The 45,427-nt window shown below is 70.9% G+C and carries 34 protein-coding genes; 19 read left to right on the forward strand and 15 right to left on the reverse strand.

The window, feature by feature from the left end; genetic code table 11:
• The first annotated feature begins 150 nt into the window (after positions 1 to 150).
• The gene (gene speB / locus ABZ860_RS39710; protein ID WP_357230873.1) at positions 151 to 1,029 is read left to right on the forward strand and encodes an agmatinase; all 879 of its coding nucleotides are present in this window, start codon (positions 151 to 153) and stop codon (positions 1,027 to 1,029) included.
• 54 nt (positions 1,030 to 1,083) lie between these two features.
• On the opposite strand, the gene ABZ860_RS39715 is transcribed toward speB, so the two are convergent.
• Positions 1,084 to 1,935 (reverse strand): SDR family NAD(P)-dependent oxidoreductase, encoded by an 852-nt coding sequence (locus ABZ860_RS39715; protein ID WP_357230876.1) that lies wholly within the window; start codon positions 1,933 to 1,935, stop codon positions 1,084 to 1,086.
• A 303-nt stretch (positions 1,936 to 2,238) separates the two neighbouring features.
• Here ABZ860_RS39715 and ABZ860_RS39720 point away from each other — a divergent pair, with 303 nt between their 5' ends.
• The 5 genes from ABZ860_RS39720 to ABZ860_RS39740 are packed head-to-tail and all read left to right on the forward strand — an operon-like array spanning position 2,239 to position 7,444.
• On the forward strand, positions 2,239 to 3,588 hold the full coding sequence (locus ABZ860_RS39720; protein ID WP_357230879.1) for an MFS transporter: 1,350 nt from the start codon (positions 2,239 to 2,241) through the stop codon (positions 3,586 to 3,588).
• A gap of 17 nt (positions 3,589 to 3,605) precedes the next feature.
• Entirely contained in the window at positions 3,606 to 5,141 is a 1,536-nt protein-coding gene (locus ABZ860_RS39725; RefSeq protein WP_357230882.1) for a long-chain fatty acid--CoA ligase, read from the forward strand.
• 3 nt (positions 5,142 to 5,144) lie between these two features.
• Positions 5,145 to 6,206 (forward strand): aromatic ring-hydroxylating dioxygenase subunit alpha, encoded by a 1,062-nt coding sequence (locus ABZ860_RS39730; protein WP_357230885.1) that lies wholly within the window; start codon positions 5,145 to 5,147, stop codon positions 6,204 to 6,206.
• Complete coding sequence (locus ABZ860_RS39735; protein WP_357230888.1) at positions 6,203 to 6,424, forward strand: hypothetical protein; 222 nt, start codon at positions 6,203 to 6,205, stop codon at positions 6,422 to 6,424. Before ABZ860_RS39730 ends, ABZ860_RS39735 begins: the two co-directional genes overlap by 4 nt.
• A 36-nt stretch (positions 6,425 to 6,460) precedes the next feature.
• A complete protein-coding gene (locus tag ABZ860_RS39740; RefSeq protein ID WP_357230891.1) occupies positions 6,461 to 7,444 on the forward strand; it encodes a PDR/VanB family oxidoreductase in 984 nt (327 codons plus the stop codon).
• 63 nt (positions 7,445 to 7,507) lie between these two features.
• Here ABZ860_RS39740 and ABZ860_RS39745 read toward each other — a convergent pair whose 3' ends face one another.
• Positions 7,508 to 8,380, reverse strand: a complete 873-nt coding sequence (locus tag ABZ860_RS39745) for a sigma-70 family RNA polymerase sigma factor (RefSeq protein WP_357230894.1) — start codon at positions 8,378 to 8,380, stop codon at positions 7,508 to 7,510.
• Positions 8,381 to 8,515: 135 nt separating this feature from the next.
• Here ABZ860_RS39745 and ABZ860_RS39750 point away from each other — a divergent pair, with 135 nt between their 5' ends.
• Entirely contained in the window at positions 8,516 to 8,905 is a 390-nt protein-coding gene (locus ABZ860_RS39750; protein WP_357230897.1) for a VOC family protein, read from the forward strand.
• A 93-nt stretch (positions 8,906 to 8,998) separates the two neighbouring features.
• Here ABZ860_RS39750 and ABZ860_RS39755 read toward each other — a convergent pair whose 3' ends face one another.
• Together ABZ860_RS39755 and ABZ860_RS39760 are read right to left on the reverse strand one after the other, a co-directional pair.
• Positions 8,999 to 9,520, reverse strand: a complete 522-nt coding sequence (locus tag ABZ860_RS39755) for a YbhB/YbcL family Raf kinase inhibitor-like protein (protein WP_357230900.1) — start codon at positions 9,518 to 9,520, stop codon at positions 8,999 to 9,001.
• A gap of 126 nt (positions 9,521 to 9,646) precedes the next feature.
• Complete coding sequence (locus ABZ860_RS39760; RefSeq protein WP_357230903.1) at positions 9,647 to 10,987, reverse strand: M1 family metallopeptidase; 1,341 nt, start codon at positions 10,985 to 10,987, stop codon at positions 9,647 to 9,649.
• A 218-nt stretch (positions 10,988 to 11,205) separates the two neighbouring features.
• Here ABZ860_RS39760 and ABZ860_RS39765 point away from each other — a divergent pair, with 218 nt between their 5' ends.
• Positions 11,206 to 11,694 carry a hypothetical protein gene (locus ABZ860_RS39765; protein ID WP_357230906.1) on the forward strand — a complete coding sequence of 163 codons (489 nt, stop codon included), beginning with the start codon at positions 11,206 to 11,208 and terminating at the stop codon, positions 11,692 to 11,694.
• A 47-nt stretch (positions 11,695 to 11,741) separates the two neighbouring features.
• Here ABZ860_RS39765 and ABZ860_RS39770 read toward each other — a convergent pair whose 3' ends face one another.
• Positions 11,742 to 13,868, reverse strand: coding sequence for a glycoside hydrolase family 44 protein (locus ABZ860_RS39770; protein WP_357230909.1), 2,127 nt, complete (start codon positions 13,866 to 13,868; stop codon positions 11,742 to 11,744).
• Between the two features lie 341 nt (positions 13,869 to 14,209).
• Positions 14,210 to 17,326 (reverse strand): hypothetical protein, encoded by a 3,117-nt coding sequence (locus ABZ860_RS39775; protein ID WP_357230912.1) that lies wholly within the window; start codon positions 17,324 to 17,326, stop codon positions 14,210 to 14,212.
• Positions 17,327 to 17,813: 487 nt separating this feature from the next.
• Between ABZ860_RS39775 and ABZ860_RS39780 the strand changes: the two genes are divergently transcribed.
• The 9 genes from ABZ860_RS39780 to ABZ860_RS39820 all read left to right on the forward strand — a co-directional run bounded on the left by ABZ860_RS39780 (position 17,814) and on the right by ABZ860_RS39820 (position 30,485).
• Positions 17,814 to 18,689 (forward strand): NAD(P)-dependent oxidoreductase, encoded by an 876-nt coding sequence (locus tag ABZ860_RS39780; RefSeq protein ID WP_357230915.1) that lies wholly within the window; start codon positions 17,814 to 17,816, stop codon positions 18,687 to 18,689.
• The gene (locus ABZ860_RS39785; protein ID WP_357230918.1) at positions 18,686 to 19,966 is read left to right on the forward strand and encodes an enolase C-terminal domain-like protein; all 1,281 of its coding nucleotides are present in this window, start codon (positions 18,686 to 18,688) and stop codon (positions 19,964 to 19,966) included. The genes ABZ860_RS39780 and ABZ860_RS39785 overlap by 4 nt, the downstream gene beginning before the upstream one ends.
• Complete coding sequence (locus tag ABZ860_RS39790; RefSeq protein ID WP_357230921.1) at positions 19,963 to 21,015, forward strand: LacI family DNA-binding transcriptional regulator; 1,053 nt, start codon at positions 19,963 to 19,965, stop codon at positions 21,013 to 21,015. The genes ABZ860_RS39785 and ABZ860_RS39790 overlap by 4 nt, the downstream gene beginning before the upstream one ends.
• A gap of 249 nt (positions 21,016 to 21,264) precedes the next feature.
• Positions 21,265 to 22,656, forward strand: coding sequence for an extracellular solute-binding protein (locus tag ABZ860_RS39795; RefSeq protein WP_357230924.1), 1,392 nt, complete (start codon positions 21,265 to 21,267; stop codon positions 22,654 to 22,656).
• Entirely contained in the window at positions 22,653 to 23,612 is a 960-nt protein-coding gene (locus tag ABZ860_RS39800) for a sugar ABC transporter permease (protein ID WP_357230927.1), read from the forward strand. The genes ABZ860_RS39795 and ABZ860_RS39800 overlap by 4 nt, the downstream gene beginning before the upstream one ends.
• On the forward strand, positions 23,609 to 24,433 hold the full coding sequence (locus ABZ860_RS39805; RefSeq protein ID WP_357230930.1) for a carbohydrate ABC transporter permease: 825 nt from the start codon (positions 23,609 to 23,611) through the stop codon (positions 24,431 to 24,433). The genes ABZ860_RS39800 and ABZ860_RS39805 overlap by 4 nt, the downstream gene beginning before the upstream one ends.
• A 206-nt stretch (positions 24,434 to 24,639) precedes the next feature.
• Positions 24,640 to 27,453, forward strand: coding sequence for a carbohydrate-binding protein (locus ABZ860_RS39810; protein WP_357230933.1), 2,814 nt, complete (start codon positions 24,640 to 24,642; stop codon positions 27,451 to 27,453).
• Positions 27,454 to 27,472: 19 nt separating this feature from the next.
• Complete coding sequence (locus ABZ860_RS39815) at positions 27,473 to 28,999, forward strand: ThuA domain-containing protein (RefSeq protein ID WP_357230936.1); 1,527 nt, start codon at positions 27,473 to 27,475, stop codon at positions 28,997 to 28,999.
• Positions 29,000 to 29,006: 7 nt separating this feature from the next.
• Complete coding sequence (locus ABZ860_RS39820; protein ID WP_357230939.1) at positions 29,007 to 30,485, forward strand: discoidin domain-containing protein; 1,479 nt, start codon at positions 29,007 to 29,009, stop codon at positions 30,483 to 30,485.
• 238 nt (positions 30,486 to 30,723) lie between these two features.
• Here ABZ860_RS39820 and ABZ860_RS39825 read toward each other — a convergent pair whose 3' ends face one another.
• Together ABZ860_RS39825 and ABZ860_RS39830 are read right to left on the reverse strand one after the other, a co-directional pair.
• On the reverse strand, positions 30,724 to 31,395 hold the full coding sequence (locus ABZ860_RS39825) for a FadR/GntR family transcriptional regulator (protein WP_357230942.1): 672 nt from the start codon (positions 31,393 to 31,395) through the stop codon (positions 30,724 to 30,726).
• A 181-nt stretch (positions 31,396 to 31,576) separates the two neighbouring features.
• On the reverse strand, positions 31,577 to 33,175 hold the full coding sequence (locus ABZ860_RS39830; protein WP_357230946.1) for a lectin: 1,599 nt from the start codon (positions 33,173 to 33,175) through the stop codon (positions 31,577 to 31,579).
• 571 nt (positions 33,176 to 33,746) lie between these two features.
• On the opposite strand from ABZ860_RS39830, the gene ABZ860_RS39835 reads away from it, so the two are divergent.
• A complete protein-coding gene (locus ABZ860_RS39835; RefSeq protein WP_357230949.1) occupies positions 33,747 to 36,491 on the forward strand; it encodes a beta-L-arabinofuranosidase domain-containing protein in 2,745 nt (914 codons plus the stop codon).
• Positions 36,492 to 36,510: 19 nt separating this feature from the next.
• On the opposite strand, the gene ABZ860_RS39840 is transcribed toward ABZ860_RS39835, so the two are convergent.
• From ABZ860_RS39840 to ABZ860_RS39870, 7 genes are all read right to left on the reverse strand, one after another.
• The gene (locus ABZ860_RS39840; RefSeq protein WP_357230952.1) at positions 36,511 to 37,065 is read right to left on the reverse strand and encodes a GNAT family N-acetyltransferase; all 555 of its coding nucleotides are present in this window, start codon (positions 37,063 to 37,065) and stop codon (positions 36,511 to 36,513) included.
• On the reverse strand, positions 37,062 to 37,640 hold the full coding sequence (locus tag ABZ860_RS39845; protein ID WP_357230973.1) for an NADAR family protein: 579 nt from the start codon (positions 37,638 to 37,640) through the stop codon (positions 37,062 to 37,064). Before ABZ860_RS39845 ends, ABZ860_RS39840 begins: the two co-directional genes overlap by 4 nt.
• Positions 37,641 to 37,797: 157 nt before the next feature.
• Complete coding sequence (locus tag ABZ860_RS39850) at positions 37,798 to 38,205, reverse strand: YciI family protein (protein WP_357230955.1); 408 nt, start codon at positions 38,203 to 38,205, stop codon at positions 37,798 to 37,800.
• Positions 38,206 to 38,236: 31 nt separating this feature from the next.
• Complete coding sequence (locus tag ABZ860_RS39855; RefSeq protein ID WP_357230959.1) at positions 38,237 to 38,734, reverse strand: pyridoxamine 5'-phosphate oxidase family protein; 498 nt, start codon at positions 38,732 to 38,734, stop codon at positions 38,237 to 38,239.
• A gap of 249 nt (positions 38,735 to 38,983) precedes the next feature.
• On the reverse strand, positions 38,984 to 40,468 hold the full coding sequence (locus ABZ860_RS39860; RefSeq protein WP_357230961.1) for an arabinofuranosidase catalytic domain-containing protein: 1,485 nt from the start codon (positions 40,466 to 40,468) through the stop codon (positions 38,984 to 38,986).
• 55 nt (positions 40,469 to 40,523) lie between these two features.
• Complete coding sequence (locus tag ABZ860_RS39865; protein ID WP_357230964.1) at positions 40,524 to 42,164, reverse strand: cellulose binding domain-containing protein; 1,641 nt, start codon at positions 42,162 to 42,164, stop codon at positions 40,524 to 40,526.
• 118 nt (positions 42,165 to 42,282) lie between these two features.
• Complete coding sequence (locus tag ABZ860_RS39870) at positions 42,283 to 43,104, reverse strand: pectate lyase (RefSeq protein WP_357230967.1); 822 nt, start codon at positions 43,102 to 43,104, stop codon at positions 42,283 to 42,285.
• A 717-nt stretch (positions 43,105 to 43,821) separates the two neighbouring features.
• Here ABZ860_RS39870 and ABZ860_RS39875 point away from each other — a divergent pair.
• On the forward strand, positions 43,822 to 45,276 hold the full coding sequence (locus tag ABZ860_RS39875; RefSeq protein WP_357230970.1) for an arabinofuranosidase catalytic domain-containing protein: 1,455 nt from the start codon (positions 43,822 to 43,824) through the stop codon (positions 45,274 to 45,276).
• The last annotated feature ends 151 nt before the right edge of the window (positions 45,277 to 45,427 follow it).

A 45,427-nucleotide genomic window follows, 5' to 3' on the forward strand; every position in this document is an offset into this window, starting at 1 on the left:
CGGGGTGCAGATGCATCTCGACTTCACCGTCGAGATCGACGGGTCCGCCAAGCCCGCCTGCGTCGCCCGGGCGATCTACCGGCACTACGCCTGACCTGTCCCGCCTGGCACCGGCCACCCGGCGGTCGCCCCGGCCGCCGGGTCGTCCGTTTGTTCTCGCCGCGGCTGGACGAGGTCGGGCAGGCCGATGTGGCGGTGGTGGGCGTGCCCTTCGACAGCGGGGTCTCCTACCGCCCCGGCGCCCGGTTCGGCCCCTCCGCCGTCCGCGAGGCCAGCCGCCTGCTGCGGCCGTACCACCCGGGCCTGGACGTCTCGCCGTTCGCGGCGATGCAGGTGGCGGACGCGGGCGACATCGCGTGCAACCCGTTCGACATCCGGGAGGCGGTCGAGACCGTCGAGGAGGCCGCCTCCGGGCTCATGGAGGGCGGCACCCGGCTGGTCACGATCGGCGGCGACCACACGATCGCGCTGCCGCTGCTGCGGGCGGCCGCCCGGCGGCACGGCCCGGTCGCGCTGCTGCACTTCGACGCGCACCTCGACACCTGGGACACCTACTTCGGGGCCGAGTACACCCACGGCACGCCGTTTCGCCGGGCGGCCGAGGAGGGCATCCTCGACACCGAGGCGGTGTGCCACGTCGGCACCCGCGGCCCGTTGTACGGCAAGAAGGACCTCGACGACGACCGCCGGCTGGGTTTCGGCATCGTGACCAGCGCCGACGTGATGCGCAGGGGCGTGGACGAGGTCGCCGACGCGCTTCGGCAGCGGATCGGGAGCCGACCGCTCTACCTCTCGGTCGACATCGACGTGCTCGACCCGGCGCACGCGCCCGGCACCGGCACGCCCGAGGCCGGAGGGCTGACCAGCCGGGAACTGCTGGAGATCCTGCGCGGCCTCGCCGGCGCCGATCTGGTCGGCGCCGACGTCGTGGAGGTCGCGCCCGCCTACGACCACGCCGAGATCACCTCCGTCGCGGCCTCCCATGTGGCCTACGACCTGATCGGCCTGCTCGCGCTCAAGGAGAAGTGAGCGACACGGAGGCGACGAAGGGGCTCCCCGCCGCCGCCGTCCAGCGGAGCCCCGTCACCGATCTTCTTGGTCGAGCGTGCCCTGCGCCTCCCTCGAAAGGTCCTGCCAGTCGGCCCAGGTCTTGAGCCGGTCGGCGTAGACCTGCTGGAGCATCGGGTAGAAGCCGAGGCCGAAGAGCACCCGCAGGGGCGGGTTGTCGGAGTCGACGATCTTGAGAAGCGCCCGGGCCGCGGCGGCGGGGTCGCCGGCGGGCTGCTTTCCCGCGAACGCGGCGAGGCGCCGGCGGACACCGTCGTAGACCGGGTCGGCCTCGGCCACGTGGCCGTTGTCGAGGGGATCGGGGTTCTTGCCCGACCGGGTGGCGAAGCCGCCGGGCTCGATCACGGTCACCTTGACGCCGAAGTCCGCGACCTCGTGGGCGAGGGTCTCGCCCAGGGCTTCCAGGGCCCACCTGGAGGCCTGGTACGCGCCGCCGAGCGGCATCGCGATGAGCCCGGCGGCCGAGGACATCTGGATGACGTGTCCCGATCCCTGCTCGCGCAGGTAGGGCAGCGCGGCCTGGATCACCCACACCGCGCCGAACAGGTTGGTCTCGAACTGGTCGCGCAGGTGCTGCTCGGTCAGCTCCTCGATCGCGCCGATCTGGGCGTAGCCGGCGTTGTTCACGATGACGTCGAGACGGCCGAAGTGCTCCTTGGCCCGCTTCACGCCCTCGAAGACGGCCGCCTTGTCGGTCACGTCCAGTTCGAGCGCGAGCACCGCGTCGCCATAGGCGGCGGCCAGCTCGTCGAGGCTCGCCATGTTCCGCGCGGTCGCGGCCACCTTGTCACCGCGGGACAGGGCGGCCTCGACGAACTCGCGGCCCAGACCGCGGGACGAACCGGTGACGAACCAGACCTTGCTCATGATGTCTTTCCGTTCTTTCTGCGGTTGTCTTGCTGTTTCACCCCCTAGACACGCAACGCGGCACGGATCTGACAGCGGCCGAGTGTGACCTGCGTCTCTCCGGCGGTCGTGGCACAGCACGCCCGCGGCCCGTGGGCCTCGCGCCCGGGGAGGGTAGGCCGGAAGGGAGGGCCGTTCCCGCCTGCGCCCGGAACGGCCGCCGGTACCCATATTGGGCAAAGTATTGACCTCCGTTAGAAATCTGCCTAACCTCCGGACGAGAAGGCGAGAGTCTCAGCTCGCTCCCGGACGAGGAGCTCGGTCATGCCGAATCTTTCAGTTTCACCCCCCAGCCCGGTTCAGCTCCGCCGCGCGGTGACCTCCAGCTTCCTGGGCAGCGTCATCGAGTACTACGACTTCCTGCTGTACGCCACGGCGTCGGCCGTGGTCTTCAACAAGGTCTTCTTCTCCTCCCTCGACTCGCTCACGGCGACGGTCGCCAGCTTCGGCACGTTCGCCACGGGCTACCTGGCGAGGCCGCTCGGCGGCGTGATCTTCGGTCACTACGGCGACCGGCTGGGACGCAAGCGCATGCTCGTGCTGACCATGACCCTGATGGGCGTCGCCAGCTTCCTCATCGGCCTGCTCCCCACCTACGCGCAGGTCGGCAGCCTCGCGCCCATCGCGCTCATCGCGCTCCGGATCCTGCAGGGTGTCGCCGTCGGCGGCGAGTGGGGCGGCGCGGTGCTGATGTCCGCCGAGCACGCGACCGGCAGGCGCGGCCTGTGGGCGAGCTTCACCAACGCCGGAGCACCCTTCGGCATGGTGCTGTCCACGGCGGTGCTCAGCGGCACCGCCGCCGTCATGGACGAGCGGGCGTTCCTGAGCTGGGGCTGGCGGGTGCCGTTCCTGATCAGCATCGCGCTGCTGGCGGTCGGCCTGTTCGTCCGGCTGCGGGTCGAGGAGACCCCGGTGTTCGAGGCCGCCGGGAAGCGCACATCGAGGCTGCCGCTGCTGGACGTGTTCCGCGACCACCCGAAGGCCCTCCTGCTCGGGGTCGGCGTCGGACTGTCCGCCTTCGTGGCCCAGGGCACCCTCACCACGTATCTCATCGCGTACGGCGTGCGCGCCGGCTTCCCCAGGCAGGCCGTGTTGAACGCGCTCACGCTCTCGTCCGCGCTGGCCGTCGTGGGCATCGTCGGCTGGTCGGCGCTGTCCGACCGGGTCGGGCGCCGGCCGGTGGTGCTCGTGGGCGCGGTGCTCATGGCGGCGTACGGCTTCGCGCTCTTCCCGATGGTGAACTCCGGCAGCACGGCCGTGCTCGCCGTCGCGCTCGTGCTCGGCCAGTCGCTCGTCCACCCGCTGATGTACGGCCCGCTCGCGGCGCTGTACACCGAGCTGTTCGCCACCGGGAGCCGCTACACGGGAGCCTCGCTCGGCTACCAGATCGCCGGGCTCGGGGCCGGTCTCGCACCGCTGCTGTTCGCCCAGCTCGACGCGTCGACCGGAGGCGGGACGACGACGATCTCCGTGATCATCGCGGCCTGCTGCCTGCTGACCGTGGTCTGCGTCCTGGCGCTGCGCGAGACCAGCCGCCAGGACCTGACCTCGGTCAGCGCCGCCGAGCCCGCGTCCGGTCGCGTCGCCGACACGGCGAAACCGTCCTCCGCCTGACGAGGAGAGTGCCACACATGCGCAACGCCGGACTGGGAGGCTGGCCGGCCCGCAGGGCCCAGATGAGCCCGGACCGCACCGCGTTCGTCTACGCGGACCGGCCACTGAGCTACGCGGAGGTCCACGAGCGGACGACGAGGCTCGCGTCGCGGCTGCGTGAGGCGGGGGTGCGGGCGGGGGACCGGGTCGCCTACCTCGGTCCCAACCACCTCGCCTTCGCCGAGACGATGTTCGCCACCCACGTGCTCGGCGGGATCTTCGTCCCGCTGAACTTCCGGCTGGCCGCGCCCGAGATCGCGTACATGCTCGAGCACTCGGGCGCCTCGGTCCTCGTCTACGGGCCGGAGTGCGCGGCGGTGGTCCGCGATCTTCCCGGCTTCCCGACTCTGCGCACGGTCGTGGCGCTCGAGTCCCCGGCGGAGGGGGAGCGGCACTACGAGACGTGGCTGGCGCAGGGCGACCCCACGCCGATCGACATCCCGGTGGCGCTCGACGACATCGCCCTCATCCTCTACACCTCGGGCACCACCGGACGGCCCAAGGGTGCCATGCTCAGCCACGCCAACCTGGTGTGGAACTGCTTCCACATCATGATCGGCGTGGACGTGACGAGCACCGAGGTCACGCTCATCAGCGCGCCGCTGTTCCACGTGGCGGCCCTGAATCAAACCCTGCTGCCGACCTTCCTCAAAGGCGGCATCTCGGTCATCATGCCGTCATGGGATGTCGACCGGTGTTACGACCTCATCGAGAAGCACCGGGTCACCTGGATGTTCGGGGTCACCGCGATGTTCGCCGCGTTCGCGCGGTCGCCCCGGTGGCCCGGCGCCGACCTGTCCTCGCTGCGCACCCTCATGTCGGGGGGCGCGGCCATTCCCGTCGCGTTGATCCGCGCCTACCAGGAGCGGGGCCTGGTCTTCTGCCAGGGCTACGGGATGACCGAGACCGCTCCGGGCGCGACCTTCCTGGAGGCGGGCGAGAGCGTGCGCAAGGTGGGCTCCGCCGGGGTGCCGGTGTTCTTCGCCAACGTGCGCGTGGTCCGGCCCGACCTCACCCCCGTGGCGCCCGGCGAGCCGGGCGAGGTGCTCGTGCAGGGGCCTAACGTCACCCCCGGCTACTGGCGTGACCCGGAGGCGACCGCCGCCGCGCTGACCGAGGGCGGCTGGTTCCACTCCGGCGACATCGCCACCCTGGACGACGAGGGCCACCTCTACATCGTCGACCGGGTGAAGGACATGTACATCTCCGGCGGGGAGAACGTCTACCCGGCGGAGGTCGAGGGCGTGCTCTTCGAGCACCCGGCCGTGGCGGAGGCCGCCGTGGTCGGGGTGCCCGACGACACGTGGGGCGAGGTCGGCCGGGCCTTCGTCGTGCCGCGCCCCGGCGTGGCCGTCACCCCCGGCGAGGTGCGCGACTTCCTCCGCCCCCGGCTCGCGAAGTACAAGATCCCGGTCTACGTCGATGTCGTCGACGCGCTGCCGAAGACCGGTTCCGGCAAGATCCGCAAACCCGACCTGCGCCGGCGGCCCCTGCCCGCCGGCCCCGAGGAGTGACTTGTGATCGTCACCGAATTCGCGCGCAACCAGTGGTACGTGGCCGCCTACGGCCACGAGGTGGGCCGGCGCCAGCTCGGCCGCACCATCCTGAACGAGCCGATCCTGCTCTACCGCACCGAGGACGGGCGGGCCGTGGCGATGGCCGACCGCTGCGTGCACCGCCGGTTCCCCCTGTCGGAATCGCCCAGCCATCTGGTCGGCGACCGCGTGGTCTGCGGCTACCACGGCTTCACCTACGGCCCCGACGGCGTCTGCGTCGCCGTGCCCGCGCAGCAGCGCATCCCGCGCACCGCGCGGCTGCGCACCTACCCTGTGGTGGAGCAGGACTCCTTCGTCTGGGTGTGGATCGGCGACCGCGAACCGGGCGACACGCTGCCGCCGCGCGCTCCCTGGCTGGTCTCGCCCGACTACGCCACCGTGTGCGGGATGGAGCCGCTGAACGCGAGGTACGGCCTGCTCGTGGACAACCTCCTCGACCTGTCCCACGAGACGTACCTGCACGGCGGGTACATCGGCACCCCGGAGGTGGCCGAGACCCCGATCACCACGGAGGTCGACGAGGACGCGGGCGTCGTCTACGTCAGCCGCCACATGGACGACGCGGCCTGCCCGCCGTTCTACGCCGAGTCGACCGGCATCAAGGGCCGGATCACCCGCTGGCAGGACATCGAGTATCACCCGCCGTGCCTGTACCTGCTGCACAGCCGCGTCGCCCCGGTGGGGTCGCCCCCGCCCGCCGCCGACGGCACGGACCCGCACGCCTTCCACGTCGAGGTCGTGTACGCGATCACCCCGTCGACGGAGAACGCCACCTACGACTTCTGGGCGGTGGCGCGCGACTTCGCGCTCGACGACGAGAAGGTCTCCGACTTCCTGCGGGACAGCAACCGCACCGTCGTGCTGCAGGACGTGGCCGCGCTCAACACGCTGGAGGAGGTCCTGGCCCGGGAGCCGGACCGCTACCAGGAGCTGTCGGTGAACATCGACACCGGCGGGCTGGCCGCCCGCCGCCTGCTCGCCCGGATGGCCGGCTCCGTGCCCCAGCAGACCCCCGTTCGATGAACGCGCGGGACTCCGGCGCGGAGGCCGGCCGCACCGTCTACCGCATCCGCTGGCTGCCGGGGACGGACCGGCTGCACGCCTCCTGCTTCTGCGGGGCGGAGCGCGAGTTCGAGGACCCGGTGACCTTGTGGGACTGGCTGCTCGGCCACCCTGAGGGCCACCGGCCCCGCCCCGCGGCGGCGCACGACTCCCCGGCCCCGGCCGCCGCGCTCGTCTGAGACGCGACATCCTCGAGAAAGGAAGCCTCGGCGACCATGCCCGTCACGGAACCGGAGCTCGACGTTAAGGTGGCGGGCAAGACGCCCGCCGCCGAGGGCGTCGTCCTCCTGCGTCTCGTCCGTCCCGACGGCGGCCCGCTGCCCGCCTGGACGCCTGGCGCGCACGTCGACCTGCTGCTCGGCCCGGGACTCGTCAGGCAGTACTCGCTGTGCGGCGACCCCGGCGATTCCTCGGTCTTCGAGGTGGCGGTGCTCCGGGAGCCCGGCGGGCGGGGCGGCTCCGCGTACGTGCACGACCGGCTCGCCGAGGGCGACACGATCCGGGTGCGCGGTCCCCGCAACCGTTTCGGCCTCGCCGAGTCGCCCCGCTACCTGTTCGTCGCCGGCGGCATCGGCATCACCCCGATCCTGCCCATGATCGAGGAGGCGGCGCGGCGCGGATGTGACTGGCGGCTGGTGTACGGCGGGCGCACCCGGGCCTCGATGGCGTTCGCCGACCGGCTCGTGCGGCGGCACCCGGGCCGGGTGGAGCTGTGCCCGCAGGACGAGACGGGCCTGCTCGACCTGGACGCGCTGTTCGGCGTTCCGCGTGCGGACACCCTCGTCTACTGCTGCGGACCCGAGCCGCTGCTGGCGGCGGCGCAGGAGCGGTGCGCCTCCTGGCCGAAGGGAGCGCTGCGGGTCGAACGCTTCGTGCCCACGGCGCGGAGCGGCGCGGGCACGACGGAGGGCACGGCGGAGGGTGCGGCAGGGGGAGCCTTCGAGGTGGAGCTGGCCCTGACCGGCACGACGCTGACCGTGCCGGAGGGCCGCTCCATCCTGGAGGTGGTCGAGGAGGCGGGGGTCTCGGTGCTGTCGTCCTGCCGCGAAGGCACCTGCGGCACCTGCGAGACGGCGGTGCTCGGGGGCGTCCCCGACCACCGCGACGACCTGCTCACGGAGGAGGAGCGCGAGGCCGGGGACGTCATGTTCATCTGCGTGTCGCGGGCCAGGTCCCCCCGCCTCGTCCTCGAACTGTGACCCCGCTCCGGAGTCACCGCCGCTCCGACGTACCGCCGCTCTGAAGTCACTGTCGCTCCGGAGTCACCGTCGCTCCTTGGCGTCCGCGCCGAGGAAGACGATGTCGAGGTCGCGGAGCCGGTCCGGGTCGGCGTCCACGGTGACGCGGGTGATCCTCCCGCCGCTGACGGCGAACGTGAAGACGGCCCTCGGCCGGCCGCGGTGCGACCACACCGCCGCCGGCACGCCGTCGACCAGAGCGAGCCGGGCGGCCTGAGCGCGTCCTGCGAAGAAGGCCGCCACCGCGTGGGCGCCGCGGATCTCGCCGGCCACGGCGTCCGGGTCGAGCAGCTCGAGCAGGGCGGCGAAATCCCCGGTCCGGGATGCGGCGAGGAAGGCGGCGACGACCTCCCGCTTCGGGGATCGCGCGGCATCGGATGCCATGGCCGCTCCCTGCACCCGGCGCCGGGCCCGGCTGGCGAGTTGCCGGGCCGCCGCCGAGGAGCGGTCGATGATGGCGCCGATCTCGTCGAACGACACCGCGAAGACGTCGTGCAGGACGAACGCGAGCCGCTCGGCGGGAGTCAGCGTGTCCAGCACCACCATCAGCGCGACGCCGACCGAATCGGCCAGCAGCGCCTCGTCCTCGGGGCCGGCCTGGCTCGCCGGGTGGAGGCTCGCGTGCGGCGCGGCCGGCTCGGGCGGCAGCGCCCCGGCCGACTCCTCACGCCGGGTCCTGCGCGCCTCGAGCATGTTCAGGCAGACCCGGGCGACGACAGTGGTCAGCCACCCGGCGGGATTGTCCACCTGACCGGTGTCGGCGCGGCTGACCCGCAGCCAGGCCTCCTGCACCGCGTCCTCGGCTTCGCTCGGTGAGCCGAGCATCCGGTAGGCCACCGCCTGCAAGCGGCCCTGGTGCTCGGCGAACCGCTCGCTCAGCCAGTCGTGCTCCACCATCGGTCACATTCCTCCGTCCCCGCCTGTCATACCGATTGACCGGCGAACCCGCGCCGATGTGACATCCGGACCGGCTCCGGATGTCCGGCCTGCCGGTTCAGGCAGCGAATACACCGAAATCACCAGGAGAGAATCGTGTCATTGCAGGTGAGTGCCATCATGCTCGGCGTCAAGGACCTGACCCGGGCCAAGAAGTTCTACGAAGGCCTGGGCTGCGAGATCGACAAGGACACCCGCCACTTCGTCTCGCTCAGCCTGGGCGAGGGATCCCCGAAGCTGGCCCTCTACGAATGGGAGGCGGCGGCACAGGACGCCGGAGTCTCCCCGGAGGGATCCGGATTCCGCGGCGCCTCGTTCCACTTCAACCCCGACTCCAGGGAGGTCGTGGACGAGATGATGCGCAACGCGGTGGCCGGCGGCGGCAGCGTGGTCAAGGAGGCGGCCCCCGCCCAGTGGGGCGGGTACTTCGGCTACTTCAGCGACCCGGACGGCTATCTGTGGAAGGTCACCACCTACGCCTCCTGATTCGTAGACCTGCCGCGGGGTCCCCGGCCACGCCGCACCCGGCGAGGCCGGGGGCCTGTCCGGGCTCCTCGCGGCGAGCCCGCATCTCGCCCGTCAGCTACTCCGGGTGCCGACGGTCTCGCCCGAGGCGATCGCCGCGTCCTTGATCCGCTGGTGCACCGCTGTCGCGTCGCCGCCCGGCGTGATCGGGCCGCGCAGCGCGTACACGATGAAGTGGTAGTGATGCACCCCGCTCGGCGGGCAGGGGCCGGCGTAGGCGGCCCTGCCGTCGCTGCCCGGCAGAACCTTCCCCGGGGCGAGACCCTCGGGCACGCTCGTCTCGGTGACGGGGATGCCGGTCACGATCCAGTGGATGTACGTCCCGCCGGGAGCGTCCGGGTCGTCCACCACGATCGCCAGTTCGCGAGCGGACGCGGGAACGCCGCTCCAGGCCAGCGGGGGCGAGACGTCCTGGCCTCCCTGCCGGGTGCACACGTACTTCCCGGGGATCGCCGCGCCCTCGGCGAAGGCCGGGGTGCTCACCTTCAGAGCGTCCGCCGGCGGGGCGCCCTCGGCCGAACATCCCGGGAGGACGACCGCCAGGAGGGCGCCGCCGACCAGCTTGCCGATCTTCATTCGGCCAGGATAGGCGGCCGGAGCGCGTCGGCGCCGTCTTCGCCCTCGGCGTGTGCGAGGCCGGGGTCGCAGCGATGCGTCCCGCTCCCGCCCCCGGCCGGGCCGGGAGCGGGACGCTCGGCGCGGTCAGCCGTCGATGCGGTGCGTGGTCCAGAACGACGACAGGTCGACGGAGGCGGCGGCCTGCGCCGCGGCCTTGAAGTCCGCGGTGGTCGAGATCCCGTACCAGTGGGCGGCGGCGTAGTTCTTCAGCAGGTTCTGCATCGCCGTCGTGCCGATCGTGCGCCGCAGGTCGTGCAGCGCGCACTTGCCGTAGGTGTAGACGACGGTGCCGTACCGGCTCGAATGGGCGTCCCAGTAGGCCATCGAGTTGCTGATCTTCTCGGCGGACGACTGCCAGGAGACGTTGTTCCAGCAGTTGGTGCCCGAGAGGCCGTTGTAGAGGTCGGTGGCATAGTCGGTGAACGCCTCGTCCAGCCACGGGCTGGTGTACTCGTCGTCGCCGACGATCCCGTACCACCACTGGTGGGCCAGTTCGTGGGCGAGCGCGGTGGAGCTGACCACGTCGAGCACGAAGCCGGGATACTCCATCCCGCCGAACCAGAAGTTGTTGTCCAGCACCACGTCCGCCTCGCCGTACGGGTAGGCGCCGAACCGTCCGGCGTGGGCGACGAGCGCGTTCTTCGCGGTGGTCATCATCGAGCTCGCGCTGCCGGAGCTGATCGAGCTCACCCGGTAGACGTTCACGACGACGCCCGTCGTCGTGGTGCTCGTGGTCTTGACGAACGGCCCGGCCGCCCACGCGAACTCGCGCACGTTCTTCGCGGTCGCCTTGGTGATCGTGCGGCCGGACGTTCCCGGCGTGTCGACGGAGGTGCCGGTCGCGGGCACCAGCAGAGACGCCGGGTGGTCGAGCGTCACCGAGTAGTCGCTGATCAGCGCGTAGAAGGACTCTCCGTTGTTGCTGTACGGATCGAGGTGCCAGCCGCTCGCGTCGCGGACGGCCAGGACCGGCAGCGCGTTGCCGATGAAGGTGGAGGACCCGTCGCGCCCGAACCGGTCGGCGCCGCTGGGCACGACGATGCTGAGGTCGAATCCGATCGATGCGCTCTGGTTCTGGGCGAGCGGGGCGGGCAGGGTGATCTTCAGCGCGGTGCAGGAGACCGACAGCGGGGACGGGGTGCCGCCGGTCACGTTGGTCACGGTGACCGGTGTGGAGGGGCACGCCCCGTGATAGTTGTCCCACAGGCGGAGGTAGACCTCCGTCAGGGGGTCCGCCGACGGGTTGGCGAAGGTGACGCTCTCGTGCCCCGTCCACGTGCTGCCCGAGGCGTTGCTGGTCAGGGTGACCGTGTAGGAGGGCGATCCCGGCGTCCTGGTCCCGTCCACCGCGTGGGCGGCCGGCGGAACGCCCCCGACGAGGACGAGCACGGCCGCCGCCGCGGTGATCAGGAATCGTCGCACCATGAGGAGGGTCTCCTTTCGAGAGCCCGGACCCCCGATCTGCCGACGTAATGTAACTTTTTGTCAAATGGCGGTCAACGATTGCTTTTTTATTGTTCTCGTGCCTGTGGCGACAGGATTTCGCCCGCTTTTCTTTCCGCCGTTGCCGACGCTCTGCGACTGTGGCCGTACGCGTTGCCATCGATACTCGTCCGGCCGGCGGCCGCACTCGGGAGGTCCAGGTGATTCGAACCATGTGTGCCAGGACCACCACGGCGATCGTCGCCGCGATCGTGCTCCTGGCTCTCCCTTGTTCGCCCGGCGCGGCCTCCGCCGGTCCCGCCGGTGATCGGCCGATCGACTGCCGCGCCTGGTCGCGGCCGGATCTCCACACGGTGAGGAACGCCAAGCCCGTGTACTCGCTCACGAGTGGAAAGTGGGCCGGCGAGGTGGACGTCACGCTCTGGCGCGGGGACGCGGGTCCGCGTGGGGAGTGGCACTACTGGGCGACCCTCACCGGTCGCACCCGTCCGGGTGACGCGGTCTGGCTCGACGTCTGGCCGCCGGGTGGCGGACCGTGGCATCGGTGCGGCCCCTTCCCGGTGGGCCGCGACGGCCAGGCGGTCTCCTCCCCGATGGCCGTCTGGCGTGACTTCACCCTGGTCAGAGCGTGCGGCCGGCACGACGACGTCAGCGTGTGCGGGCGGGACAAGGGCGCCATGGTGGACTGACACCCGGCGGTGCCGGCCGGGGGAAGGCCGGCACCGGGATCAGCGGGTCAGCCCGTCGCGCAGGGCGAGCCGTTGAGGGTGAACTGGTTGGGCGCGGGGTTGGCGCCGTTGTCCCAGCGGCCGAGGAAGCCGAAGGTCACGCTGCCGCCGTTCGCCGCGATCGTGGCGTTGTAGCCGGCGTCGGTCACCGTCACCTTCGACCCGCTCTGGGTGTAGGAGCCGTCCCACAGCTGGGTCACGGTCTGCCCGTTGGCGTACGTCCAGCCGAGCTTCCAGCCCTTCACGGCCGTGGTTCCCCGGTTGATGATCCGTACCCCTGCCTGGAATCCGCCGGGCCACTGGTTGGTGACCGTGTACGTGACCGTGCAGGCGGCGGCCGGAGTCGGCGAGGAACTGGGCGAGGGACTGGGCGACGGGCTGGGGGAGGGGCTCGGCGACGGCGAGGGGGACGGTGAGGGAGAGGGCGAGGGCGAGGGGGACGGTGAAGCGGAGGGCGAGGGGGACGGCGACGGGCCGGCGCCGGCGGGGATCACGACGGTGCTGATCGAGTTGGCCGGGAACGTGCCGGTGAAGCCGCCGGTCCCGACCCGCACGTCGGCGTCGCGCCTGATGGCCGACGTGTCGGCCGCCGCATACCGGTAGACCTGGGCGGTCGCTCCGCCGTCGCGTCCCTTGACGGCGACCTCACTGGTCAGGTCGTCGCCGGTCTTGTTCACCACGACGAGCGTGAGCGCCTCGTCGGAGGCGCGCTCGGCGGCGTACACCGCCAGCTTGCCCTGGTCGGCGCTGGTCGCCCCGACCGCCGTCTCGCCGAACCGGCCGCCCTTGCCGTCGTAGTTCAGGTACATCCGGAAGGCGTACGCGCCGGGCTGGGAGGCCGTGGGCGGTCCCCACAGGGTGGCGAGGTCGAGGCCCTCGCGGCCGAAGATGCCGAGGATGTCGGCCTGCGCCAGGGCTCCGTTGATGTGGTCGAGAGCTCCCCAGTTGTACTCGGTGATGGCGGTCTTGGTGCCGGGATACTCGGCCGCCACCAGTTCCTTCATCCGGGGGATGAGCCGGACCTGCGTGTTGATCCAGCTCTCGTCCGTGTACGACGGGTCCCACAGCGCCCGGGTGGAGCGCAGCCGCAGGGCGTCGGTGGCCGGGTCGCCGCCGGAGCCGAAGGAGACGCCGGACGCCTGCGGGTAGAAGTGCTCGTCGAAGTAGTCGAGGACGCGCAGCCCGTGCTCGTCCTCGTACTTCTTCATCTGCCGGAGGTACCACGTGGTGAACGGAAGCCCGCCGCGGACCTCCTTGTCCGGGGGGTTCGACCAGCAGTTGGTCCGGCCGCAGGTCTCCTGGTCGAGGCCGGAGTAGTCCCAGGAGGACCAGCCCCAGCCGACCGGGCCGAGGGTCTTCGCGCCGGGGTCGGCGGCCTTCACGGCGACGCCGATGAGGTAGGCCTTGTCGCGCAGTTCGACCGAGCTCGCGCCCTCGGGGTGGACGTCCCGGTGGGTGCCGTGCCAGATGTCGGGCTCGTTGTCGAGGTTGTAGAACTTCACGCCGCCGTTCGCGGCCGTGCCGTACCTGCCGGTGAGGTGGCCGATCCATTCCTTCACGTACGCCGCGCCGGCCTCGACGCTCGTGTCGTGCGGGTCGTTGCCGGTGATCTTCGTGCCGTCGGGCTTCACGCCGTTGCCGCAGTCGGGACGCCACTGGTCGGTCTGCTGCTGCGGGCCGTACTTGGCGACGGAGAACCCGCAGGACGTGTCGCGGCCCTTGGGGACCCAGCCGATCAGCGGGACGGTGAGGATGGTGTCGGTGCCGGTGCGCCTGTCCTGCTCGACGAACCGGTCGGCGGTGGAGCCGTCCGGCAGCTTCGACGGGTCGGGGTTGTCCTCGGCGATGTTCTCGAAGAACCAGTCGGAGGCACGGTTGCTGGTGTCGTACAGGTAGTTGTAACGGGTCGTCGCGTTGCCGCCCCACCGTCGCACCGGGAGACGCAGTTCCTTGGCCAGCGCCTCGTCGGCGAAGTTCATGCCGTAGATGTACGGGCTGATCGGGTGCCGGCCTGTGGTGGTGTCCACCGTCAGCGCCGGGCCGTCCGCCGCCGCGAGGGCGGGCACCTGCCCGGCCGCGCCGATCGACAGGGCGATCGCCGCGGTGAGGGCTATCGGGAGCGTTCGCGTTCGCACGGGTCTCCTCTCGAGTCCCTGGGGGATGCTGGACGTCCTGAAGCCGCCGGATGCGAGGGGAGCACCCGTCGCGCGGCCAGGCCATCACGCTGGCCAAGACCCGGGCGGGGAACAAGAACGCGGTCGGCGGGAGCACCGCGGCCACGCGTTGAGCAGCCACACCCCATCACGTGAGGATGGAAGTTTCACGAGGACACGGGTTTCCTGGGTCGAGACCGGGCGGTGCCCAGGCCGGTCCGCGCCGTCCGCGCCGTCCCCCCGGCGGCCCCCCGGCGGCCCGGCGGCGGCCCGGCGCGGGAGGGGCACGGAGGTCCCGCTTCCGCGTCGGGCCCACGAGGGCGTCAGGTGGACACGAGATCGAACGACTCCCAGGGGCCGATCGCGTCGCGGTTGGCGATCAGGGGCTGGGCGCCCCCGCTCTCGGCGCACACGTACCTGCCGTTCGCCTGCGCCCGGAGGCTGATCGTGCCGTCCGGGTTCGCGACCTGCCGGAAGGTCTCCCAGGGGCCGATCGCGTCGCGGTCGGCGATCAGGGGCTGTGCCCCGGCGCTCTCGGCCGTCACGTACTTGCCGTTCGACCGGGCGCGCAGCGCGATGTCGCCGCCGCCGAGGTCGATCCGGTCGAACTGCTCGTTCACACCGACGCCGGACCTGCTCGCGATCAGCGGCGACGCGGCGGCGGTGACGTACAGGTTGTTGGCCCGGGAGCGCAGGCTGACGGCAGGGGAGCCGCCCTGCTGCGTGCGGATCCGGAGGGCGTCCACCATGCCGACCGAGGTGGTCCTGTTGACGATCTTGATGGTGTGCTGTCCGTTCGCCAGGCCGGTCTTGCTGTAGACGACCTGCTGGGCCTGCCGCGCCCCCGGCGCGTACAGGTTGACGTTGGCCTGGAAGACGTCGTCGATGTAGACGTCCACGTTGCCCATGTCGCCGTTGCGCTCGGACAGGTAGTCGACGCCGGTGCCGGTGAAGGTGTATCGCGCGGTCGCCCCCGCCGTAGTCGTGTGGTGGGTGTCGTCGTTGTAGTCGCCGTAGCCGCGGGACGTCGTGTGGTGCCAGTTCGCGTCGTACGTGAGCTCGGTGTCGTTCACCAGCCCGCTCTGCGTGGCCCCCAGACCCAGGGCGGACGCGGTGCCGCTCAGGGCCTTCACGCCCCCGTTCGCCGTGCCGGTCAACCGGGCCTGCGCGTACGCGTTCAGCGGTTTGGCCGTGCGCTCGACCACGTAGACCGCGCCTGCGGCCGTCGCGAACGTGATCTCGGCGCCGGAGCCCGTGGTCAGGATCGCGCCGTCGGACACCCGCCGGACCCGCGCCTGCTGGCCGTTCCACGGGTTCACGACCGTGGCCTGCTTGCCGTACAGGCTCTTCAGACCGACGTACTTGACCTCGCCGGCCTCCCGCTCGGAGCTGACGAGGAAGCCGTCTTTGGCGAGAAGCGTGAACTTCCCGGCGAACGACGCGTCGCCGGGCACGGCCGGGAACACCCGGATCCTGTCGTTGTAGCTCTGCATGAGCGACTCGTTCAGCGCCGTCAGGTGTACCCCCAGGTACTCGAAGACGCCGTTGGTGTTGTTCGTCATGCCGTTCGGGTAGTTCTGGTACTTCTGCAGCATGGTCTTCATGCCCTGGTAGGCCTGGTCTCCGAGGCCCAGCCGGGCGGCCTGCACGGCGTCGTTGGACCACACGTTGCCGTAGGGGAAGGGCCGCTGGTTCCAGGTGTTCAGGGCCGTCTGGTAGTCGGGGGAGCCGATGCCGGTCACCTCGTACGGCCAGATCAGCTCGGCCGCCACGTTCTCGTTGTTGCGGGTCTGGGAGACGGGCGGCTGGTGCGGCTGGTAGGCGCCGTTGGAGACGGCGTACGGCGTCAGGTGGTCGAGCACGTCCTGCCACGTCGACCGCAGGCCGGCGTCGGTCCCGAGCTGCGCGCTCACCCGTATCGCCAGCGGGAACAGGCTGCGCACGGCCGCCAGGTCGGTGATCGCGTTGCGCACGTTCCAGTACGTCTCGTGCGAGTTGGAGTTCGCCATGAAGTAGGTGCCGGTGGCCGCGTCACGGGACAGCATGGCCGAGTAGAACTTCGCGGTCTCCCGCATGAAGGGGTAGGCCACGTTCCGCAGGTAGTCCGCGTCGTCGGTGTAGCGGTACCGCATGTACATGCTGTAGGCGGCCTCGTAGCCGGTGGACAGGATGTTCTTGGTGTAGTCGCTGCCGACCGTGCCGCGCGCGTTGCCGTCCCAGCCCATGGTCTCGGGCACCCACAGGCCGTCCACGCCGTACCTCGTCTGGGTGTACGCCTTCAGGGCGGCGTAGTTCCGGCTGTACAGGTTGTCGTGCCGGTCGACGAGGTCGGTGTGGTTGGAGGCGAGGAAGGACAGGTAGACGTCGCGCTGGTTCCAGTACCAGTACGCGTTGCTCCACTTCGTCTCGTCCCGCGTCGCGCGGAAGACGCCGTTGATGAAGTGGAAGGGGTAGTTTCCGTGGCCGCCGGCCGCGATCATGTAGGTGGACAGGTAGTACAGGTTCTCCAGGTAGTCGGCGTCGCCGCCCAGGCCGGAGTACTGCACGAACGACCTGGCCCAGAACGCGTGCCACCAGTTCTTGTAGCCGGTGAACGTGGTGGCGTACCCGGCCGACTTGACCGAGCTCAGCTGGGTGCGGGCCTGGGCGACGGAGTCGCGGCCGGGGGCGTTGATCCGGCTCGCCGCGGTGAACCAGATCGTGTAGCTGGAGGCCGGCGTGACGGTCAGCCGGACCGTCCGCGCGTCGACCACCTGGGTGGAGAAGCTCGCGCCCTCGACGGTGGCGGCCAGCGTGTAGCCGAAGCCGTTCGGATCGGACTGCCCCCGGCTCAGCCCGACCATGCCGGCGTCCGCGAACGTGGATATCGTCTTCCATGTGTTCAGATCGGGCACGTCGCCGCTGTTGGTGACGGTGGCGGGGTCCCACATACTCAGCGTGAGGGCCACACCGGACACGCCGCCGCGTGCGTCGTCCACGTGGATCCCCATCACCTCGGAGTTCGGCGACCCCATGACGGTGACGGTCCGGTTGTCGTCGTACTTCGTGACCAGAGTGCCGTCATAGAGGGACAGCCGCTGCTGGTAAGTGGAGTAGCCCGAGTCTATCGCCGGGGTGGTCGCCAGGTTCACCAGCCCGGCGGCGTACGCGGACTGCTCGGACAGGTCGGCACCGGACGTCTGCATCGTCAGCCCGTTCTGGCTCCACACCATGGCGCCGGTGCGGCCGTTGCCCACGGTCAGGCCGTACAGGGGGTTGGTGTTGGGCCGGTTGTAGACGACGTCGTGCTTGGACAGGTAGCTCGCGTAGTCGACGTTCAGCGTGCCGCTCGCCTGATCGAAGGCGGCGTCGGCGGCCGAGGCGCGCGCCGGGGCGGCGACCCCGCCGGTCAGCAGCCCCGCGAGGAGCGCGGGCAGCGGCAGGAGCCGCAGGAGCCTCATCACATGGCTCACCCTTTCGTGGTGGTGGCCGCCCCCTGACGGGTGGACGCGTCGCGGCGTGGCGGATCCGCCTCCCGCGATCCGGCGGGAGACGGGGAGTCGGTGCGGCAGTGGGTGAGGACGGGGGATCGCGGGGTGGAGAGGCCGCGCGGCGCCGTGCCGGCTGTCGGCGACCGGATGGACGCCGCGCGGGCCTCTCCCCGTGTGTCACAGCCCGGGGCTGCATGCCCCGCCTCCGGCACGAGGTGGCGCACAACCGCAGTCTCCGAACTGTCAGCCGCAGTTAACATCGGATGTTTCCATCCGTCAAGGGTTTGTAATGCCCCGATTAATTGTGATCGTTCACAAAGAGGAGAAAGAGAGGTCGGATGTAAGCGGCGATCGACCGTCGGCGAATCTCGCCTTGACTCCCGTCGCCGGGCGCACGCATGCTGCTCTCACCGTACACAAAACGTTTTGCGGGTCAACGGACAGAAGTGGGGGGCACATGGCGGAGCTGCCGCGCCGGGTCCTGGTGACGGGCGCCGCCGGGCGGGTGGGCCGTGCGACGCTCGACCTGCTCGCCCGGGAGGGCGTGCCGGCCAGCGCACTGGACCTGCGCGATCCCGGCGACCTGAGGGCGGATCGCGTCGTCGCCGGGCGCGCCGACGACCCGGAGGCGGTGCGCGAGGCGCTCGACGGCGTCGACGCCGTGATCCACCTCGCGGCGATCCCCGCACCCACCCTCGGCACCCCCGAGGAGGTGTTCCTGGGCAACGTGGGGGCGACGTTCGTCGTGCTGGAGGAGGCGGGCGCGACCGGCGTCCGCCGGGCCGTCGTCGCGAGCAGCTTCAGCGCCCTCGGCCTGCCGTGGGCGGCGCGGCCGCTCCACCCTGCGTACGTGCCGGTGGACGAGGCCCTGCCGCTGCAGGTGGAGGATCCGTACGGGCTGTCGAAACAGGTGGACGAGACGACCGCCGCCATGATGGCCCGCCGCCACGGCATGACGGTCGTCGCGCTGCGCTATCCGCTGCTCGGCGGCCCCGGGGACAAGCTGGACGAGAGGGCGGCCGGATACGCCGAGGACCCGGGGCGCGGCGCGAGCGAGCTGTGGACCTACCTGGACACCCGCGACGCGGCACGGGCCGCTTGGCTGTCGCTGGTCCGGCCGGTCGAGGGTTTCCGGGTCGTCTTCGTGACCGCCCCCGTGACGCTCGCCCCGCAGCGGACGGAGGACCTGCTCGCCCGCTTCCACCCGGCCGCGGAACGACGCGCCCCGCTGCCCGGCAGGACCGCGCCGGTGGACCTGACGGCGGCCGAGACCCTGCTCGGCTTCACCGCCGAGCACCTGTACGAGCCCGTTCCGGCAGGGGAGGCGTCGTGACCCGCCCCGTCGACGGCGCGGCGGTCATGCGGGAGACGCAGGCTCCCTGGCCGGCCCGCGACGGCCTGCGGATCACCGCGGTCCGGTCGATCGTGACGGCCCCCGAAGGGGTGCCGCTGGTCGTCGTCCGCGTCGACACCAGCGACCCCGGCCTGTACGGCCTGGGCTGCGCCACCTTCACCCAGCGCTTCCACGCCGTGGCGGCCGCGGTGGACCGGCACGTCGGGCCGATGCTGACCGGCAGGCATCCCGCCGACATCGAGGACATCACCCGGATGGTCCACCTGTCCTCCTACTGGCGCGGCGGGCCGGTGCTCAACAGCGCGTTGTCAGGGGTGAATCAGGCGCTGTGGGACATCGCCGGCAAGCGGGCCGGCATGCCGGTGTACGAGCTGCTGGGCGGCAGGGTGCGCGCGGCGGCCGACACCTACCTGCACGCGGGCGGGGCGAGCGTGGAGGAGACGATCGAGCACGCGGCCGCGATCCTGGCGGACGGCTACCGTCACGTCCGGCTGCAGACGGGGGCGCCCGGGCTCGGGAACTACGGCGCGCCCGGATCTCCGGGCGGCTACCCCGCCTCGCCGTACCCCGACGGCTGGGACGTGCAGCGCTACCTGCGGGAGACCCCGAAGCTGTTCGAACGGGCCCGGGCCGAGCTGGGGGAGGATCCCGGCCTGATGCACGACGTGCACTCCCGGCTCACCGTCAAGCAGGCCGTGGCGCTGGCGCGGGCGCTCGAGCCGTACCGCCTGTTCTTCCTGGAGGATCCGATCCCGCCCGAGCTGTACGACCGGCTGCCGGAGGTGCGCGAGGCGGCGCCGATGCCGATCGCGGCGGGGGAGCAGGTCGCATCGGTCGCCGACGCGGCCCGCCTGGTCAGGGACGGCGGGGTCGACCTGCTGCGCCTGCACGTCTCCGCGGTCGGCGGCCTCACCCCGGCGCGCAAGCTGGTGGCGTTGTGCGAGCTGACCGGGGTGGGCACGGCCTGGCACGCGCCCGCGGACGTGTCGCCGATCGGCGCGGCGGCCAACGTGGCTCTCGACGTCACATCCCCGGCTTTCCAGATCCAGGAGGGGCACGTCTACCCCGAGGCGGTCCACGAGGTCTTCCCCGGGACCATCAGCCCGGTGAACGGCTACCTCTACCCCAGCGAGCGACCCGGATGGGGCATCGACGTCGACGAGGCCGCGGCCGCCCGGCATCCCCCGCTCACCCACCTGCACGAGCGCTGGGCGGCGCGGGTGAGGCGGCCGGACGGCGGGATCGAGGCCCCGTGACCCCCACAGGGGAGACCCCCGCCGAGCCCGCCCCCGGCTCTGCGGCGGCGAGGGGGCAGCGGCCGAGCATCCGGGGCGTGGCGCGGCTCGCCGGGGTGAGCGCGACGACGGTCTCCCACACGCTCAACGGCCGCCGCCCGGTCGCCGAGGACACCCGGCGCAGGGTGCTCGAAGCGATCGAGCAGCTCGGCTACCGGCCGAACGCGCTCGCCCGCGGCCTGCGCACCAGCAGGAGCCAGACGATCGGGCTGGCCATCCCCGACATCACCAACCCCTTCTATCCGGCGCTCGCCCGCGGCATGCAGGACGTGCTCGGCGCCGCGGGCTACGAGCAGATCATCAGCAACACCGACGGCGACCGGCGCAGGGAGCGGGCCGCGATCGAGCGGATGATCGCCCGGCAGGTCGACGGGCTGGCGTTCGCCGTGTTCCACACCCACGCCGAGGATCTGGCACCCGCCATCGAGGCCGGCATCCCCGTCGTGCGGCTCGGCGGCAGGCTCGCGCAGCACGGCGTCGACGTCGTGCGCAGCGACGACGAGGGCGCGGCGGGCGAGGCGGCCCGTCACCTCCTGGAGTGGGGATACCGGCGGATCGGCTTCGTCAGCGGCCCCCCGGCCGAGGGGCCGGCCGCCGAGCGCGTCGCCGGCTACCGGGCCGCTCTCGCGGCGGCCGGGACGCCCCCCGACCCGCGCCTGATCGTGCACACCGACTTCGACCGCGCGGGCGGCGCCCGGGGCGCCGCCGCGCTGCTCGATCTGCCGGACCCGCCGGACGCCGTGCTGTGCGCCAACGACATCATGGCCATCGGCGCGCTGGACACCGCCCGCGCTCGCGGCCTGCGCGTCCCGCAGGACCTCGCCGTCATGGGGTTCGACGACATCGAGGCGGCCGCCATGGTCGTGCCCGGTCTCACGACCATGGCCAACCCCGCCAGGGAGATCGGCCGGGCGTGCGCGCGGCGGCTGCTCGACCGGCTGTCGGGCGGCGCCGGGCCGTCCGCGGAGGTGGTCATCCCCGCCCGCCTCGTGCGGCGCGGATCCGCCTGACCCGCCCCCTTGACACCCGGATGGTCCCGTGCGACTTTCGGGATCAGTCTTAACGATTTGCACGACGCTCTCGACGACGAGAACCAGGCGTGACGTGCACCTCCGGCGGCACCCGGAGACGACGTCGCCCACCCGGACACCGGCCCCGCGGATCGCGGGGAGCCTCGTCCGCCGGCCCGGAAGCGGCACCGGGCGGCCGGGCGGCGGGCCCGGGCGGGGACGGACAGGCCGACGGAGAGAGGAAGATCCATGGATGTGGCACGCGGGCGGCTCCGCCGCCTGCTCGCACCCGCGCTCGTGCTCGCGGCGGCGGTCGCCGCGGCGGGCTGTGCGGGCGACACCGGCGAGCCGGCCCCGGGAGGTGGCCGGGCGCTGACGATGTGGATGTTCAAGAAATCCCACGCGGAGGCCCTGACGGCGGCGGCCGCGCAGTTCACCAAGGAGACCGGGATCGCCGTCAAGGTCGAGGCCGTGACCCCCGACGACGTCTTCGTGAGCAAGGTGCAGAGCGCCGCGCAGACGGGCGGGCTGCCCGACGTGCTCGAGGTGCATTCCGGCGGCGAAGACCTCGAGATGGGCGCTTCCGGCCTGCTGCAGGACATCCGGGACGACGTCACCGACGCATGGAAGCAGCGGCTCCTGCCGACCACCCGGGAGAGCGGCGTGCTGACCCGGCAGCGCATCGACCAGGCGGCCGCCGACTCCCCCTTCAAGAACGCCACCGCCGGGCAGCGGTTCAGCGTGCCGTTCACGGCCGGCGCCTTCGGCATCGTCTACGCCCACAAGGACAAGCTCAAGGCGGCCGGGCTCGACCCCGGCACGCCCCCGAAGACCTGGGAGGACTTCCTCGGCGCGCTGAAGGCCACCACGGCCCGCGATCCGCGGCAGGGCGGCCTGGCCCTCGGCCTGAAGGTCAGCCAGACCGGCTTCAACTGGATCTACCAGCCGCTCGCGCACTCCTACCTCGGCAGGGACCGGTTCCACGCGTTGTGGGCCAAGGGCGCGCCCCAGGGCTTCGCCTCGCCGGAAGGGGTCGAGACGCTGGAGCTCTACCGCAGGCTGACGCCGTATTGGATGCCCGGCGCGACCACCCTCGGCATCGACGAGGCCGACATCGCCTTCGCCCAGGGCAAGGCCGCCTTCGACGTCGGCGGGACCTTCACCCTGGCGTTCCTCGCGCAGAACGGCGTGTCCCCGGCCGAGCTGCTCACCTTCCCCGTCCCGCCGCCGGCCGAGGGGGCGAACAAGGAGATCTCCATGTCGCCGCTCGCGCTGACCGGGCTCGGCCTGACGGCGACCGCGAAGAACCGCGCGGCCGCCGTCCGATGGATCGACTGGCTCACCTCGCCGGCCGGCGCCGGCGCGGTCGCCAGGAAGTCCCTCGACCTGCCCGCCACCGACCTCGGGGCGCGGGCCGAGTCGCTGGTCGGCCCCGACCTCGCGGCCATGCAGGAGTTCTTCAGCGGGCCGCCGGCCGGCGCGTACGACGCAGCGGACGTGAGCTTCCAGCCGTCCGACTACGACCAGGTCAAGCCGGGGGACGTCATGGTGCGGCTGAGCCCGCTCGGGGAGCTGACGCCCGGGCAGGCGGGGGCCGAGCTCGACAGGGCCATGGCCTCGATGTGGAAGGCCACCGGATGAGCGCCCTCACATTGAGGGAGCGCACCCGCAAGACCGCGGCGCGCGCGTCCGGCGGCGCCCGCCGGTGGTCGTCCCGGCTCACGGGCGTCGCCTTCGTCCTGCCCGCCGTCGCGCTGTTCCTGCTGATGGGGGTCTACACCATCGCGAGCGGGCTCGCGCTGAGCTTCGCCAAGTGGAACGGCTTCACCCCCCGCTGGATCTGGGTCGGTGCACGGAACTATCTCGACCTGCTCTACGCCGACCCCGTTCTCGCGGCCGAGCTGCGCCGGGCCGCCGGACACACGCTGCAGGTCATGGTGGCCGTGCCCCTGCTGACGGTCGCGATCGCGCTGCCGCTGGCGGTCGCGCTGAACTCCGTGGGGCGCCTGCGCGCCGTGCTCCGCTCGGTCTACTTCCTGCCGTACGTGACCGCGGGCATCGCCGTCTACTTCGCCTGGCGCTACGTCCTTGAGCCCGACGGGGCGGTGAACCTCCTGCTGCGGGCCACCGGCCTGGGATCGCTCGCGCAGCCGCAGGGCTTCCTCGGCAACCCCTCGACCGCGCTGCCGACCCTGGTCGTCGTTCTCGTCTGGTCGAGCGTGCCGGTCGCGACCCTGCTCTACCTGAGCGGCCTGCAGGCGATCGACCCGAACCTCCCCGAGGCGGCGCAACTCGACGGGGCCGCGCCGCGTCATGTGCTGCGCCACGTGACCTGGCCGCTGCTGCGGCCGATCACGGCCGCGATCGTGCTGCTCGGCATCCGCGACGCGCTGCACGGCTTCCAGATCTTCCTGGTCATGACGCGCGGCGGGCCGGGCGGGCACACCGACGTCCTCGGGCTGATGGCCTACCGGCTGTCGTTCTTCAAGGGCCTGGCCCAGACGCTGGGACTGGCCAGTGCGCTCGGCTGGCTGCTGTTCGCGGCGGCGCTGCTGCTGACGCTCGTGAACGCGCGGCTGCTGAGGGCGGTGCGATGAGCGGCTCCCGCACAGCCCGGCTCCTGGCGTACGCCGGGCTGGCCGGCTACGCCCTGGTCAGCCTCTACCCGTTCCTGTGGATGGTGTCGGGTGCCCTCAAGGATCGGCTGGAGATCCTGCGTGGCGGCGGGCTGATCCCCGAGGCCCCGACCTTCGCCACCTTGACGTCCACCTGGAGCCGGCTGCATTTCTTCGACTACTTCCTCAACAGTCTGAAGGTCACCGGGCTGACGGTCGCGGGCGTGCTCGTGGTCTACAGCCTGGCGTCCTACGCCTTCGCCGTGCTCGACTTCCCGGGACGTCGGGCGCTGTTCTGGATGTTCGTCTCGCTGCTGTTCGTCCCCGGGATCACGATGCTGCTGCCGGTGGTCGTGCTCGAGAAGCACCTCGGCATCCTCGGCACGCACCTCGGGCTGGTCCTGCCGTTCGTCAACGGCACGGCGCCGCTCACGGTGTTGCTGCTGACCAACTCCTTCCGCGCCGTGCCGGGGGAGCTGCGCGACGCCGCGCGCTGCGACGGGGCGGGCGACCTGCGCATCTACCTGTCCGTCTACCTGCCCCTCGCCAGGCCGGCGCACGTCACGGTCGCCGTGCTCACGGCCGTGCCGACGTGGAACGAGTACCTGCTGTCGCGCGTGTCGCTGTCCGACCCCTCCCGCTACACCCTGCCCATCGGGCTGGAGTCGCTGATATCGAGCGACGTGCCCCGCTACAACGAGGTGATGGCGGCGTCCCTGATCATCGTTCTGCCCGTCGTCGCGCTGTTCCTGTTCCTGCAGCGCTACTTCGTCAACGGCCTCATGGGCGCGCTCAAGGGCTGACCGCCGGATGCTCGACGCGAGGGGGTGACAGACGGATACCACCTGTGTTAGAAATCGGTAAATTTCTCTACAGTTCTCCGCAAGAAGCGGACAGAGCGGTGGAGGAAGGAATCAGGGGCGGCACCCCTTCACCCGGCACAAGGGCAACAGCGCGGCGGCGCGCGCCTTGCCTGACATGAGTCTTCAGGTCAGGAAGGAAGAGTCCCATGTCCCGACGTCCGTGGCTGACGACACTGGCCACGCTGGCGCTCATCATCCCGGGAGCCGTCGCGTTGACCGCTCCCGCGGCGAACGCGCTGACCATCCCGGCCTCCGACTACCAGCAGGTCGCCCTCGCGGCCGGGGGAGCGGAGCTCGGCGAGGCCATGTCGCTGGCGGTCCTCCCGAACCGGTCGGTCGTGCACACGGCCCGCGACGGCACGGTGCGCGTGACCGACGCGAACGGCACCACCAAGGTGGCGGGCAAGCTCAACGTCTACACCCACGACGAGGAGGGCCTGCAGGGCGTGGCGGCCGACCCGGGCTTCGCCGCCAACCGCTACATCTGGCTGTACTACTCGCCCCGGCTCACCACCCCGGACGGCGACGCGCCGACGAACGGCACCCAGGCGCAGTTCGACCAGTGGAAGGGCGAGCTGCACCTGTCGCGGTTCACCCTGAAGGCGGACGACACGCTCGACATGGCCAGCGAGAAGGTCGTCCTCACCGTCCCCAACGACCGCGGGCAGTGCTGCCACGTCGGCGGCGACATCGACTTCGACGCGGCCGGCAACCTCTACCTGACCACCGGCGACGACACCAACCCCTTCGAGTCGAACGCCTACTCCCCGCTCGACGAGCGCACCGACCGCAACCCGCAGTTCGACGCGCAGCGCTCGTCGGGCAACACCAACGACCTGCGCGGCAAGGTCCTGCGCATCAAGCCGCAGCCCGACGGCACCTACACGATCCCCAGCGGCAACCTCTTCCCGCCCGGCACCGCGAAGACGCGGCCCGAGATCTACGCGATGGGCTTCCGCAACCCCTTCCGGATGTCCGTCGACAAGGCCACCGGCATCGTCTACCTGGGCGACTACGGGCCGGACGCGGGAGTGAGCGACCCCAACCGCGGGCCGGGCGGGCAGGTGGAGTTCGACCGGATCACCGGGCCGGGCAACTACGGCTGGCCGTACTGCACGGGGACCAACACCACCGCCGAGACCTACAACGAGTACACCTTCCCGAGCGGCCCCTCCGGCGCCAAGTACGACTGCGCCGGCGGCCCCACCAACGACTCCTTCCGCAACACCGGTCTCACCAAGCTCCCCCCGGCCAAGCCGAGCTGGATCAGGTACGGCGGCGACGCCGGCTCGCCGCCGGAGTTCGGCAGCGGGTCGGAGTCGCCGATGGGCGGCCCGGTCTACCGCTACGACGCCGGCCTCAACTCCAGCGTCAAGTTCCCCTCCTCCCTGAACGGCCGCTTCTTCGCGGGCGAGTACGGCAGGCGGTGGATCAAGGCGATCGAGGTGAAGAGCGACGGCTCGCCCGGGGAGATCTCCGCCTTCCCCTGGACCGGCACGCAGGTCATGGACATGGCCTTCGGCCCCGACGGCGCCCTCTACGTGCTCGACTACGGCACCGGGAGCAACAACCAGGCGCTCTACCGCATCGAGTACATCGGCGGGAGCAACCGCAACCCGGTCGCCAAGGCGTCGGCGAACAAGACCTCAGGGCCGACGCCGCTGGCGGTCGCCTTCTCCTCGGCCGGCAGCTCCGACCCGGAGGGCGGCGCGCTCACCTACTCGTGGGCCTTCGGGGACGGCGGCACCTCGACCGAGGCCAATCCGGCGCACACGTACACCACCAAGGGCACCTACACGGCGACGCTGACCGTCAGGGACCCACAGGGCCTGACCGGTACGGCCGACGTGCTGATCACCGCCGGCAACACCGCGCCGACCGTGTCGCTGACCACCCCCGCCGACGGGCAACTGTTCGCGTTCGGCGACACCGTGCCGTTCCAGGTGCAGGTGAGCGACCCCGAGGACGGCACGATCGCCTGTTCCAAGGTCACCGTGACCTACCTGCTCGGGCACGACAGCCACGAGCACCAGATCACCTCCACGACCGGCTGCTCGGGGAGCATCCGGGTGCCGACGGACGGCGAGCACGACGCCGCGGCCAACATCTACGGCGTCTTCGACGCGAGCTACACCGACTCCGCCGGGCTCACCGCACACAGCAAGCGCGTCCTGCAGCCGCGCCACCGGCAGGCCGAGCACTTCGGCGCCCAGCAGGGCGTCCAGACCGCCGACCACGGCGGCGCCGAGGGCGGCAAGACCGTCGGCTTCACCGACGACGGCGACTGGATCTCCTTCCAGCCGTACGCGCTGGGCAACGCGACGAGGATCACCGCCCGGGTGTCGTCCGGCGGCCCCGGCGGCCGGATCGAGGTGCGGGCCGGCTCGGCGACCGGCACGCTGCTCGGCAGCGTGACCGTGCCGAACACCGGAGGCTGGGACACCTTCGTGGACGCGACGGCCACCCTGAGCGGCGCGCCCACCGGCTCGACCACGCTGTACCTCGTCTTCCGCGGGGTGACCGGCCAGGGCAACCTGCTCGACCTGGACGCCTTCACCTTCGACGCCTCCACCTCCACCAGCCAGACGGTCGAGGGCGAGGCGTACACCGCGCAGTCGGGCGTCCAGCCGGCCGACCACGCCGGGGCGAGCGGCGGCAAGACGGTGGGCTACATCAACAACGGCGACTGGGCCGCGTACTCGGGGGTGAGCACCTCGGGCCTGAAGTCGTTCAGCGCCCGGGTGTCCTCCGCCGGAGCGGGGGGCACCATCCAGATCCGGTCCGGCTCCCCGACAGGCACCCTGCTCGGCTCGGTCACCGTGCCGGTCACCGGGAGCTGGGACACCTTCCAGACGGTCTCGGCGACGCTGACCGGCTCGGCCTCCGGCCCGCTGTACCTCGTCTTCACGGGAAGCGGCGGCGACCTGTTCGACATCGACACCTTCACGATCACCAAGTGACCCGGCGGAAGGACCCCCCATGCTGCGACGTCTGATACTCGCCGCGGCGGTGCTGACCACCGCCGCCCTCATCCCCGCCGTGCCCGCCGAGGCCGCCGCCTTCAAGGTGCTCGTCTTCTCCAAGACGGCCGGGTTCCGGCACGACTCCATCCCCGCGGGCGTCCAGGCCATCCGGGACCTGGGCGCCGCAGGCGACTTCGAGGTGAACGCGACCGAGGACGCCGGCGCGTTCACCTCGAGCAATCTCGCGCAGTACAGGGCCGTGGTGTTCCTCAGCACCACCGGCGACGTGCTCGACGCCGCCCAGCAGGCCGCCTTCCAGTCGTACGTCGACGGCGGGGGCGGCTACGTGGGCGTGCACGCCGCCGCCGACACCGAGTACGACTGGCCCTACTACGGTCAGTTGGCGGGCGCCTGGTTCGCCAGCCACCCCTCCATCCAGCAGGCGAACGTCAAGACCGAGGACACCGCGCATCCCGCGACCTCCGGCCTGCCGGCGACGTGGACGCGGACCGACGAGTGGTACAACTACCGCACGAACCCACGGCCCGACGTGCACGTGCTGCAGAGCCTTGACGAGTCCAGCTACAGCGGCGGCACCATGGGCGACCACCCGATCACCTGGTGCCACCCGCAGGCGTCCGGCCGCGCGTTCTACACCGGTCTCGGCCACACCGCCGAGTCCTACGCGGAGCCGAACTTCCGCCGCCTGCTGCTCGGCGGCATCACGTACGCGGCCGGAGCGGTGCAGGCCGACTGCGCTCCCCCCGGAGGCGGCGGCGGGACGATCGAAGCGGAGTCGTACACCTCACAGTCGGGCATCCAGCCCACCTCCCACGGGACCGCCAGCGGCGGCACGACCGTCGGGTTCATCGACAACGGCGACTGGGCCGGGTACGCCTCGGTCAGCACGGCGGGCGCGACGGGGTTCACCGCCCGGGTCTCCTCCGCGGGAGCGGGCGGCACCATCCAGGTCCGGTCCGGCTCTCAGACCGGCACCCTGCTCGGCTCGGTCACCGTCCCGGTGACCGGCAGCTGGGACACCTTCACGACGGTCTCGACCGCGCTGACCGGATCGGCCTCCGGGCCGCTGTACCTGGTCTTCACCGGCGGATCCGGGGCCCTGTTCGACGTGGACACGTTCTCGCTCACCAAGTCGCCCACGACGACGGTCGAAGGAGAGGCGTACACCGCGCAGTCCGGCGTCCAGCCGGCCGACCACGCCGGGGCGAGCGGCGGCAAGACGGTGGGGTACGTCAACAACGGCGACTGGGCCGCGTACGCGGGCGTGAGCACCTCGGGCCTGAAGTCGTTCGGCGCCCGGGTGTCCTCGGCGGGCTCCGGCGGGACGATCCAGGTCCGTTCGGGTTCGGCGACGGGGACGCTGCTGGGGTCGGTGAACGTGCCGGTGACCGGGAGCTGGGACACCTTCCGGACGGTCTCGGCGACGCTGACCGGCTCGGCCTCCGGCCCGCTGTACCTCGTCTTCACGGGAAGCGGCGGCGACTACCTGTTCGACCTCGACTCCTTCACGGTCACGAGGTGACGGCGTGATGAGACACATCGTCCTTGCGCTCCTGCTCGCCGGCGGCCTGCTGGGCCTGCCTCTCGCGCCCGCCCAGGCGGCGGCCCCCGACCTGTCGGCGAACACCCACATCTTCTACTACCCCTGGTACGGCTCGCCCTCCGGGAACGGAAGCTGGCGGCACTGGCAGCAAGGCGGCCACACCCCGCCCGCCGACATCGGCTCCGACCTGTACCCCGCGCTCGGCGCGTACGACTCGGGAGACGTCGCGGGGGCGGTCGCCCAGCACATGAAATGGATCCGGCAGGCGGGCGTGGGCGTGCTGGTCTACAGCTGGTGGGGGAGGGGCAGCTACGAGGACAGCCTGGTCAGGCGGGTCCTCGACGCCGCCCAGGCGCAGGGGCTCAAGGTGGCCTGGCATCTGGAGCCGTACGAGGGCCGCACCGCGGAATCGACCGTCGCCGACATCCGCTACATCGACGCCACGTACGGCGGCCACCCGGCCTTCTACCGGGCCGCCGACCAGGGGAACCGGCCGGCGTTCTACGTCTTCGAGAGCCTGCGCGTCGCCGACTGGTCCGCGCTCGACCAGGTGAACCGGGACAACATCGTGCTGGCGCAGACCACCGACACCACGAAGATCGCCCACTTCTCCGGCATGTACACCTACGACGCCATCGCGGGAGCCACGGCCCCCGGTTGGAAGAACGCCTCCGACTACGCCAAGCAGCACGGGCTTGTCTGGGCGCCGTCGATCGGCCCCGGGTACGTCGACGACCGGGCCGTGCCCGGCAACACCACGCCCACGCTCGGCCGGGCGAACGGCGCGACGTACGACAAGGAATGGGCGAACGCGCTCGATCCCGCGACGGGCGGGCTGCCCACGTGGGTCTCCATCACCTCGTTCAACGAGTGGCACGAGGGCAGCGTGATCGAGCCGGCGTCCGGCACGCCGCCGGCCGGATACGGCTACCAGACCTACGAGGGCGCGTACGGCAGGAGCGGCGCGGCGGCCGAGACGGCCTACCTCGACAGGACCAAGCACTGGACGACGGAGTTCGAGAACCGGCGGGCCGGGTCGCCGGCCGACCTCGCGCTCGACCGGCCCGCCACGGCGGACAGCGCCTGCGCGCCGTCCGAGGGCCCCGCGAAGGCGGTCAACGGAAGCTGGACCGGCGGCATCGGCGACAAGTGGTGCTCGCTCGGCGCCGCCAAGTGGCTGCGCGTCGACCTGGGCTCCGCCGTGACCGTGGGCCGCCTCGTCGTCCGGCACGCCGGCGCGGGCGGGGAGAAGGCGAGCTGGAACACCCGCGACTTCGACCTGCGGACGAGCACCGACGGCACCATCTGGACGACCGTGGCGTCGGTCCGTGGCAACACCGCCGACGTGACCACCCACCCGATCACGCCGGTGACGGCGCGGTACGTCCGGCTCGACGTCCTGACCCCGACCGGCGACGGCGACCGGGCCGCCCGGGTGTACGAACTGGAGGTGTACGGCCGCTGACGGAAGGCCGGCGCGCGGAACAGGCTCCGGGGCGGTCGTCGGGTGCGCCCGCCTGCCGGGCGGGTTCGGCGGCCGCCCGTGCGGCCGGGAGGGCGGCTGGGAGTCGTGACGGGGAGTGAGCCACAGATTCCTCCGATCACAGTGGTCCTGCGGCTGAGTGGTCCTGCCGCATCGGCCGTTCAGCCCGACGCCGCCCTCCGCGCCGCCCGGCCCGAGTGCCGGCCGGGCCCGCACCGGCTCAGAGCGTGCGGCGGAGCCACTCCTCGACGCCCGCCACGTGAACCGTGGCCCATGCCCTGGCGACCTCGGGCCTCCGGGCCGCGATCGCGTCGCAGATCATGACGTGCTGCTCCCGGGTGTCGTCGAGCGCTCCCTCCTGGGTGAGGCCGCGCCACACCCGGGCCCGGGTCGTCGGCCCCGAGAGGCTGTCGATCAGCGAGCACAGCACCGGGTTGCCGGACCCCGCCGCGATGTGCCGGTGGAACCGAAGGTCGTTGGCGACCAGCTCCTCCACGCTGGGGTCGCCGGGCAGCGCGTCGAGGATGGCGCGGAGCTCCTTGACGTCCTCGTCCGGCATGTTCATCGCGGCCATCGCGGTGGCGGCGGGCTCCAGGACCCGCCGCACCTCCAGGAACTGCAGCACGGTGTCGTCGCGGTGGAAGTCCACCACGAACGACATCGCCTCCAGGAGCAGGTGGGGCTGCAGGCTGGTGACGTAGGTGCCGTCGCCCTGCCGTACGTCGAGCACGTTGATCAGGGCGAGGGCGCGGACGGCCTCCCGCAGGGAGTTGCGGGACAGGCCGAGCCGTTCGGCCAGATCGGCTTCCTTCGGCAGCCGGTCACCCGGAGCGAGCTCGCCCGACGTGATCATCTGCTTGATCTTGTCGATCGCCGCGTCCGTGACCGCCACGGAGCCTCCTCCACTGTTTCCTCGCGAACGAGGCCGCATACATCGGATGTCTAACAGTGTAAAGGAGTGGAGGTCGCGTCCGCGCCGGACCTGCCTGCGCGGACGCCCTCCTGCGCTGAGGCCTGCGCGCACAACGGGGCGCCCTCGTGGTGAGGGCGCCCCGGGCGACGGTATGCGGTGATCAGACGCGGGTCCAGCGCTGGTTGTTCTGGCCGTTGCAGGTCCAGATGATGACCTTGGTGCCGTTGGCGGTGCCCGCGTTGTACACGTCCAGGCACTTGTTCGCGCCGACGGCGGTGATGCTCCCGTCGGAGTTGAGGCGCCACTTCTGGTTGTTCTGGCCGTTGCAGTCCCAGATGATCACGCTGGTGCCGTCGGCCGTGGCGCCGCCGTTCACGTCCAGGCACTTGTTGCCGTAGACCCTCAGCTCACCCGAGGCGGTCGGGGTCCACTGCTGGTTGGCCTGGCCGTTGCAGTCCCAGATCTGCGCCTGGGCGCCGTTGGTCTGGGAGCCGCCGGCGACGTCGAGGCACCGGCCCGAACCCACACCCTTGATCGCGCCCGTGCCGGTGGGAGTGGGCGTGGGAGACGGCGTGACCAGGCCTCCTCCGCTCACGACGTACATGGCGGCACCGTGCGCGGGCACCGACGCGCTGATCGTCCCGGACGAGGAGCCGGTGGTGTGCGCCCACAGGTCGCGTACAGAGTAGGAGGCCGCGGCGCCGAGGCCGAGGGCGGAGGCGGTGGTGGACACCGTCGCCGTGCCGCTGCCCCGGTTGAGCAGGACGACGGCGACCGAGCCGTTCGCCATCGGCTTGCGCCACACCTCGAGGTTCCCGTTGTCGCTGATCTTGTGGCCCTGCCTGCCGCCCCAGTCCTGGTCGACGGCGATGACCTCGGTGTTGGTGAGGATCGTGCGGGTCTCGGCGCTCATCGACCGGATGTCGTTGCCCGCGATGAGCGGCGCGTTCAGCAGCGACCAGAGGCTGAAGTGCGCCCGGGCCTCGGTCGCCGTCAGCGAGCCGTTGCCCACCTCCAGCATGTCGGGGTCGTTCCAGCCGCCCGGCCCCGAGTACGCCTCAAGCCCGACCTGCTGGTCCAGGATGCCCATGACCGAGTTCCAGTTCGCCTGGATGTCGCCCGTGGTCCGCCAGGAGTTGCCGGTCGCCATGCCCCAGGTCCAGACGCTCTCCTGACCCCAGTTGCACAGGCTGAACAGGATCGGACGCCCCGTGGCGGCGAGCGCGTCACGCATCGCCGTGTATCGCTGCTGCCCGTTCTTGCCCTGGTGGTCGCCGCAGTTGTCGTACTTCAGGTAGTCGATCCCCCAGGAGGCCCACAGGGCGGCGTCGCGCCGCTCGTAACCCAGGCTGGCCGGATAGCCCGCACAGGTCGTGGTGCCCGCCGAGGAGTAGATGCCGAGCTTCAGCCCCTTGGAGTGGACGTAGTCGGCCAGGGCCTTGATCCCGCTAGGGAACTTCTGCGGGTCCGCCACCAGGTCGCCGTTGGCGTTGCGGCTCTTGGTCGACCAGCAGTCGTCGATGTTGACGTAGGTGTAGCCCGCCGCCGCCATGCCGCTGGAGACCATGACGTCGGCGGTCTGCCGCACGAGGTTCTCGTTGACGTTGCAGCCGAAACTGTTCCAGTCGTTCCACCCCATCTGGGGCGTACGGGCGAGCCCGTTGTCCAGCGCGGCGGCCGGCGACGTCATGCCGCCGGCCGCGACCAGGGACCCGGCGGCCAGCACCGCCGCCAGCGTCCATCGAACGATCTTGTGCATCTGACTCCCTTATCCATGGCCCCGCCCGTCGCCCGCGGGAGCGGTTCAGGGCCTGTTACCGATAACATTTCGCGCCGGTTCGGCCCTCACGTCGGATGGGTTGGTGGTGTGCGGCGGAGCAAATACGACCCCGCCGGTCCCGTCAAGAGGGCTCCACCGCCCGTGCTCCGGCGTACGCCGCGCCGCCTGCCCCTACCGGGCGCGGTCATCGATCCGGGGCGCGCGCTCCGTTGAAAGTTTCAGCCGAACTCGCCACCGCCGGGGCATCTCTGGAACGTTGCCGCGGCGGCATTCCTCATCGCCCCAGGCAGGAGGACTGCGTCGGCAAATGATTGCGCGAAACTTTCCGACCCGGTCTTGACACATTTCGGGGGCGGTTTCCACACTGAGCCCGGGTGGTCTCCTGTCGGAGCGGTGGTGGGCGGCGGTCTCGCCGCCCACCGCACGCTCCCACGCCAGGGCCGCGCCGTCGATTCCGCGGGTGTCCCGCGCCTCGTTCGACGTCATCCGATGCCGGGTGGCGAGCAAGGCAAATTGTTAACGCTAACAAAGGGACTGTTCAGGAGGCCACGTGTCGCCCTCATCCTTCAGCCGGCGCCGGCTGCTCCAGGCCGCCGGGGCCGCCGCCGTGGCCTCCGCCGTCGGGCAGGTCGCCGGCGCACGGGCGGCCGGAGCCGCGGTCGCGCCGGCCCGGGCCGACATCGGCGTGTCGGCGTACGCCTTCGAGCTCGGGCAGGTGCGGCTGACGGGGGGCCGCTGGCTGGACAACCAGAACCGGACGCTGTCGTATCTGCGGTTCGTCGACGCCGACCGGTTGCTGTACAACTTCCGGGCCAATCACCGGCTGTCCACCAACGGCGCCGCCTCGAACGGAGGGTGGGACGCCCCCAGCTTCCCCTTCCGCACCCACGTGCAGGGGCACTTCCTGACCGCGTGGGCGCAGGCCTATGCCGTGCTCGGCGACACCACGTGCCGGGACAAGGCGAACCACATGGTGGCGGAGCTGGCCAAGTGCCAGGCCAACAACGGCGCCGCCGGATTCAACGCCGGTTACCTGTCCGGTTTCCCCGAGTCCGACTTCACCGCCCTGGAGGCCCGCACGCTGAGCAACGGCAACGTGCCGTACTACTGCGTGCACAAGACGATGGCCGGGCTGCTGGACGTGTGGCGTCTCCTTGGCAACACGCAGGCGCGTGACGTGCTCCTGGCGCTGGCCGGCTGGGTGGACTGGCGGACCGGCCGGCTGAGCAGCAGCCAGATGCAGGCCATGCTGGGCACCGAGTTCGGCGGCATGAACGCCGTGCTGACCGACCTCTACCAGCAGACCGGCGACGGGCGCTGGCTGACCGCGGCCCAGCGGTTCGACCACGCGGCCGTGTTCAACCCCCTCGCCGCGAACCAGGACCAGCTCAACGGTCTGCACGCCAACACCCAGGTGCCCAAGTGGATCGGCGCGGCCCGCGAGTACAAGGCGACGGGCACGACCCGCTACCGGGACATCGCCGCCAACGCCTGGAACATCACCGTCGGCGCGCACACCTACGTGATCGGCGGCAACAGCCAGGCCGAGCACTTCCGGGCCCCCAACGCCATCGCCGGGTATCTCACCAACGACACCTGCGAGCACTGCAACAGCTACAACATGCTGAAGCTGACCCGCGAGCTGTGGCTGCTCGACCCGAACCGGGCGGCGTACTTCGACTTCTACGAGCAGGCGCTGTTCAACCACGTCATCGGCGCGCAGAACCCGTCCGACGGCCACGGCCACGTCACCTACTTCACGCCGCTCAAACCGGGTGGCCGCCGCGGCGTGGGCCCGGCGTGGGGCGGCGGCACCTACAGCACCGACTACAACTCCTTCTGGTGCTGCCAGGGCACGGGTGTGGAGGTCAACACGGCGCTGATGGACTCCGTCTACTTCTACAACGGCACCACCCTGATCGTGAACCTGTTCACGCCGTCGGTGCTGGACTGGACCCAGCGGGGGATCACGGTCACCCAGACGACGTCCTATCCCGCGAGCGACACGGTCACGCTGCAGGTCACGGGCAACGCCGCCGGGTCGTGGTCGATGCGCGTGCGCATCCCCGGCTGGGCCACCGGGGCGACGATCAGCGTCAACGGCGAGCAGCAGAACGTGGACACCACCCCCGGCGCGTACGCGACCCTCACCCGCTCCTGGACCTCCGGCGACACCGTCACGGTCCAGCTGCCCATGCGCGTGGTCATGAAGGCCGCCAACGACAACCCCAACGTCGCGGCGATCACGTACGGCCCGGTCGTCCTGTCCGGAAACTACGGGAACACCGCCCTGTCGGCGCTGCCCGCGCTGAACACCGCCTCGATCACCCGGACCGGCACCACGACGCTGGCGTTCACGGCCACCGCCAACGGGTCGTCGGTCAACCTCGGCCCGTTCTACGACGCCCACGGGTACAACTACACCGTCTACTGGAACACCGGCGGCAGCGGCGGCGGAGGCGGGACCGCGAGCTACCGTCTGGTCAACGCCGCCAGCGGCCTCGTTCTGGGCATCCAGAACATGTCCACCGCCGACGGCGGTCTCGCCCTGCAGTGGACCGACAGCGGCACCGCCGACCACGACTGGGAGATGGTCGTCGACGGCACCGCCGTACGCCTGCGCAACGTCAACAGCGGCAAGGTGCTGGGGGTGGAGAACATGTCGACCTCCGACAACGCCCGCGTGCTGCAGTGGACCGACAACGGCACCGCCGACCACCGCTGGACGATCGTCGACGCCGGCGACGGCTCCCACAAGATCCGCAATGTCAACAGCGGCAAGCTGCTGGCCATCCAGGGCGGCTCGACCGCGAGCGGAGCGCAGGCCGTACAGGAGTCCGACAACGGCAGCGCGGACAACCAGTGGCGGTTCGTGCCGAACGGGGCACGGCGCATCCAGAACCTGGCCAGCGGGCTGGTGCTGGGCGTGCAGAACATGTCCACGGCCGACGGCGGCCTGGTGATCCAATGGGGCGACACCGGCACGGCCGACCACCTGTGGACCGCCGTCGTCGACTCCGGCGGCTACCTGCGCCTGCGCAACTCCAACAGCGGCAAGGTGCTCGGCGTCGAGAACGCGAGCACGGCCGCGGGCGCCCGCGTGCTCCAGTGGGCCGACAACGGCACCTCCGACCACCGGTGGCGGCTGCGGTACGGATCCAACGGGTGCTTCCGCATCCAGTGCGCCAACGGCGGCCGGGTCCTCGGCGTCAGCGGCGGCTCCACCGCGCAGGGCGCCCAGGTCGTGCTCGCCGACGACAACGGAGCGAACGACCACCTGTGGCGATTCCTCTAGCCCGGAGGCGAGCGGACGGTCAGGGCCGCCAGCGGTAGCGGGCGTCGGGCAGGTTCTCCTCGTTGCCACTGCCGTCGCCCTCCGCGACGAGGGAGAAGCCGTGCCGCTCGTAGAAACGCCGGGCACCGGTGTTCTGCTGGAACACATGCAGGTCGAGCCCGCGGGGGCGCGCCTTCTTGGCGTGGTCGAGCAGCGCGCTCCCGACGCCGCCGTTCTGAGCGGCGGGCGCGAGGTAGAGGTGGTCCAGCCACTCTCCGCGCAGGGCGGCGAACCCCACGACCCGGCCGTGCGACTCGGCGACCCACACCTGCGACGAGGGAAGCATGACGCCGGCGATCCACGCCCGGGTCTCCTCGTCGGAGTGCAGCGGGGGCAGATAGGTCATCTCGGCCCGGGCGGCGAGGAAGACCTCGGCGACGTCTTCGGCGTCGCCGGACCCGGCGCCGCGGATCAGCGGCACAGTGGTGATCGGCGGCACAGTGATGATCGGCGGCACAGTGGTGATCGGCAGCGCAGTGCCGTGAGCGGGCTCTCCCGCGCGATTCGGCCGGCCGGCGGAGGCGCGGCCGCTCACGTGCCGGCCTCCAGGGCGTCGCGGGCCGTCATCAGGGCGAAGCCGAGCAGGTTGAGGCCCTGCCAGGTCGAGGGGGAGGCGGCACGCTCGTCGTCGGCGGCCAGGCCGATGCCCCAGATCCGGTCGAGTGGGCTCGCCTCCACCAGGACCCGGCCGGCGGTCGCGAGCAGGTAGCGCCGCAGCTCCGGGTTCTGGCCGAACTTGGCGATGCTGCCGCGGACCACGATGCCGAACCGATGCGCGTTCCAGACCTGCTCGTCGAAGCCGCGTACGGCCCTGCCGAGCTTCTTGGCCTCGCCCGGGTGACCGGCGGCGAGGATCTGCTCGGCGGCCTGCGTGTCGCCGAACAGCCAGGCCTTGTGCGCCATCATGTAGTGCTCGGCGGAGGCGAAGGTGCGGCCGTCCTCGGTGAAGGCGACCGGCCACCACTGGGACAGGCAGCCGGGGCCGACGCCGCCGTCCCTGGCAGGCCGGTGGCCCCAGAAGTACAGATAGCGGAGGGAATGGCCCGCCTGCTCGGCGGCGATCGCCTCGTCCACGCTTCGAGGCGGCGAAATCTGCTCGGACACGCCCACACCGTGCCACAGGCGGCCTCGCCGCGGCCATCGAGTTACGGCGGGCGGCTTGGGGAGGAGCCGCCCGCGCACGCCGCCAGAAGGGCGTCCGCGGCGTGCGTCCGGTGGACGGCGTCTGCCGCCCTCCGCGTTCGCAGCAGGGACTCGTCCACGCGCGTCACTCCGTGATGGTGGGCAGCTCGGCCAGGAACGGGCGCACCTCGAGCCACTCGTGGATCGGCTTGCCGCCGGCCCCGGGAGCGGCCGACAGCTCTGCGGCCAGCTGGACCGCGCGGTCCCAGGACTCCACGTCGATGATCATCCAGCCGGCGATGAGGTCCTTGGTCTCGGCGAACGGGCCGTCGGTCACCGGCGGGCGCCCCTCGCCGTCATACCGCACGAAGGTGCCCTCGGGCGACAGCGCCTGTCCGTCGACGAACTCACCCGTCTCCTCCAAGCGGGCCGCGAAGTCGCGCATGAACTGCACGTGCGCGTCGACCTCCTCCGGCGTCCACTGGTCCATCGGCACGTCGTTGACCGGTGCGGGAGCGCCCCGATAGTGCTTGAGCAGCAGGTATTTGGCCATCGTCTTCTCCTCAGTGTGGTCGGGACCGTGTTCAGGCGCGCTCACGCTCGGCCCGCTGCCGGACCAGCTCCTCGACGGCGCTCGGCAGGGTCGTCTCGAAGTCGATCAGCTTCGCCCACGTCGGGGTCACCACGATCCGGACCATGCCGTCGTAGAGCGAGCGGACCTCGGCCTCCCACTCGACCCGCTGCTCGGGCGTCATCTCGTACGAGCCGTTCATCTGGAGGTACTCGTCCGGGATGCCGTCGACGACGTCCAGCTCGGCCCGGCCGCGGATCAGCAGGATCTTGGGCGGGTGCACCTCGGTGTCGATCGTCAGGGCGACCATCGGATTCTCGCGCAGAGCCGGGAGCTTCGGGGCGTTCTTCGTGGTGCACATGACGATCTGCGAGCCGTTCCAGGTGAACGCGATCGGGACGTTCCGGGGCGTGCCGTCCTTGGCCACGTACGCCAGCCGGGTCACGTCGCGTGCCAGCAGCTCTCGGCTGATCGGCCGGTCCAGAATCTCGGTGATCTCGTTCGCTCGCATAGCCGTCCCTCCAGGGTCGTTGTCGTGATCTGCCCCGGGGACGGAGCCGCCGGAGGATTCTCGACATCCGCCGGCCCCGAAGTTCCAAGATTTTTTCCGGCTGCCACCGCCGTGGCAGCCGCCCACACCGCCGGCTGACGGCGATCTGCACGCCCGCGGCGACGTCATGACGCAGAGGGCGCAGACGACGGCGGGCCGCCCCCGGGGTTGTGCCCGGGAGCGGCCCGATCCCTCGTGGTCGTCGCCGCTCTACTTGTATCCGGCGGCGACGATGTTGGCCTGCACCTCGTTCTCGGTGGCCGCGGTCGGGTAGCCGGACGTCATGACGCCTTCGTAGAAGGTGCCGGCGGAACCGTGGCTGTTGTCGCCGCCGATGCCGAGGATGATGGCGCCCTCCTTCTTCATCGGGTTGTAGCCCGAGGCGTTGGGCCGCTTGCCGTCGTAGAAGGTCGACAGGCCGCCCGACTGGGCGTTGCCGGCCCGGATGGCCCAGTGGTTGGGCTCACCCTTGATGATGGCGGTCAGGTATCGGTAGTTCACGGTCGGGTCGTTGGCGTTGTAACCGGGGTTCACGCCGGAGAACAGGCCGTTCTCCAGGTCGGCCATGACCCACGGGCCGTTGCCGGTGCCGTAGCCCCAAACCTTGATGTTGCCGAAGTAGATGGCCTCCATCGTGCCGTTGCCGTTGTCACGGCTGTTGGTCTCGGCGTTGCCGTAGTCGAAGCAGCAGCCGCCGTTGTAGTGGGTGCCGTCGAAGACCGCGTACATGCCTTCGGGCTGGTCGCCCTTGGCGACGCCGTTGGTGGCGTTGTTGCGGTAGCCGACGCCGGGGTCGACGTAGACGCCGTACGCCTTGTGGCCGTAGACCGTGGTCGGCGCCTTGGTGGCGGTCGCCAGGTTGTCGTAGCCACCGGCGGCCGGGCCGGAGAACCCGCCGGGAGGTGCCTGGGTGAGGTGGTTGCCCCGGCCCGACTGGTCGTAGATCTTGCTGATGAGGCAGGTGGTGCCGGCGCAGAAGGAGTCCTGCGCGGCGGCGTTGGCGGCTCCGCCCGGGCTCAGCACGCCGATGTCGCGGGTGGTGTTGTCGGAGGAGCGCCTGACCTGGTACAGCGAGCCGTTGTAGTTCGCGTACAGGGCGCGGGTCGTGCTGTGTGCCGCCACGCACGGCGTGCCGCCCGCGGCGTAGATGTCACACGGCTGCCTGGACGACGGCGGCGAGGGAGACGCGGAGGGCGACACCGTGGGCGAGACAGTGGGCGACGCCGTGGGAGAGGCGGTGGGGGAGCTGCTCGGCGACGAGGTGACGCCGCCGGTGCAGGTCACCCCGTTGAGGGCGAAGCTCGCCGGGACCGGGTTGGAGCCGTTGAACGCTCCGTTGAACCCGAAGCCGGTGCTGCCGCCGCTGGGGATGGCGGCGTTGTAGTCCACGTTGGTCACCGTGACCTGGGAGCCCGACTGGGTGTAGGTGCCGTTCCACAGCTGGGTGATGGTCTGCCCCGCGGAGAACGACCAGGTGAGCTTCCAGCCGTTGACCGGGTCACCGAGGTTGGTGATGTTCACGTTCGCGCCGAAGCCGCCCGGCCACTGGTTGGTGACCGTGTAGGTGACCTGGCATCCGGCCGCGGCCGCCGACGCGGCGTGCGTGCCGGCCACCCCGACGCCGGCCGTCAACAGCGCGGCGACGGCGGCGGCCGACAGCCTCAACCGCCGGTGGAAAGAGCTGACATCTCGCACAGGTGTTTCCCCAATCTCAGAGTGGATGATTCGCGAGCCCCGGCTTTCCACTCGGTCACGGGCTCGTGCAGGTCACACTGGCCGGGGCGATCGAGCCGTCACCCTCAGCGGTGAAGCCGAACGTCGTCGACCCGTTGACGGCGACGGCGCCGTTGTAGGGGGCGTTCTTGACGGTGATCGCGCCGCTGGTGCCGGTGTTCACGCCGTTCCACAGGCTCGTGACGGTCTGTCCGCCGGCCAGGGTCATCGTCACGGTCCAGCCGTTGAGCGCGGCCGTCCCGGTGTTGCCGACGGTCACCTCGCTCTGGAAGCCGCCGCCCCAGTTGTTGACCAGCCGGTAGGTCGCCGTACACCCGCCGGGGCGCGCACTCGGCGACGGCGTGGGGGACGGCGATGGGGTGGAGGACGGCGACGGGGTGGAGGACGGTGACGGGGTGGAGGACGGTGACGGCGTGGGAGTCGGCGACGGGCTCGCGCCGCCGCTGACCCGGTAGACGACCGTGCCATGCGACGGCACGCTGGCCGAGATGGCGCCGGTGCTGCCGCTTACGGCGTTCGTCCACGCGTCGCGCAGGGTGAACGAACCGCCGGACAGCCCGATCGCGGACGCGGTGGTGCTGACCGTGGTGGTGCTGCCGCCCTGGTTGAACAGGGCGACCGCGACGTCGCCGTTGTCGAGCTTCTTGGCCAGCACGCGCCGGGTCCCGTCGTTGCTGATCTGGCGGGCCTGCAGGCCGAGCGGGTCCTGGTTGATGGCGATCAGGTTCTGGTTCTTGAGGATGGTCTGGGTCGCCGAGTCCATGGAGCGCAGGTCGTTGCCGGCGATCAGGGGTGCGGCCAGCATCGCCCAGAGGGCGAAGTGGCTGCGCATCTCGGTGTCGGTCATGCCGCCCCGGCCGACCTCCATCATGTCCGGGTCGTTGAACGCCCCCGGTCTGGCGTACGACGCGAGTGGGACGGTGACGTTGACGATGTTCTGGATGCCCATCGGGTATCCGTTGGTCTGACCGGTGTCCCACTTGTTGGTGATGTCCTCGGTCGTCCGCCACATGTTGGCCACGTCGCCCCAGTCGCGCTGCGGCCCCGTCTTCGCGTGGATGCTGTTGGGGTTGATGCTGTAGACGATGGGCCGCCCGGTCGCCGCCAGCGCGTCACGCATCTTCGCGAACGTACGGACCTGGTCGTCGATGGTGCCGTTGGGCGAGCACCAGTCGTACTTGAGGTAGTCCACGCCCCAGGCGGCGAACTGGCGGGCGTCCTGGACCTCGTGCCCCTGGCTTCCGGTCGCGCCCGGGTAGCTGCCGAAGTACTGCGCGCAGGTCTTGTCCACCGGCACCTGGTAGATGCCGAACTTCAGCCCTTTGGCGTGCAGGTAGTCGCCGAGCGCCTTCATCCCGCTGGGGAAGCGCGAGGGGTTGCCCTGCAGGTTCCCCGCGGAGTCGCGGGTGGGGTTGAACCAGCAGTCGTCGACCACGACGTACTTGTAGCCCAGGTCGCGCAGGCCGGAGCTGACGATCGTGTCGGCCATCTGCTTGATCAGCGTCTCGTTGATGTTGCAGCCGAACGTGTTCCAGCTGTTCCAGCCCATGGGCGGCGTGCGGGCCACGCCGTTCTCCAGGGCGCCGGCCGGGTTCTGCAGGGCGATCGGGGCGCCTGCGAGAATGCCGGCGGCGAGCAGAATTCTCACCTTTCGCACGAATCCTCCTTGAGATGAGTTACGGGTGCATGGGAAATGACGAGGAGAGGCCCCCGGAATCGGAGGCCCGAAAAACAGGAACCGAGAACCCTCGTGGGATGAGCGACGGGTAGCGGGTCTACCGGTAGGCGATGGTGGACGACGAGTAGACACAGTTGACGCCGTCGGCACCGCTGCCGATCTTCGTCGGCTCGCCACTGGTCACGCCCCTGTACTTCTCGCACACGACGACGTTCCTGCCGGGGTCGTTGACGATCGTGATCTGCGAGAAGCGCGCGGTGTCGCCGTAGTTGGTGTTGATGCCGGCCAGGACCTTGCCGGGCGTGGTCGCCGTGACGTTCTGGATGACGACGTCGCGCTTGTACTGGGTAGAGCAGTTGCCGCAGGAGCGGTAGAGCTTGCCGAAGTTCTGCACCTGGAAGTTCTTGATGTACATGGTGCCGGGGCCGTTGTGCTGGAAGACCTTGTCGCTGGCCGCCTTGGCGCCGCCGCCGTCGACGGTCATCGTCTGCGACGACGAGGTGCCCTTGAACGTGGCCGCGTCCTCGCCGACGTCCTCCCACCACACGTTCTGCAGGGTGCACGTGCCCATGCAGTGGACGCCGTCGGCGGCGGGCGCGCCGATGACGACGTTCTTCAGCACCGCGCCGTTGGCCAGTTTGAACATGGGGGGCTGGCTTTCACTCTGGCTGCCGCTGCCGAGGGCGCCGGTGCCGTAGTAGCGCTTCATCCCTCCGTCGAGCGTGCCCGAGACGTTGATCGTGGCGCCGACCGCCTGCTGACCGGTGGGGGACGGCCAGGCGGCCAGGCGCAGCACGGCCGCCGGGGCCGCGCCGGGAACGGTGCCCGCGGACGCGCTGCCGGGCGGACCGGCCGCGAGAACCATCCCGGCCGCCGAGGCGGCGAACAACGCGGTGCGCAATCGTGCGGACGTGTTCATTCACACTCCAGGGGGGAGACACGGCGACTACGCCGCCGCGCGCGGTGATGCCGACTGAGGGGAACTCAGGCCGACCGGCGCTCCATCGACGTGCACGAGAGCGAGCGGAAGCCAGACCTGGCGGATTCGCGGCCCGATCATCTGCGGACGCGACGCTTACGACGTCGCGACCGGGAACCCCTGCCGCTCACCACCGACCCCGGCAGGAGGCCGCTTCGGGACTTAGTTTGGAAACCGCGAAGAAACCTGTCAAGGGAATGTCGAAATTGTTTCGTTGAGGCGCGGGGGCCTCATCCTTGCTGGCCTGCACTGGTGAGCGGCCCGAACTGTGGAAGTTTCCGCAGTTCCATCGCGGAACGCCTTACTGGTCGCGACCTGGCCGATGGCGCTCAGAACGTTACGTCTATTTAGCCGTGAAACTTTCACTACGCGAAAGTCGCGAGTGATCCGGGCCACGCCCTGATGAGAGCAGGTGGGACAGGCCACCGGCGGCCCGGGGGCCGGCGCGGAGAAGACCCGGACCTTGACGAGGCTCCCTCGCGTCGTATTTGCTCCGCCGCACCACCATCACACATGCCCCCGACAGAGGAGGACCGGTTCCGCAAAGAATTGTTAGCGCTAACAAGAGTTCACCACCTCTGCCGGCTCACGAGAAGTCCGAGCCACCTGTGTTGTCGCTGACCGCATGAAGACGTGAAACGAACCCCGGGAGTACGGATGAAGGTCCCTCGCCTGCGGCTCTGGCTTGCCACCGGGCTCGTCGCCGTGGCCGGTGCAGCCGGTGCGCTGACCGCACCCGCCGCGCACGCGGCCACAGGTTGCCGCGTGGACTACTCGGTCACGAACCAGTGGCCGGGCGGCTTCGGCGCGAACGTGAGCATCACCAACCTCGGTGACCCGGTCAACGGCTGGAAGCTCACCTGGTCGTTCTCCGCGGGGCAGACCATCACCCAGCTGTGGAACGGCACCTACACCCAGTCGGGCTCCCAGGTCACGGTGACCAACGTGGACTACAACGCCGCCATCCCCAGCGGCGGCAGCACCGGCTTCGGGTTCAACGGAGCGTTCAACGGCTCCAACCCGGTCCCGGCGAGCTTCGCCCTCAACGGCGTGGCCTGCACCGGCGGCGTCACCTCGTCACCCAGCACCAGCCCTTCGTCGAGCCCGTCCGCGAGCCCTTCCCCGAGTCCTTCGGCCAGCCCGTCATCCACGCCGGTAGCGAGCAAGCCGTGTGACATCTACGCCGTGGGCGGCACGCCGTGTGTGGCGGCACACAGCACGACCCGCGCCCTGTACGCGAACTACAACGGCTCGCTGTACCAGGTCAGGCGCTCCTCCGACAGCGCGACCAGGAACATCGGCGTCCTGGCCGCGGGCGGCACCGCCGACGCGGCGGCGCAGGACTCCTTCTGCGCCGGCACCTCGTGTGTCATCACCCAGATCTACGACCAGTCCGGGCACGGCAACAACATGCTCTACCAGGGACCCGGCGGGGCCGGCGGCAAGGACACCCCCGCGACCGCGACGTCAGAGTCGCTGACCGTCGGCGGCAGCAAGGCCTACTCGCTCTACATCAAGCCCGGCAACAGCTACTGGCGTGACGGTCACCTGACCGGCGTGCCGACGGGCAGCGCACCCGAGGGCATGTACATGGTGACCAGCGGCACGCACGTCAACAGCGGCTGCTGCTTCGACTACGGCAACAGCGAGACGACCAGGAAGGCCGACGGGGCGGGCGCGATGGACGCCATCTACTTCGGCACGAGCTGCTGGTTCGGCGGCTGCTCCGGCTCCGGCCCCTGGGTGCAGGCCGACCTCGAATACGGTCTGTATCCGGGCGGCAGTTCGTCGTGGAACCCGAACCAGCGGGCGTTCACCAGCAAGTTCGTCACCGCGATGCTGAAGAACAACGGCACGTCGCGCTTCGCCATCAAGGGTGGCAACGCGCAGACCGGCGCGATGACCACATTGTGGGACGGCGCGCTTCCCCGCGGCTACAGCCCGATGAAGAAGCAGGGCGCGATCATCCTGGGCAGCGGCGGCGACTGCTGCGCCACCAACACCAACCTGAGCCAGGGCACCTTCTACGAGGGAGCCATCGTCTCGGGTTACCCCTCCGACGCCACCGAGAACGCGGTGCAGGCCAACGTCACCTCCGCCGGCTACCGCTGATCCGAGAGTCGGGCGATGGCCGGGCAGCGGCCGCTCACTCCAGCCGGTCACGGCCGGCCGGAGTGAGCGGCCGCTCGCGGCGGCGGGGGGTTGTTTCCGCCCGGGGGGGGCGGCGGGGTTGGGATGGTGGGGGTTGTTTTGTAGAGTGAGA

This window comes from Microbispora sp. NPDC046973 (assembly GCF_040644495.1).
GTDB lineage: Bacteria > Actinomycetota > Actinomycetes > Streptosporangiales > Streptosporangiaceae > Microbispora.

Coding starts and splice junctions, on each gene's coding strand:
- ABZ860_RS39715 (WP_357230876.1), bottom strand. CDS start 1,935: ATGAGCAAGGTCTGGTTCGTCACCGGTTCGTCCCGCGGTCTGGGCCGC.
- ABZ860_RS39805 (WP_357230930.1), top strand. CDS start 23,609: ATGAGCGGCTCCCGCACAGCCCGGCTCCTGGCGTACGCCGGGCTGGCC.
- ABZ860_RS39775 (WP_357230912.1), bottom strand. CDS start 17,326: ATGAGGCTCCTGCGGCTCCTGCCGCTGCCCGCGCTCCTCGCGGGGCTG.
- ABZ860_RS39810 (WP_357230933.1), top strand. CDS start 24,640: ATGTCCCGACGTCCGTGGCTGACGACACTGGCCACGCTGGCGCTCATC.
- ABZ860_RS39795 (WP_357230924.1), top strand. CDS start 21,265: ATGGATGTGGCACGCGGGCGGCTCCGCCGCCTGCTCGCACCCGCGCTC.
- ABZ860_RS39855 (WP_357230959.1), bottom strand. CDS start 38,734: ATGCGAGCGAACGAGATCACCGAGATTCTGGACCGGCCGATCAGCCGA.
- ABZ860_RS39815 (WP_357230936.1), top strand. CDS start 27,473: ATGCTGCGACGTCTGATACTCGCCGCGGCGGTGCTGACCACCGCCGCC.
- ABZ860_RS39830 (WP_357230946.1), bottom strand. CDS start 33,175: ATGCACAAGATCGTTCGATGGACGCTGGCGGCGGTGCTGGCCGCCGGG.
- ABZ860_RS39760 (WP_357230903.1), bottom strand. CDS start 10,987: ATGGTGCGACGATTCCTGATCACCGCGGCGGCGGCCGTGCTCGTCCTC.
- ABZ860_RS39820 (WP_357230939.1), top strand. CDS start 29,007: ATGAGACACATCGTCCTTGCGCTCCTGCTCGCCGGCGGCCTGCTGGGC.
- ABZ860_RS39745 (WP_357230894.1), bottom strand. CDS start 8,380: ATGGTGGAGCACGACTGGCTGAGCGAGCGGTTCGCCGAGCACCAGGGC.
- ABZ860_RS39755 (WP_357230900.1), bottom strand. CDS start 9,520: ATGAAGATCGGCAAGCTGGTCGGCGGCGCCCTCCTGGCGGTCGTCCTC.
- ABZ860_RS39735 (WP_357230888.1), top strand. CDS start 6,203: ATGAACGCGCGGGACTCCGGCGCGGAGGCCGGCCGCACCGTCTACCGC.
- ABZ860_RS39740 (WP_357230891.1), top strand. CDS start 6,461: ATGCCCGTCACGGAACCGGAGCTCGACGTTAAGGTGGCGGGCAAGACG.
- ABZ860_RS39800 (WP_357230927.1), top strand. CDS start 22,653: ATGAGCGCCCTCACATTGAGGGAGCGCACCCGCAAGACCGCGGCGCGC.
- ABZ860_RS39850 (WP_357230955.1), bottom strand. CDS start 38,205: ATGGCCAAATACCTGCTGCTCAAGCACTATCGGGGCGCTCCCGCACCG.
- ABZ860_RS39875 (WP_357230970.1), top strand. CDS start 43,822: ATGAAGGTCCCTCGCCTGCGGCTCTGGCTTGCCACCGGGCTCGTCGCC.
- ABZ860_RS39870 (WP_357230967.1), bottom strand. CDS start 43,104: ATGAACACGTCCGCACGATTGCGCACCGCGTTGTTCGCCGCCTCGGCG.
- ABZ860_RS39720 (WP_357230879.1), top strand. CDS start 2,239: ATGCCGAATCTTTCAGTTTCACCCCCCAGCCCGGTTCAGCTCCGCCGC.
- ABZ860_RS39780 (WP_357230915.1), top strand. CDS start 17,814: ATGGCGGAGCTGCCGCGCCGGGTCCTGGTGACGGGCGCCGCCGGGCGG.
- ABZ860_RS39725 (WP_357230882.1), top strand. CDS start 3,606: ATGCGCAACGCCGGACTGGGAGGCTGGCCGGCCCGCAGGGCCCAGATG.